At 45.9% G+C, this 57,671-nt stretch carries 48 protein-coding genes (1 of these 48 only partly in view); 14 read left to right on the forward strand and 34 right to left on the reverse strand.

Features of this window, described 5'->3' with window-relative positions; all coding sequences use genetic code 11:
- Positions 1-101 precede the first annotated feature (101 nt).
- Complete coding sequence (locus J2Z66_RS32075) at positions 102-2,027, reverse strand: alpha-amylase family protein (protein ID WP_209976853.1); 1,926 nt, start codon at positions 2,025-2,027, stop codon at positions 102-104.
- 215 nt (positions 2,028-2,242) lie between these two features.
- Complete coding sequence (locus tag J2Z66_RS32080) at positions 2,243-3,169, reverse strand: sensor domain-containing diguanylate cyclase (RefSeq protein ID WP_209976854.1); 927 nt, start codon at positions 3,167-3,169, stop codon at positions 2,243-2,245.
- A 175-nt stretch (positions 3,170-3,344) separates the two neighbouring features.
- On the opposite strand from J2Z66_RS32080, the gene J2Z66_RS32085 reads away from it, so the two are divergent.
- Positions 3,345-4,043, forward strand: a complete 699-nt coding sequence (locus tag J2Z66_RS32085) for a response regulator transcription factor (RefSeq protein WP_209976855.1) — start codon at positions 3,345-3,347, stop codon at positions 4,041-4,043.
- A 132-nt stretch (positions 4,044-4,175) separates the two neighbouring features.
- Here J2Z66_RS32085 and J2Z66_RS32090 read toward each other — a convergent pair whose 3' ends face one another.
- A complete protein-coding gene (locus tag J2Z66_RS32090; RefSeq protein WP_209976856.1) occupies positions 4,176-5,255 on the reverse strand; it encodes an alpha/beta hydrolase family protein in 1,080 nt (359 codons plus the stop codon).
- 161 nt (positions 5,256-5,416) lie between these two features.
- Here J2Z66_RS32090 and J2Z66_RS32095 point away from each other — a divergent pair, with 161 nt between their 5' ends.
- Positions 5,417-6,061 carry a thiamine diphosphokinase gene (locus tag J2Z66_RS32095; RefSeq protein WP_209976857.1) on the forward strand — a complete coding sequence of 215 codons (645 nt, stop codon included), beginning with the start codon at positions 5,417-5,419 and terminating at the stop codon, positions 6,059-6,061.
- Between the two features lie 37 nt (positions 6,062-6,098).
- Here the strand turns inward: J2Z66_RS32095 and J2Z66_RS32100 are convergent, their stop codons facing one another.
- Positions 6,099-6,995, reverse strand: a complete 897-nt coding sequence (locus J2Z66_RS32100; protein WP_312894870.1) for a helix-turn-helix domain-containing protein — start codon at positions 6,993-6,995, stop codon at positions 6,099-6,101.
- Between the two features lie 174 nt (positions 6,996-7,169).
- Here J2Z66_RS32100 and J2Z66_RS32105 point away from each other — a divergent pair, with 174 nt between their 5' ends.
- Complete coding sequence (locus tag J2Z66_RS32105; RefSeq protein ID WP_209976858.1) at positions 7,170-8,033, forward strand: phytanoyl-CoA dioxygenase family protein; 864 nt, start codon at positions 7,170-7,172, stop codon at positions 8,031-8,033.
- Positions 8,034-8,214: 181 nt separating this feature from the next.
- On the opposite strand, the gene J2Z66_RS32110 is transcribed toward J2Z66_RS32105, so the two are convergent.
- The 16 genes from J2Z66_RS32110 to J2Z66_RS32185 form a co-directional block, all read right to left on the reverse strand.
- Positions 8,215-9,204 (reverse strand): alpha/beta hydrolase, encoded by a 990-nt coding sequence (locus J2Z66_RS32110; protein ID WP_245376001.1) that lies wholly within the window; start codon positions 9,202-9,204, stop codon positions 8,215-8,217.
- A 515-nt stretch (positions 9,205-9,719) separates the two neighbouring features.
- Positions 9,720-10,223 carry a DinB family protein gene (locus J2Z66_RS32115; protein WP_036683089.1) on the reverse strand — a complete coding sequence of 168 codons (504 nt, stop codon included), beginning with the start codon at positions 10,221-10,223 and terminating at the stop codon, positions 9,720-9,722.
- Between the two features lie 211 nt (positions 10,224-10,434).
- Positions 10,435-11,628, reverse strand: a complete 1,194-nt coding sequence (locus J2Z66_RS32120) for a winged helix-turn-helix domain-containing protein (RefSeq protein WP_209976859.1) — start codon at positions 11,626-11,628, stop codon at positions 10,435-10,437.
- On the reverse strand, positions 11,625-11,822 hold the full coding sequence (locus tag J2Z66_RS32125; protein WP_171651293.1) for a hypothetical protein: 198 nt from the start codon (positions 11,820-11,822) through the stop codon (positions 11,625-11,627). The genes J2Z66_RS32120 and J2Z66_RS32125 overlap by 4 nt, the downstream gene beginning before the upstream one ends.
- A 220-nt stretch (positions 11,823-12,042) precedes the next feature.
- Complete coding sequence (locus J2Z66_RS32130) at positions 12,043-12,498, reverse strand: cupin domain-containing protein (protein ID WP_245375999.1); 456 nt, start codon at positions 12,496-12,498, stop codon at positions 12,043-12,045.
- Between the two features lie 171 nt (positions 12,499-12,669).
- Positions 12,670-13,086: an SRPBCC family protein gene (locus J2Z66_RS32135; protein ID WP_209976860.1), complete on the reverse strand. Its 417-nt coding sequence runs from the start codon at positions 13,084-13,086 to the stop codon at positions 12,670-12,672.
- Positions 13,079-13,399 carry an ArsR/SmtB family transcription factor gene (locus J2Z66_RS32140; RefSeq protein ID WP_091177034.1) on the reverse strand — a complete coding sequence of 107 codons (321 nt, stop codon included), beginning with the start codon at positions 13,397-13,399 and terminating at the stop codon, positions 13,079-13,081. Before J2Z66_RS32140 ends, J2Z66_RS32135 begins: the two co-directional genes overlap by 8 nt.
- Positions 13,400-14,079: 680 nt before the next feature.
- Entirely contained in the window at positions 14,080-15,957 is a 1,878-nt protein-coding gene (gene htpG, locus J2Z66_RS32145; protein ID WP_209976861.1) for a molecular chaperone HtpG, read from the reverse strand.
- Positions 15,958-16,136: 179 nt separating this feature from the next.
- Complete coding sequence (locus J2Z66_RS32150; RefSeq protein ID WP_209976862.1) at positions 16,137-16,412, reverse strand: hypothetical protein; 276 nt, start codon at positions 16,410-16,412, stop codon at positions 16,137-16,139.
- Positions 16,413-16,560: 148 nt separating this feature from the next.
- Positions 16,561-18,234 (reverse strand): ribulokinase, encoded by a 1,674-nt coding sequence (locus J2Z66_RS32155; RefSeq protein ID WP_209976863.1) that lies wholly within the window; start codon positions 18,232-18,234, stop codon positions 16,561-16,563.
- A 55-nt stretch (positions 18,235-18,289) separates the two neighbouring features.
- Positions 18,290-19,402, reverse strand: coding sequence for a GntR family transcriptional regulator (locus J2Z66_RS32160; RefSeq protein ID WP_209976864.1), 1,113 nt, complete (start codon positions 19,400-19,402; stop codon positions 18,290-18,292).
- Between the two features lie 106 nt (positions 19,403-19,508).
- Entirely contained in the window at positions 19,509-19,718 is a 210-nt protein-coding gene (locus J2Z66_RS32165; RefSeq protein WP_209976865.1) for a hypothetical protein, read from the reverse strand.
- Between the two features lie 435 nt (positions 19,719-20,153).
- Complete coding sequence (locus J2Z66_RS32170; RefSeq protein ID WP_209976866.1) at positions 20,154-23,213, reverse strand: efflux RND transporter permease subunit; 3,060 nt, start codon at positions 23,211-23,213, stop codon at positions 20,154-20,156.
- Positions 23,214-23,503: 290 nt separating this feature from the next.
- Positions 23,504-24,850 (reverse strand): sensor histidine kinase, encoded by a 1,347-nt coding sequence (locus tag J2Z66_RS32175; RefSeq protein WP_209976867.1) that lies wholly within the window; start codon positions 24,848-24,850, stop codon positions 23,504-23,506.
- On the reverse strand, positions 24,847-25,524 hold the full coding sequence (locus J2Z66_RS32180; protein WP_209976868.1) for a response regulator transcription factor: 678 nt from the start codon (positions 25,522-25,524) through the stop codon (positions 24,847-24,849). Before J2Z66_RS32180 ends, J2Z66_RS32175 begins: the two co-directional genes overlap by 4 nt.
- Positions 25,525-26,468: 944 nt before the next feature.
- Positions 26,469-27,257 (reverse strand): hypothetical protein, encoded by a 789-nt coding sequence (locus J2Z66_RS32185; RefSeq protein WP_209976869.1) that lies wholly within the window; start codon positions 27,255-27,257, stop codon positions 26,469-26,471.
- A 203-nt stretch (positions 27,258-27,460) separates the two neighbouring features.
- Between J2Z66_RS32185 and J2Z66_RS32190 the strand changes: the two genes are divergently transcribed.
- On the forward strand, positions 27,461-27,811 hold the full coding sequence (locus J2Z66_RS32190) for a hypothetical protein (protein WP_209976870.1): 351 nt from the start codon (positions 27,461-27,463) through the stop codon (positions 27,809-27,811).
- 96 nt (positions 27,812-27,907) lie between these two features.
- On the opposite strand, the gene J2Z66_RS32195 is transcribed toward J2Z66_RS32190, so the two are convergent.
- Positions 27,908-28,807 carry a LysR family transcriptional regulator gene (locus J2Z66_RS32195; protein WP_209976871.1) on the reverse strand — a complete coding sequence of 300 codons (900 nt, stop codon included), beginning with the start codon at positions 28,805-28,807 and terminating at the stop codon, positions 27,908-27,910.
- Positions 28,808-28,972: 165 nt separating this feature from the next.
- Here J2Z66_RS32195 and tkt point away from each other — a divergent pair, with 165 nt between their 5' ends.
- Both tkt and J2Z66_RS32205 read left to right on the forward strand, forming a co-directional pair.
- Positions 28,973-31,021 carry a transketolase gene (tkt, locus tag J2Z66_RS32200; RefSeq protein WP_209976912.1) on the forward strand — a complete coding sequence of 683 codons (2,049 nt, stop codon included), beginning with the start codon at positions 28,973-28,975 and terminating at the stop codon, positions 31,019-31,021.
- A gap of 226 nt (positions 31,022-31,247) precedes the next feature.
- Positions 31,248-31,739, forward strand: a complete 492-nt coding sequence (locus J2Z66_RS32205) for an NUDIX hydrolase (RefSeq protein WP_209976872.1) — start codon at positions 31,248-31,250, stop codon at positions 31,737-31,739.
- A gap of 23 nt (positions 31,740-31,762) precedes the next feature.
- Here the strand turns inward: J2Z66_RS32205 and J2Z66_RS32210 are convergent, their stop codons facing one another.
- Complete coding sequence (locus J2Z66_RS32210; protein ID WP_209976873.1) at positions 31,763-32,683, reverse strand: AraC family transcriptional regulator; 921 nt, start codon at positions 32,681-32,683, stop codon at positions 31,763-31,765.
- Positions 32,684-32,736: 53 nt separating this feature from the next.
- Positions 32,737-34,155, reverse strand: coding sequence for an extracellular solute-binding protein (locus J2Z66_RS32215; RefSeq protein WP_209976874.1), 1,419 nt, complete (start codon positions 34,153-34,155; stop codon positions 32,737-32,739).
- Positions 34,156-34,584: 429 nt separating this feature from the next.
- Between J2Z66_RS32215 and J2Z66_RS32220 the strand changes: the two genes are divergently transcribed.
- The 4 genes from J2Z66_RS32220 to J2Z66_RS32235 all read left to right on the forward strand — a co-directional run bounded on the left by J2Z66_RS32220 (position 34,585) and on the right by J2Z66_RS32235 (position 37,988).
- Positions 34,585-35,271 carry a response regulator transcription factor gene (locus tag J2Z66_RS32220; protein ID WP_209976875.1) on the forward strand — a complete coding sequence of 229 codons (687 nt, stop codon included), beginning with the start codon at positions 34,585-34,587 and terminating at the stop codon, positions 35,269-35,271.
- Between the two features lie 118 nt (positions 35,272-35,389).
- A complete protein-coding gene (locus tag J2Z66_RS32225) occupies positions 35,390-36,319 on the forward strand; it encodes an ABC transporter ATP-binding protein (protein WP_209976876.1) in 930 nt (309 codons plus the stop codon).
- Positions 36,312-37,055, forward strand: coding sequence for an ABC transporter permease (locus J2Z66_RS32230; protein ID WP_209976877.1), 744 nt, complete (start codon positions 36,312-36,314; stop codon positions 37,053-37,055). Before J2Z66_RS32225 ends, J2Z66_RS32230 begins: the two co-directional genes overlap by 8 nt.
- 12 nt (positions 37,056-37,067) lie before the next feature.
- Positions 37,068-37,988 (forward strand): sensor histidine kinase, encoded by a 921-nt coding sequence (locus tag J2Z66_RS32235; protein WP_209976878.1) that lies wholly within the window; start codon positions 37,068-37,070, stop codon positions 37,986-37,988.
- A 127-nt stretch (positions 37,989-38,115) separates the two neighbouring features.
- Here J2Z66_RS32235 and J2Z66_RS32240 read toward each other — a convergent pair whose 3' ends face one another.
- Positions 38,116-40,167, reverse strand: coding sequence for a putative phage tail protein (locus tag J2Z66_RS32240; RefSeq protein WP_209976879.1), 2,052 nt, complete (start codon positions 40,165-40,167; stop codon positions 38,116-38,118).
- 478 nt (positions 40,168-40,645) lie between these two features.
- Positions 40,646-42,796, reverse strand: coding sequence for a CotH kinase family protein (locus tag J2Z66_RS32245; protein WP_209976880.1), 2,151 nt, complete (start codon positions 42,794-42,796; stop codon positions 40,646-40,648).
- 261 nt (positions 42,797-43,057) lie between these two features.
- Here J2Z66_RS32245 and J2Z66_RS32250 point away from each other — a divergent pair, with 261 nt between their 5' ends.
- Positions 43,058-44,893 (forward strand): glycerophosphodiester phosphodiesterase, encoded by a 1,836-nt coding sequence (locus J2Z66_RS32250; RefSeq protein WP_209976881.1) that lies wholly within the window; start codon positions 43,058-43,060, stop codon positions 44,891-44,893.
- A gap of 112 nt (positions 44,894-45,005) precedes the next feature.
- Here the strand turns inward: J2Z66_RS32250 and J2Z66_RS32255 are convergent, their stop codons facing one another.
- From J2Z66_RS32255 to J2Z66_RS32280, 6 genes are all read right to left on the reverse strand, one after another.
- Positions 45,006-45,407: an NUDIX domain-containing protein gene (locus J2Z66_RS32255; RefSeq protein WP_312894878.1), complete on the reverse strand. Its 402-nt coding sequence runs from the start codon at positions 45,405-45,407 to the stop codon at positions 45,006-45,008.
- On the reverse strand, positions 45,400-45,930 hold the full coding sequence (locus tag J2Z66_RS32260) for a hypothetical protein (RefSeq protein ID WP_209976882.1): 531 nt from the start codon (positions 45,928-45,930) through the stop codon (positions 45,400-45,402). The genes J2Z66_RS32255 and J2Z66_RS32260 overlap by 8 nt, the downstream gene beginning before the upstream one ends.
- 58 nt (positions 45,931-45,988) lie before the next feature.
- On the reverse strand, positions 45,989-46,528 hold the full coding sequence (locus J2Z66_RS32265; protein ID WP_209976883.1) for an MFS transporter: 540 nt from the start codon (positions 46,526-46,528) through the stop codon (positions 45,989-45,991).
- An 8-nt stretch (positions 46,529-46,536) separates the two neighbouring features.
- The gene (locus tag J2Z66_RS32270) at positions 46,537-47,976 is read right to left on the reverse strand and encodes an FAD-binding oxidoreductase (RefSeq protein WP_209976884.1); all 1,440 of its coding nucleotides are present in this window, start codon (positions 47,974-47,976) and stop codon (positions 46,537-46,539) included.
- Between the two features lie 70 nt (positions 47,977-48,046).
- Positions 48,047-48,832 (reverse strand): alpha/beta hydrolase, encoded by a 786-nt coding sequence (locus J2Z66_RS32275; RefSeq protein WP_209976885.1) that lies wholly within the window; start codon positions 48,830-48,832, stop codon positions 48,047-48,049.
- Positions 48,833-48,868: 36 nt separating this feature from the next.
- Positions 48,869-51,085 (reverse strand): ATP-dependent helicase, encoded by a 2,217-nt coding sequence (locus J2Z66_RS32280; RefSeq protein WP_209976886.1) that lies wholly within the window; start codon positions 51,083-51,085, stop codon positions 48,869-48,871.
- A 261-nt stretch (positions 51,086-51,346) separates the two neighbouring features.
- Between J2Z66_RS32280 and J2Z66_RS32285 the strand changes: the two genes are divergently transcribed.
- Positions 51,347-51,727 (forward strand): bacteriocin immunity protein, encoded by a 381-nt coding sequence (locus J2Z66_RS32285; protein WP_245376000.1) that lies wholly within the window; start codon positions 51,347-51,349, stop codon positions 51,725-51,727.
- Between the two features lie 203 nt (positions 51,728-51,930).
- Here J2Z66_RS32285 and J2Z66_RS32290 read toward each other — a convergent pair whose 3' ends face one another.
- Both J2Z66_RS32290 and J2Z66_RS32295 read right to left on the reverse strand, forming a co-directional pair.
- Complete coding sequence (locus J2Z66_RS32290; protein WP_209976887.1) at positions 51,931-52,434, reverse strand: GNAT family N-acetyltransferase; 504 nt, start codon at positions 52,432-52,434, stop codon at positions 51,931-51,933.
- 379 nt (positions 52,435-52,813) lie between these two features.
- On the reverse strand, positions 52,814-54,157 hold the full coding sequence (locus J2Z66_RS32295) for a hypothetical protein (RefSeq protein ID WP_209976888.1): 1,344 nt from the start codon (positions 54,155-54,157) through the stop codon (positions 52,814-52,816).
- A 285-nt stretch (positions 54,158-54,442) separates the two neighbouring features.
- Here J2Z66_RS32295 and J2Z66_RS32300 point away from each other — a divergent pair, with 285 nt between their 5' ends.
- The gene (locus tag J2Z66_RS32300; protein WP_209976889.1) at positions 54,443-55,801 is read left to right on the forward strand and encodes a serine hydrolase; all 1,359 of its coding nucleotides are present in this window, start codon (positions 54,443-54,445) and stop codon (positions 55,799-55,801) included.
- A gap of 20 nt (positions 55,802-55,821) precedes the next feature.
- Here J2Z66_RS32300 and J2Z66_RS32305 read toward each other — a convergent pair whose 3' ends face one another.
- On the reverse strand, positions 55,822-57,354 hold the full coding sequence (locus J2Z66_RS32305) for an MDR family MFS transporter (RefSeq protein ID WP_209976890.1): 1,533 nt from the start codon (positions 57,352-57,354) through the stop codon (positions 55,822-55,824).
- 97 nt (positions 57,355-57,451) lie between these two features.
- Between J2Z66_RS32305 and J2Z66_RS32310 the strand changes: the two genes are divergently transcribed.
- A protein-coding gene (locus J2Z66_RS32310) for a MarR family winged helix-turn-helix transcriptional regulator (RefSeq protein ID WP_209976891.1) crosses the window boundary here: on the forward strand, positions 57,452-57,671 show its 5' portion. Its footprint extends 197 nt past the window's final position; 220 of the gene's 417 nt are visible here — the first part of the coding sequence; it begins with the start codon at positions 57,452-57,454; its stop codon lies off the right edge, out of view.

Consider the following 57,671-nt stretch of genomic DNA (forward strand, 5'->3'; position numbering starts at 1 on the left):
CTGTCTGTCTGTCTGTCTGTCTGTCTGTCTGTCTGTCTGTCTGTTTTCTGTTTTCTGTTTTCTGTCTTCCACTTCAAGTATGCTCTCAGCGCACGCGCCTGCTAAGCTTTATGCTCCACAACCACCATGGCGTAGCCATCCACTTTAGGCAGAGGAATGCGGATATAACCGTCCACTTGCTCATAAGCCAGAGGCTCTTTTCCTGGTGCCATGTAAACCGCTTCAACCTGGTTGCTTCTCAAATACACGACCCCGTCAGACAATGTTTGCCTGTCTTCGATTACGTTGTATTTGCCTCGCGGCTCAGGGTGGGTCAGCTTGATGTGAACCATGCTCATTTGCTCCTTCTCAGTCACAGTAACGCGCGCTGTAGTAGGAATTCCCTCGCATTTGGCTAACGGCTCAGGCAGCAATTGCTCCAGACAGTACTTCACCATGTATTTATGAACATTCACGGCTACATCCATGTAGGAGGTGAACAGATGGAAGCAGAATTGAAAAATATTGCCTGATCTCGCCACTGCAGGTCTACCGGCATAACGATCCGGTGGTGTATAGAAAGAACCGTGGAAGCCATCCCACTCGCGGTTGAAATACGGTTGGTAATAATCAGCGACAGCTTTTGAACCCTCTTTGGTCTGCAGAAGTATCCCTTGGTTATATATGCCGCACAGCATATCCGGTATTTCTCCGCCCGTATCTTCAAGCATCTTGAAATAAGAGCTGTTCCACGTGTCCTCGCCGTCGTATGTCATATTCCATTCAGAAAGCGCAAACTCTGTACCTTCCGGATTCAACCCGGAACGGCCTGAACTGATGATACCGCCTCCGGCAGCTATATAGGCTTCCAGCTTTGGCTTCAAAACCGCCGACACCTTCACATGGTCAGGCAAAATAATAACCTTGTATTTGGACAGGTCATGATTTTCATTAATGATGTCATACGTATAATGGAGCTCTCCCAGCAGGCGTACCGCACCATTGTGGCATACGTCGATCTTGCCACGCTCCAATGTCAGAATGCCAATATCCGCTGCGGCTTTGGCATAATCTGTCCATGGCTCGTATCGTTCGACCTCCTCGTAGATTTCGCCTACGATCTTATAAACGGCCGGATCCAATCCATCGCGGGGATGCATATGGTCACCGATAGAAGTGGGCACTCCGTTGCTCAGTGCATCCCAACAGTCGTTCAATAGGGAGACTTTGCTCTTCAACCCGCCGAAATCACCCCAATTTACATTGAAACGCCCGGTCATATAGAACGTCTGGATCCCCAAATTACGGGCATACGCAACCTGAGCAGGGAAAAAGTCGTAGCTCCATCCACTCGGCAAGCATTCAATTTCAGCGTGTGTGTTCAGGCCTGCAGAATCCGCTGGCTCTATACCATTTAAGTACAGGAACTTGTCAGGACCGACAATTTTCTTAACTTCTTGCGAGAAATCGAGCAGGGCTTCTTTGGCGAACGCCAAAACATCTTCATCATTCAAAGGATCCATGCCACGCTCTTTCACAGCTTCCAAACACTCATTCCCATGACACGGCCTAATAACTATGCAATCAAGAAAAACACCCTCAACCGGATAACGCTCTACCACTTCCTTAATCATTCCCAGCATATATTCGCGATAGCCCGAATTGAAGCACATATTGCGGAAAAAGTTCGCCGTTCTATCATCATAGATGATTTGGCCTTCTTTATTCACCACTGTCCATTCGCGATGTTTTCTTGCCATTTCATGATCCAGACCAACATTGAAGTATGCGGTTACACCAATCCCCAGTTTGTTGCACTCTTCAACGATTTGTCCGAACATATCAAATTCAAGGTGCGGATGCATAACACCAATTTCCGTAGGATAATAGGCAAAACCGATATTGCATTTGGCAAAAGCATTAATGTATTCGACTTTCGCATCTTTCAACGTCCTAGCAAACGTCTTTGCGTCAAAGTTAGCTCCAAAATCCGGAATAGCAGGCATCGTGTGAAAATCGATGTGAACAGCTCTTTTGATCATTCTCATAACCGTGCTCCTCTGCAATTTTTATCATATATGATTATATATAATTAATTTGTATTATATATAATTACTCCGATAATATCAATCCCTAAACTTCTCTTTTTCAACTTTAAATATCCATTCGCAGGAAACAAAAAAAGAGCCCAATGAAAGCAATTGCTTATCATCAGCCCCTTATTATCCACAGCTCCAGCCAGCAGCTATCTTACAGACAGCAACTATCGATCCGAATGAAAAAAGCGAAACGCATTCCTGCCCTTTTCCTTCACCTGATACAGAGCCATATCGACATGCTTAAGCAGCACATTAAAATCGTCGCCATCTCTCGGGTAAAGTGCAATCCCCATACTTACTGTGGCATGGAAGCTATGCTCACCTAATTGATACGGCTTTTCTATACTGCGAAAAATACGCCTGGCTACCGTTTCCACATTTTCTGCGGAGTCCATCATGGGCAGCAAAATCGTAAACTCGTCCCCGCCCATACGTGCGAACATGTCCACCTCCCGCAAGCAATTCCGTATACGAGAGGCAAAATCCTGCAGAAAGGAATCGCCTATATCATGTCCCATCGTATCATTAATCATTTTGAAATCATCTATATCCACATAAAGCAGCGCAAGCTGCTTGCCGGTCCTTCTGGCTTGGAGGAGAGCCTGGTTTAAATGTTCTTTGAACAAACGCCGATTCGGAAGCCCTGTTAGGGGGTCGTGGTAAGCTAATGAGATCAGTCTGCTTTCCTGCTGCTTTCTCAAGGTAATATCATTAGTGACAAGAGCAATCTGCCTGATTTCTCCGCCCACATCGCGAATTGGAATTGCTACCGTTTCCAGCCAAATCCATCCTTCATTCGCATGTTGAAATAAATACTCCACCTTCTCCTTATTTCCACTCTGTATCACTTTAAAAAACAGCTTTCGGACATCCATCCGATATCCGTGATCTATTCGCGATAACAGCTCTTCTAAATTATTGGGTGGCCTAAACCCAATTACACGATCACAGCTGTCCGATGCATACAAGAGCTTACCGTAAATATCGGTTAGTCCCACCATGTCCCATGCTTCCTGTACGATTTGCCGTAAAAAGCTCTCCAGGTCCACACATAAATCCCCCGAAAGCTCATTGTAATCACAAACCGGCAACGCTTTCACCTCCCCCAAATTGGTGTTAATCCTCCAAATCCGATATACATATACTGCCATGTGCAGCTTGTTCATGCAACAAGAAGTTTTCATGCTATAATAAGAGAAGTCTTGGTATTGGGAATTATTTACTCCCGAAATATAATAGCGATGTTGGCTTAGGAGGTACCCGCACATGTCCGGAAACAATATAATGGTCGTCGATGACGATCCGGAAATCATGGAACTGCTCCATTTGCATTTGATTAAGGAAGGCTTTGAGGTTATTAGCGCCAGCGATGGGCCGCAGGTGTTCGATCTTGTTGCGCAGCATAAGCCCGATTTAATCATCTTGAATGTGAACCTTCCAGAGATGGACGGCATTGAAGTTTGCAGGCAGCTTCGCAAAACAGATAACACTCCTGTTATATTCATTTCCAGTAATTCTGAAGATGATAACGTTATTCTTGCCCTTAGCATGGGTGGAGATGATTATGTCACCAAGCCCTTTAGCCCTAGTCAATTAATGGCCCGGGTGAAAGCACATTTGCGCCGGAGCTCTATTGTCGAACATCAGGAAGATACTCATATCCTCAAATTCCCCGGACTCGAAATTGATTTAACCAGTCATATTGTCAAAGCAGGTCAAACCTCTATTGCTCTTTCCTCCAAAGAATTCGAACTGCTGGCACTGCTGGCCAAAACGCCAAACCGTGTTTATAAAATCGAGCATTTATTCGAGCTGATCTGGAGCTTGGACAGCATGGGCGATCCGAGAACCCTTATGGTACATATAAGCAACCTTCGTAAAAAGATTGAACCTAATCCGGCAAAGCCGCGATACATTATTACACTTAGAGGTGTCGGCTACAAATTTAACGGCTCCTTCACCTAGATGAAAGAGACTGGCCTCTTCATGGGCACAACAAGAAAAACTCCTGTTGCATAGACGATGACGCGTTACCCATCATCCCCCTGCAGAGGAGCTGTTTTTGAAATACTTTAACTATCTTCGAGCATCTCTAAGCTATAATTCTTTTACATTACGGCAAAAACGCTCGATTCCTTCAGGATTAGGGTCTAATTCATGCCCTCCCTCAAAAGCACTCTCCGAAAATCGTTCACTCAGGTTCAGCTTGCTATAAAGCTCTGCAACCTGTTCGATTTCTTTCTTGGCATGTTCATAGAGGAAGGTCTCATCCTGCTTGCCTACATCCAGATGAAGAAAGCGCGGAGCAATCAAAGCACAAACTTCTTCATCCAGAAACGTATTGCCAGCATTAAACCAAGTGAAATCCGGCCAATCTATCACAAAACGATTGTTAATGAAGCAAGAGGAATATGCGGCTTTAATTCTGGTTTCTACTGCCGTTGTAAATAAAGTATAGAAGCCGCCGTAGGACAAGCCGATCATCCCGACCCGCGAAGCATCCATATCCGGTCTGGAGAGCAAATAATCAAGCGCCCGCTGAATTTTATAAATTTCCACTGCAGTTATGGAACTTCCCAGCTGCTTCAGCTGTTTATCGTAAAGGTTCCGGTCCACCCCAGGACCATGCGCATCAGTCCACAGCAATAATTGCGGGGCAAACACAGCGACCCCTTGCCGCAAAACTCTTCGCGTCATATCATTATAATTATTGTCCCCATAGAACCCGGAGCAAATCTCAGGTGTCCCCCCGCCTCCATGCTGGGAAATGACCAGAGGATGCGGCCCTTCTGTATCCGGTATAAATAAGACACCATAGGTCGTTAATCCATAACCAGCCTCTATTTCAACTCTATAAATGCTTCCGAGCTCATCCTTGGCAACAAAGCTTACCTCGGCTAGAGGCGGAGATGCCGCGGCTCCCTGCTGTGAACCGACATCATGGTCTGTCGTGAGCGGCCATCCCAGCATCCCCTTCAGCTGTTCACGGTATTGATGGCTATCCTGTTCATACGCAGCAACGCTCGAAGTATCCGGCCGAAAAAAAAGCTTGCGCTTTACTCCCGCCGCCTCGCGCAGATCTTGAATCAAACGATCAAACTCATTTTTTTGCTTCTCACGATATGTATAACCAACTGATATATCTTCACTATAAAGATAATGCTCCTGATTGCCCATAGCTTCTATTTCCCTCCAATGATAAGTTGCCGTATAGTTATAATTTACAAGCCTCCGCCTTAAGTTTACAATAGGACAAACAAGCCGTCTTTACACTAAATCCGTTTATTCCCAGCAACACTTGTACAATATTGACATTTAAACAACAAAGGAGAACTTCTATGAATGGAAAGCGGATCGTCATTGTGACCGGAGGAACATTGGGCCCCTGGGTTATGGATGAGATACGGCAGGGAGATCTGCTCGTTGGCTCTGACCGGGGCGCTTTATTTCTGCTGCAAAATGGCTTTGTGCCGGATATATCGCTTGGGGACTTCGATTCTGTAACAGAAGCGGAGCTTGCCGATATTCGTGCAGGCAGCAAAGCCTTCCTGGAATGTGATCCTATAGATAAGGACCTGACAGACACCGAGATGGCTTTCAACTGGGCCATGGAGCAGCAACCTGCGGAAATCACGCTGCTAGGTGCTCTCGGGACAAGATTCGATCACTCCCTCGCCAATATCCATCTGCTGCGCAAGGGCATGGAGCTCGGAATCCCTTGCAAAATAATAGATGCCAATAACGAAGTGATCCTCATCAATAGCCCCACCACTATTCACAAGGGCCGCTACACCCATGTTTCCCTGCTGCCGCTGAGCATGGAAGTGACCGGTATTACGCTGAACGGGTTTCTATATCCTCTTTTTCAGGCCACTCTGGTTGTTGGCCAGTCACTCGGCATAAGCAATGTGCTCCTTGAGCAGCAAGGACATATTGAGCTCGCCTCTGGATATTTGTTGGTCATTCAAAGCAAGGACACCTAGGTACCTTGACGCTTAGCTGCCTGTATTACCTAGACACCTAGATGCCTGGAAATCTGGAAGTCTGGCGAAAGCTTCCCGGAGACGTGCCGACTTCTTTTCTGAATGCTTTAGAGAAATGATGCACATCGGCAAAGCCGCAGAAGGAGGCAATTTCCTCCTGAGTGAAATCGGAGCTCACTAGCAGCTCCTTAGCATGGCCAATACGCATCAGCAGTAAATAACGGTGCGGCGGAACGCCAAACTGCAGCTTGAATAATGCGCTAAAGCGGGACAGTGAGAGACTGGCCCTTTTTGCCATGTCCTGTACCGACAACGGCGCCATCAGGTGAAAGGATAAATAAGAGGAGATCCACTGCAAGGACGGAGGTACCGAACCATATTGGCCGCCGCCGCTTGGCTGTCCATAGTCTTCAAGAAGGTATAGGACCAATTCAGTCGCCAGACTCTGTGCTCTGAGCTGCAGCAAGGGCTCCCGGTTCTGCCAGCACTCCACCATTTTCAGGAAGGTATCACGGAATTTCAACGGGCTTCGCGGGGTTAGCCTGACTGGAATATGGATTCCATACAGATCATTCAGCCTCGGCTGCATCAAATGCGAATAAGCGGAGAGATCCAACTGCCCCGCCTTGGTCGGGAAGCTGCTTTCACGTTCAGGATGATAAAAAATATCCATATGCACAAAAGGCGTCCTCGTATCCGACAACCCCCTCAAATCATGCACACTGTTTGGTTGAATCAGACAAAACTCCCCACCGCCAAATCGATATTCTTCCCCATCTATATGAAACAGGCACTGGCCTTCCTGAATATAAATCAATAAATAGTCAAGCAAGCGGCGCTCCGGCATATACCAAGGCTTCCGCTGCGCGAAATCGCTTTGGCGAATGAAGGGCACGACGGCTCTTTCCGCCAGTAATTCTGACAGGTGCAGCACAGCTTCAGCTCCTTTGACAGCTTTTCGCTACATTATATCAGAAATAATATCAGAAATACGGCTTAGTCAAAAAGTTATTTTTGACAAAAACACAGGAAGGGATGACAAAGTATTTTCACTCGGCAGCCCTTACAATAAAGGAGAATACAACTCCTGGAAAAGAGGTCCTTAACTATGGAAACTAAACGAAATGACAATCAATCAGCACAAAACATCCATGATCAATTGCCTAATTTTGAAGAAGAATATACCCTAGCCCCTGAACAAATAAAGTCCTATCAAAAAAATGGGCACACCGTGCTTCGCGGCGTGGCTTCCAGCGCTGAAATTAACGTCTACGAGCCAATTTTCAACAGCCTTGTAGAAGAGCTTAACTACCATAACAAACCGGTTAATGAGCGGGATACGTACGGCAAGGCGTTCATTCAGATCGGGAATTTGTGGGAAAAGAGCGAAGCGATCCGGCGCTTTACTTTTGCCAAACGCTTTGCTAAAATCGCTGCTGACCTAATGGGCGTGGAAGGTGTGAGATTGTATCATGATCAGGCGCTCTTCAAAGAACCTGGCGGCGGACATACACCCTGGCATCAGGATCAAATCTACTGGCCGCTCGATACGCATAATACGATCACGATGTGGATGCCCCTTGTGCCTGTTTCCGAAGAAATTGGCTCGATGACATTTGCCTCCGGCTCTCATACCCAGGGCTACATCAGCAAAATGACCATTTCCGACGAATCACACAGGACACTTAAGGAATTTGTTGAGAAAAAAGGCTTCGAAACCCCTTCCTACGGGGCCATGGCTGCTGGTGACGCCACCTTCCACGCAGGCTGGACGCTGCATAACGCACCAGGCAACCCAACAGAAACGATGCGCGAAGTCATGACGATTATCTATTACGCAGATGGCACCCGAATCGCCGAACCGGACAGCAACGCCCGCCTCAGCGATATGAACAGCTGGTTCCCCGGCCTCGCACCAGGTGACCTGGCAGCCAGCCACCTGAACCCTTTGCTTTACCACCGCAATGCTTAACATGGCTTAGCGTGACTGAACATAGCTTCGTTGCATAGCTTATGCATGGCTCAACATGGATTAGCGCCGCGGCGCGCAGAAGTTCGTTTTTCATGGCGCTATGAATGGAGCATGAACAAGCAAAAAAATGCCACGGCATCAAATGCAAGTAACCTTGCACATGATGCCGCAGCAAAATTATCTAATTGTCTGGTTTTACTTGTTCCATAAAAGTCCTAAAGTTTTCAGCGATTTCTTTTGAATGGGTACGGTATATATAATGCCCTGCTTCAAATAGCATCATTTTTCCATTTACAGAATCTTGTATTTGCTTTTCATGCTCTGGTATCCATCTATCCGTTACTGGATGATTCGCTTGTATAAAGAAAATGACGGGAAGATTTTTTGGGAATGTTAAATCTTCAGCTGCTCTGAAATTATCATACATTTTTTCGGCTTCATTTAAATGGTTGGGATTATACATGTTTTTGTGTATAAGAATTCTCAATTGTTCTTTTGTTGTATCATCATAGGGTAGTGCAGCATAGGGATCATCGCCTAGTTTCACTTGCAACCTGGCGAAACCTGATTTTTTGAGTAGATTAAGCACTCGTATTATTGAAGATTCAATCTTCCTCTCGCTGAGCGTTGGAACACTGCTGTCGAGCCCGACAAATGCAATCACTTCGTCTTCATATTTGTTCACATAATCCAGTCCGTAAAGGCCTGAAATGGAGTGGCCCATTAAAATATAACGGTCAATATGAAGGCGCTGCAGCGCTTCATGAATTTCACTTACAATGTTCTCTGTATTTCGTTCCTTTTCAGTTTGATCACTTAATCCATAACCAAAAGGCTCAATCACAACGATTTTGTAAAAGGGTGACAGCTCATCAATTAGCGGTTTAAAATCAAGAGCGGGCGCTGCCGTTCCATAACCTGGCAGGAGCACGATGGTTTCTTCGCCTTGTCCTTGAATCAAAACATTCATGTTTTTCCCATCTACCGTTACAGACTGACCATAGGGTTGTATTTTTCCTTCCTCTGATTTGCTGCTGATCTTATTAACGACAAAAACAATAGCTATAAAAAGGACGATTGCTATAACTAATACTGCTAATACTCTCAGTAAAATGATAAGCAATTTTTTCATCTTACTATCTGGTTTTCCACTTGTCGTGTCTGGCTTCATTTTCAATATGTCTCGAATTTTCACGCTCATCTTCTCCTGTCGTTATCTGTATATCAGGCTGCCTTAACTAAGTGCTAAAGGTACTAAAGAAAGCATAAACGACGAAGATGTACACCACGTGACGTCAATATGAACTGAATATGAACGAGCGACAGGCAGGATATTAGAACCGCATTACTGCCACAGGGCGAGCAGATATGTTCTAACTGAGGCTAAAGAGGATCAGTCCGACCGATAGTTTGAAACATTACATATGTACAAATCTTCCTATTTTGTGCATATGAAAAAGGAGCTACCGTGGCAGCTCCTTCATCGTTTGTAATCCCCTTCATTAAAGTTCAATAAATCTTAATCTCAATCCGCGTGGCTCAACTTATCCCGTAGTTCAATAGAATCAACAGTTTCAGTCCGATGGTATCCTCTTGTCTATGATTCAAGCCACCACTTTCAATCCTATGATAAAATACTTATAAATCCCACTATAGCCAAACGGCCAAAGCGGATATAATCTTACTCTAGATTACTGGAGGTAGCGCTCCGTACTCGGCCCACTGCTCTTTTGTCGGGCCGTAAAGATCCGGCACACGAAGGCCTGCCTGACGCATCAGGACTGTCATCTGACCACGATGATGAATCTCATGCTTTACGAGAATATCCAGCATTAAGCCGTTTGGCCATTGATCACCATACATATCGCTCATGATAAGCAGATTCTCATCTTTCCAACTGGACTGTATAGCATCAAGGAGCGCTTGTGAGGTCCTCTTATAGACTGACGCGATGTCTGCTGCCGAAGCTGGCACCGGCATATCTTCGCCCGGTCCTTCGAAAGACAGTCCCGTCCGAGATGGCATTTCGTGCAACGTCTGTACAAGGTGCCATGCAACACGTCCAAGCGTTCTATGATCGCTTGTTATCTGTTGGCCAAGAGACTCGTCGGTCAGCATCTCCAGTGTCCGCATTGTTGCTTCCGTTTCATTCTGCCAAGTTGCGGCAAAATCTTTAATGTGTTTATACATATCCAACATCTCCTTTTTGTAATGGAATCAAGTTTACTATACCGAACACTAGTTCGTAAGTAAATATTTACATTTACTTAAACTACCCCCGTTAACCAAACGAAGCTGCCGAAAATCATTGCGCTAATGCGCGGGCGCTAAAGGACGCGTCGGCTTACCTGTTTCGTACGCGGAAACTTGTTGGCAAATGTTACCGGGGAAACTGGAAATATCAGTTCATAGACTCTGTCGAAATCGTCTCGCATCCGTTGAATAATGCAAAATTTTGAAAGCAATTGTTCAAGGCTGTTCGCAATTGCTTTGTTGGCTTTATGTCGTTCTCGTACCAGATGTTTTTAACAACGAGCGTCCCGGCTTTTCGCTCCGCGATTACCTCGGCTCGTCCGATGAGGCTTTCTCCGTATAGTAGAGGCAACACATAATAGCCGAATTTCCGTTTGATTGCAGGCGTGTAAATCTCCCAGGTGTAATCGAATCCAAACAATACGTTGATCAGTTTTCTGTCCCATATGAAATTATCTAGTGGGGCAATCAGCTCGCAGCGCCATTTCGGCGCCGGATTTTGCAGAACGGCTTCAATAAGCGGCAAGTCCTCCGCGCGGCAGTACAGTATATCCTTCAATTGTTCCACGGCAACAGCAACAATGCGAGCTTCGTACAACAGTTGGCGGAAAACCTCGTTGCGCTGCTCCGCTTTCAATCCCCATATGTTCAGCCAGGCATCGGATGCGCGATTCCATAAAAGGCCAATAGCGCCGATTCGACGCAGTACCCGCCACTTGTGATGCTCATGCTCGCCCTCCAGCGGCTCCGGTGCATTCAGCAGATTTGGCTGTATGTACTTCCCGGCGATATCGTAATATTTACGCGTTCCTTTTTTGTGATGTATAATCAACTCGCCTGTCGAGTACATCTGCTCCAACACCGACCGGGATGAATTGTTTCCGCTGCTCCAGTGGATGGCCGATTGCCAAGTGAAATTTCCATCCAATTTTAGATCATCCGAACTTAGCGCACCGTGATTTTGGATGTGAGCCCGTACTTGCTCTATCAACGCTTCCATTTCGGGATAGCGCTTGGCATGTTGTCGGGCGGCCTGCCTGTACCGCTCAAAATACGGCCAGTCCTCGACAGGAATAATGGCCAAATTCTTGTCGGGATAATCGACAAGGCTTCTATCTTGATACAGCAACTCGGCGAGCATGTTCTTGGTAAATCCTTTGATTCGCGACTGCAACACCAGTTCGGCGTTTTTTCCGCAAACATCGATGGGATCGTATTGAATACAGCCGACCTGCCGCACAAAATCCAATACTCCCTGCTTTCCGGTAAATTGATATTCGCCCAACAGCCCGTGCTTCAATAGCAGAAATTGCCGTGCCTGGCGGTTCGTCAATTGGATCATGTACACATCGGCTCCTTAACGAAACAAACGGGAGTAGCTTGCACATGATGATGGATGGCGAGGTTGCTTATCTCAATAAAGTTACTATTTGCTTCTTTCCATAATGATGGTATCCATTGGGGAGCTTCATTAGCAAACCCCTTTCCTAATTTTCCAATAACCGAAAATTGCTCTTTTTCAATGATTTCAACCACGCCTATTCCCCCTATCCGTTGGAAAATACAAAAAAAACAAACAAACACATGTTCCCGTTAAATTTTACCATTGTCTCGAGCATAAAAACAAGAGCTATTGAAAAATAACTGCCCGTTAGCTTAACGCCTATCAGTACATCTGTACAAAAACTTTTATTTTGTGAAGAAGTAAAAGGAGCTGCCGCGGCAGCTCCTTCATCGTTTGTATAGAATCCTTTATTCAGCTATCGTATCCGTTGAACTCAACGCTCTTCCCCCATTCGACGGGTTGTTCCAGGATTACCCCGTCTGTCTCCACCCATTGGGTTAGACTGTTCTCTTTGGCTTGAATAACGATAAAATACAGGTCTTCCGAAGCGGACGTATTCCGCAACGCTCTTACTCCGTCAGGAGCGATTCGAACTGAAGTTCCTTCGAACACATCTAAATCATTTCCGTCCACTTGAAATTGACCTTGTCCTTTAAGAAAGATGTAGAGTTCCTCATTTTCTTGGTGTTTGTGATAGAAGGGGATTTCCGCCTTGGGGGGCAGATTATTGAGTGAAACTTCCATGCTCGTAAGTTTCAAGAAATCTTTTAGGAAAATTTTTCCTTCTACCATTCCTTCCGTGACGTTTCCAAAATTCGAAAACGCACCTGCATGGTTAACAGAGTAATTCGCTTGATTCGACTCCAATTTGCTCACCTCACCTTAGATTAATTGTTCCATTAATAGAATGATAACTGCCCTTCGAAGAGCGCCCCCAAAGACGCCCTCGTCATTGCAGACGTTGTCAGCCGTGGTTATTACTACGATTACACTCGTCAAGCCGGGACTTCCAGAGGTTTAGTCTAAACCAATGTTAAACTAAAAGGCTGGCAGGGTTTTGCCTGTTTCGAGCAGGCTCTTTAAATTGCTGAGAATGGAAGGCCAGCCATTATTAAATCCATCCTTCTCTAATATATCATCGTGACTGAGAGTCAATTTTACAGTAGAGTTCATAGGTGTTAATTCGTATGTAACTTTGGAGAATCGCTCCCCTTCAACGTCTCTGACGCTCCAGGTAACTGTGAGTAAACGATAGGGCTCACATACAAGAACTTCACCATGATGATCAACCTTATCTTTATCCATCAATTTAAAGCTGGAGCCAACTTGCCAATCTGAAATGATTTCACGACCGAAAAAATACTGCTTGGTGAATTCACTGTTAGTTAGGGCTTGCCAAAGCTTCTCGGGTGTAGTTGCGATGTAAGTCGTATAAACGAATGACGTTTCATTCATGATTAGAATCCTCCTCTAAGGCTTGCTTTAGTGTGTTTAATGCTTCAATCCGGTGACGCTCAAACTTGCCGATCCAGCGTTGATAAATTTCCCCGATAGGTATCGGATTAAGATAATGCAGCTTCTCACGGCCTTGCCAAACGATAGTTATAAGGTTTGCCTCTTCCAGCAGCTGAAGGTGCTTCGTAACAGCTTGACGAGTCATAGTCATTTGTTTACAAAGTTCTCCTAATGATTGTCCGTTATTTGCGAACAAGAGGTCGAGTAAATCTCTGCGAGTTCCATCGGCAAGTGCTTTAAATACTTTGTCCATACCCCTATTATATGCAACCATTTAATTGCATGTCAAGCTCAACTGAAAAAAACCTGTAGCATATCCATACTGTTCATTACATTATCCTGACCGTCCATAGCGCTGCACCGGCAGTTTCATATGTGTTTCCAATATTTTGTGCAGATGTCTGCCCCCCTTTTGGAGGAACCTGGTCAGATATTTCAAGCAATCCGGCGAAAAACGAAAAACGACTCCTTTGCTTTTGATGCGAACAGAGCCGTTTTTTTGCCATTGTTCCACGGAAGAAGAATCGCCGTAGTTATGGTCTAATATTCCATATAACTTACATTTTTATCCATATATTTGCGAGTGGTGTCAGCTACGCTGGTATTACATCGTATTGGCTGAAGCTCCCGGATCCGGTACCAGAAAGAGTAAACTACAGCTGCCTGCGGATCCGCCGCGATCGTAATTCAGACACTATCTATACTAAGCAGAGTCATGTGGACAAGTCAGGCTAGAAGTAAAAGTTACCCACAATCTTTGAAAAGGAATCTTTGCTACCGCAAAGCACCACCAGTGATCTCAAGAAGATATTGAATCCCGCCCACCGGACCCCAGGAAAAAAAGGCTGCGGCATCACATGCAAGGAAGCTTGCACATGTTGCCGCAGCATAGAGAATACGAGGACCGCTTTTTAGACGATTAATACGTTTGGATTAAACCATGATTTTACATATATCATTTGTAAATTCTACAGGATCTTGAATAGGCAATCCTTCTATTAGAAGAGCTTGATTGTACAATAAGGTTGTATACAGGTTTAATTTTTCCTTATCATTTTCAAATGCGTCCTTTAAGGATTGGAAGACGGCATGATTCACATTAATCTCCAGCACCTTATCAGCCTTTACATCCTGGTTGTTAGGCATGGATTTCAATATTTTTTCCATCTCTATCGTGAGCTCACCATCTGTAGAGAAGCATACGGGATGGGATCTCAGTCTCTTAGATTCTTTTACCTTCTTTACTTTATCTGCTAAAAGATTTTGCATATGCTCAAAGAGTTCCTTGTTATCGTTCTCTTCGTTTTCCGCTTTGTTGTCTTCTTCCGATTCGATACCCAGGTCGCCGCTGGAGACGGATTTGAATTCCTTCTCCTTGTACTGCATAATCATTTTGATCGCGAACTCGTCGATATCGTCGGTGAAGTATAAGATTTCGTAGCCTTTATCGGCTACCATCTCGGTTTGTGGAAGCTTTTCAATTCTTTCATTGGTTTCACCGGAAGCATAGTAAATATATTTTTGGTCTTCTGGCATTCTGGACACATATTCATCTAGAGTAACCAGCTTCTTCTCTTTGGAAGAGTAGAACATCACCAAGTCCTGCAGTACATCTTTGTGGCTTCCATAATCGCTGTAAATACCGAATTTCAATTGTCTGCCAAAGGATTTATAGAATTGATCATACGTCTCTCTTTCATCCTTTAACAAGCTTTGCAGCTGGCTTTTTATTTTATTCTTAATGTTCTTCGCAATTAGCTTTAACTGCCGGTCATGCTGCAGCAGCTCACGCGATATGTTAAGAGATAAATCTTCCGAATCAACCATACCCTTAACAAAGCTAAAATAGTCAGGCAGCAAGTCGGAGCATTTGTCCATGATCAACACACCATTGGAATACAGCTCTAAGCCCTTCTCGAATTCCTTGGTATAGTAGTCAAAAGGGATGCTGCCCGGAATAAACAAGATAGCGTTGTAGACTACCGCACCGTCCGCACTGATATGAATATGTTTAATCGGCTTATCAAAGCCATAACGCTTTTCAGCATAAAATTTCTCGTAATCCTCTGGAGTAAGCTCACTTTTGTTCTTTTTCCAGATCGGAACCATGCTGTTAACAATTTGTTCCTCTTGATAATCCTCAAATTCACTTTCGCTGCCTTCTTGCAGTCTTTTTCCGGTGATATCCATTTTGATCGGGTATTTAATGAAATCGGAATATTTTTTGATAATCGCTTTTAAGCGATACTCCTCCAAATACTCATCAAAGCTCTCGTCTTCGGAATTCTCTTTGATTTTGAGCACAATCTCAGTACCGATTGAGTCTTTCTCGCATGGAACAATCGTATACCCGTCTGCTCCCGTGGATTCCCACTTGTAAGCGCCATCTTCGCCCAAAGCTTTACTGGTCACAGTAACTACATCTGCTACCATGAAGGCTGAATAGAAGCCAACACCAAATTGGCCAATAATATCATGTCCGTCTTTTGCTTCATTTTCCTTCTTGAACGCTAATGAGCCGCTCTTGGCTATGATCCCAAGGTTGTTCTCCAGATCTTCTTTCGTCATTCCGATACCTGTGTCACTGATGGTCAACGTTCTGTTTTCCTTGTCAGCCACTACTTTTACAAAGTAACTGTCTTTGTCGAAAACCAGCTTCTCATCGGTTAAGGCTTTGTAGTATATCTTGTCAATTGCATCACTGGCATTGGAAAGCAGCTCTCTTAAAAAAATCTCTCTTTGCGTATAAATGGAGTTAATCATCATTTCTAGTAATCTTTTGGATTCTGCCTGAAACTGTTTCTTTTCCATGAATAGCTCTCCCTTCAAAATAAAACGATGCACATTTTAAGTATAGGTGGTTGTCTCTAATATTAGCACTCTAATTCGTCGAGTGCCAGCACATCTTGTTTATAACATTACTCACTTTTTATGTCAAGTTGATATTGATGATGATAGGGATGTTGATAGGGATGATGTGGATAAAAGCGCTAATTTTTGAACGCTCTTCCCAAAGCATTTAAATACCAGAGCGCAAGCAGCACAAGAATAGTCAGCACCAGATTGATGCAGCCAAACAGGATCAAAGATTTGCCGGTTCCGGGAGCCTGACGAAAAAGCAGGCCAAACTGTAAGATGGCAGGAATACAAAATACAAGCCAACTGAAATAAATTAATCTTTCCTTCGTAAATACGATTAACCCTAACAGGATAAAAGAGAAGGGGAGTAAAACCCAGGTAGATAATGATAATTTAAGTCCACTCATGTTCCATACCTCCTTTTTCCCAAATGATTCCCAACCAATTATACCATATTTTTCTGGTAGCTGAGCAGGCTATACTCCCCCACGCTTGCCATACAATGAGCAAAAAAAAGAAGATCAAAGCTTGTAGGCTCTGTTCTTCTTATTTGTCTCAGGCTCTAGCGTCTTCTTTGATCGCTTTCAGATGCTTCATCACATCATTCCCGCCGCGGCCAAAGTAATCATGGAGCTTGGAATACTCCTCGTACAACTTCTCATAGACAGCTGTGTGCTCAGGGATTGGCTTGAAGGTTTCCTTGCGCACTCTCGCCATCTTCTTGGCTGCATCAACAATCGAATCGTAACCGCCCTTTTCCGCCCCCGCTGCTACCGCGCCGAACATGGCCGCGCCCAATGCAGGAGTTTGCTTGGAGTCTGCGATTTTGATTTCACGATTGGTTACATCCGCGTAGATTTGCATAAGCAGCCGATTACGCTGGGCAAGCCCGCCACAGGCATACAACTCGTCTACAGCGACTCCGTTCTCCTGAAAAGCATCGATGACTTTGCGGGTTCCGAACGCAGTAGCCTCAAGCAGAGCACGGTATATCTCCTCAGGCTTGGTCAATAAAGTGCAGCCGATCAATAGGCCTGTCAGATCAGCGTCAACGAGCACCGAACGATTGCCATTCCACCAATCCAGCGCAAGCAGTCCGGTTTCCCCCGGCTTATAAGCGGCCGCCCGCTGCTCCAGCCATTCGTAAACACCGCTGCCTTCTTTATCTGCTGCTTCCTTCACATAGGCTGGAACCGCTTCTTCTACATACCACTGAAAAATATCACCTACAGCCGACTGTCCTGCTTCATATCCCATATATCCCGGAATAATACCGTCCTCTACTACTCCGCACATGCCTTCGACCTGCTTCTCTTCATCTGACAGCACCAAATGACAGAGCGAGGTCCCCATAGCCATAACCATCTTGCCCGGCGTCACCACCCCGACACCCAAAACAGCAGCATGTGCATCTATGATACCCACCGCAATCGCTGTACCCGGCTTAAGCCCGATCCATCCGGCCATTTCCTCCGTCAGCTCGCCGGCCTTCGTGCCCAAAGGCACTACGTCACCGCGCAGCTTGGTTGTCGTGATATCCTCCAACCGCGGATCAAGCGCTTTGAAAAAATCACGGCTCGGATAACCGTCCTGCTTATGCCAATTCCCTTTGTAGCCAGCCGTACAGCTATTGCGTGAGATGCTTCCGGTGAGCTTGTAAATAACCCAATCGGCTGCTTCCAAAAACATGTCCGCCCGCTCGTAGATGTCAGGAGCTTCATTCAGAATTTGCCATGCCTTGGCGATCATCCATTCCGAAGATATTTTGCCGCCATATCTGGACAAGAAGGCCTCGCCGCGCTCTTCCGCTATTTGGTTGATCAGATTCGCCTCATCCTGGGCAGCGTGATGCTTCCAGAGCTTCACCCAGCTGTGCGGATTGTCCTTAAGCTCAGGTGAAAAACAAAGCGGTTCCCCCGCTTCATCAATCGGCAGCATCGTACATGCCGTGAAATCAATACCCAGCCCGATCACGTCAGCCGGGTCTACGCCCGATTGCCGGATAACGGCAGGTACCGACCGCTTTAATACTTCTATATAATCCGCAGGATGCTGCAGTGCCCAGTCAAGATCCAGCTTAACTGACGAATCGGGCAGCTGTTCATCCATTACCTGATGAGGGTATTCGGTAACATGATCAGCCACCTCCGTCCCGTCAGCCAGATCGACAAGCACAGCCCGGCCGGATTGTGTGCCATAGTCTACACCTATTGCATATTTTTTGCCCATAATATGACTCCTTCCTCCTGATTATTCTCTTGTATTATACACTTGTACGTACAACTTATCGAGAGTTATTTTCTACTAAACTCCAGGTCGATTCGCGGATAATAAGCTGCGGCTTATGGATAAGGCTGTCCGCCTGACTATCGCTGGATTTCCCCTCAATGCGATCCATTAACAGCTCTGCCGCCTGCCTGCCTAAATCTGTTTTTGGATGAGTCAGTGTCGTCAACTTCACTTCCGCTGCTGTCGCTAATGAAGAATCGTCAAATCCGACTACCGACAGGTCTTCAGGAACATTTTTGCCTGTACGACGGGCGGCCTCTAACAGTTTTACGGCTAACGCGTCATCCTGACAAACAAAACCCGTCGGAGCGCCAAGCTCCCGGCTTAGCATCCATACCGCTTGCTCAAAAGGCTTCGTATCCATCTCCTCCGTCGTATAATGAATAACGGCATCCGGCTCAATCATAACCTGATATTCCCGATGTGCGCGGATAAACCCCTTTAAACGGTTAACACCCTGCAAATCATCCATTTTGAAAAAGCCGGCAATACGCCGATGGCCCATCCGAAGCAGGTGCTCTGCCGCCAAAAAACCGCCAAGCTCATCATCCACTTTCAAACAAGGACAATTCAACTCCATGTAGCATTCATTGATCATCATATAAGGCATATTTTGCTGCTCAAGCGACAAAAAATAGCTAAGATTGGGATTGCCCCAGGCACTCCTGGTAGGCTCAATGATCAAGCCGCTAAGCGGCTCATTCAGCAGCATCTGCAGGATTTCCCGCTCCTTGTCCTTTTCATTATCTGTACTTGAAATGAGCAGCCTATAGCCTCTAGCCCGGGCAGCAGCTTCAGCGCCGCGCAAGATTAAGGGAAATAAGTAATCGGAGATACACGGAGTAATCACTCCAATAGTTGGCACCTTATGAAGGCCGCGGGCAAGCGGGTTGGTTACGAACGTTCCTTTCCCCTGGACTCTGTACAGCCAGCCTTCCCGTTCCAGCTCACTAAAGGTTTGCCTGACCGTCTGGCGGCTCATCTGAAACAGCACAGCAAGTTCATTCTCGGAAAGCATCTGATCCCCAGACTTCAATCGCCCCGCCTGCAGCCACGAAAAAATTTCCTGCTTTAACTGCATATATTTAGGTATTTGCTTTTCTTTCATAGGTCACCTCAAGACCGAGCTTACAGTGAAATTCATTATGAGTTTTATGAGTTTTATGAGTTTCATTGTGAGTTCCTTTGTGAGTTCCTTTGTAATTCATTAGCAGCTAATCTGCAGCAACAGTCTGTGAATTTACCGCTATTATAGCACTCACCCAACTTGTATGTACATATCGGCCGAGCAACCGCACGAACACTTTAATCAAATGGACATCCAGCAAGGGCTTTCTTTCTTGATTGAAGGAGATTTCCTGGTTGGCAATGGCGCTTTGGATGAGAGCCGCAGCCAGCTTGCCTACTTTAACGATGTTTTTCATCGCTAAACGCAGCAGGTCCTCTCCACATCCTTATTTTAACGATGAAAAACATCGTTAAAACCCCTTTTAACCACCCAGAGAGGCCGTCCGTCCTCTTTTAACGATGAAAATCATCATTAAGTGGCTGATTGGCCTGGAAACACTGACTTTAACGATGAAAAACATCGTTAAGTTCAGGACACGTTCCATTCGGGGGAAACGTGCCGCTTACAGGATACTTACTTTCGCTCTTCCTCCCAACCTCCCTTTCCTCTCAGCTTCAAAATACCAAACCTGCCATGCCACGCTCAAACGGACTTATACTTTCCAGTAACTTCACAAAAAATGCCCCAGCAGGAGAATGACAATTCTCTCTGCCCGGGCACACATAGTAAACCTTTAACTGTATCTTCCCATCAAACGCCCGAGTATACCGAATTACTCCTTATTGTCAGTTTAGATGACAGCAGTTGTGTCGTGATCACTAGTTCTACCGCGTTCAGCAGCTGTATCGTGATCTGTATCGTGCCCCCCGGCAGCCCGCTGCCGTCTAGATTTGCGGAAAAAGAGCAGCTCATAGATGCATGGCACAATGACTAGCGTCAGCAGCGTGGCGGCACTTAAGCCTCCGATTACGACAATCGCCAAACTTTGGGAAACAATACTGCCGCTTTCGCTCGTGCCGAAGATTAAAGGCAGCATCGCGCAAATCGTTGCGATCGCCGTCATCAGAATCGGCCGCATTCTCGAACCGGCAGCCTCCAGCAGCGCTTCCCGGATACTCATCCGCTCCTCATTCTGTTTCACCCGATCCAGCAAGACGATTGCATTCGTAACTACAATCCCGATCAGCATAAGCGCACCAAACATCGCTGTGAAGTCAGGGGTGACGCCTGAAATCAGCAGACCCAGTACGGCTCCGATAGCAGCTAGCGGCAGTGAGAACATGATCGCTAATGGAGCGCGTAGCGTTTTGAAGGTGATTACCATGATCAGGTAGATGATTCCGATCGAGATAAGCGCCGTTATGCCAAGATCCATGAAGTCCTCCGCCTGCTGGGCTGAGGCACCTCCCACGCTCAGCGTAACTCCGCCGGGAAGTGTAAGCTCCTTCATCCTCTTGTCGATCTCCGCACCAACCAGTGATAGCTGACTTGGGTCAACAGTCGCCGTGACTCTCAAATAGGTCTTACCGTCTTTATGATAGTAGCTGCTAGCCTCTTCCGTCTTCACCAGCTTTGCAACTGACGAAACCGGTGCAGGCCCATTGGCCGTCATAATTGTAATACCAGACAAATCCTTCTCTGTATTGGGTTGAATTAAAGGATTCAGTACAACCGTTGAAATCTGATTATCCATGTTCAAGGTTCCAATCGGGATCGGATTTAACATCCCCTGCAGCTGCATGGCAATATCCTGAGCCTGGGCCTCTACCGGGTTGACCTCGAAGGTAAATACCGGTTTTTTTTGCTCCTGATTGCTTTTAACCTTGAGCACATGCTCTATAGAACGGATTTGTTCCATGACTTGAACACTTGCAGCAGTAAGCTGCTCTGCATCACTTCCCGTCACATCGACGAAAACATCAGTCGCACTTGCCCCTGATGCGAAGTCAAGCGCACCTGCGTTCAGCTCGGCTCCAGGGTACTGATCACGCTGCTGCTTGATTTTGGCAATCAAGTTCTCGGCGTTTTCACCTTTTTTCATTTCTATCATATAGGATACGAGTGTTGGCGATACTACACTGCCCATTTTGGCTGCATCAGCACTGTTCCCGTAAGACATGGATACCCATTTGGGTTCATTTTGTTCCACCAGAAATTTCTCAAGCTTCTTCCCTTCATCCACCACTTTATCGGTCGGCGTCTCATCAGGGTATTCAAGCGTGACGGTCAAATTCTCAGCATTGGAGGAATCGATCGCACCTTTGGGCATAGACATATAGATCCCGATGGAGCCAAAAAACAACACACCAGCAATAACAAGTGGCAGCCACTTATGATTTAAGTTCCAGCGAAGAAAGTTTGTGAAGCGTGGGGAATACTGGTGCTCTTTCATCCGAGTTTTCTTCAGGAAGGCTGCGCTGAGCAAAGGAACCACTGTAATCGCAACAAGCAAGGAAGCTAATAACGAATAGGTTACTGTCAGGGCAAAAGGCAGCAGGAAAGCTTGCAGCGATCCGCTAAGAAGACCCATTGGCATAAACACAGCCACCGTTGTAAGCGTCGACGAAGTAATGGCCGTAGCTACTTCCCCAGTCGAATCCTTAATAAGCTGGATGGAAAACTTTTCTTTTTGCAGGCGCCTGTAAATGTTCTCGATAACTACGATGCTATCGTCCACCAACCGGCCGACAGCCACGGCTACACCGCCTAGTGTAATGACGTTGAGCGATACCCCTGAGATGCTAAGCAGATATAAAGTTATGGCCAGCGAAAGCGGAATCGATACGATCGTAACGAGCGTCGCTCTAATATTACGAAGAAACAACAGAATAACAATCGTGGCAAATAAGGCTCCGAGCAGGACTTCCCGCATCATACTATTGACCGAATGCACCACAGATTCCGAAGTGCTTGAAATCACTGTTACTTCAGCGCCAGGTATTTCCTTATTCATACGCTCAGCCGTTTCATGCACGCTTTCGCCTACGGCAACGGCATTAGCATTTGCTCCCTTGGACACAGTAATCATCATGACATCTTTGCCGCCAACGCGGCTTATGCTTTCCTGGGAATTGGCTTGCTCCACTTTAGCTACATCACCAAGGGATACTCCAGGTGCTACAGGAAGCTTTTTCAGCATATCCAAATCCTTGATCTTTGCTGTTACCTTCAGATTGCCAGTAGCGCCTTCAATCGTGCTCTCTCCAACCGAGGCGGACAGGTCACGACCTTGGAGAACACCCATTAGTGCCTGAAACGGAACGCCGCGCTGTTTTAGTTGATCCGGATCGGCCGTAATCGTCACACTTGGTGCAGATTTACCGGTAAGCTCTACCTGGCCCGCTCCTTTTATTTTTTGCAGCTCACTGATAATGAGATTCTCGGCCCGATCCACTTCCCCGGCGCTCATCCCTTCCTTGAAGGAAATCGTCAACCACGAAATCGGAATCATCGAGGTATTGAACTGCACAACGAATGGGGGTGAAACCCGCTCTGGCAGCTGCACCTGACTGACGGCCTGCTCAACCTCCTTCTTCGCATCCTTCATATTCGTTTTTGAATCAAACATAAGATCAATTCGGGCATAGCCATTGCCTGAAGTTGAGAACATCTCCCGCTTCCCTTTGGTCAGGGACAAGGCCTTCTCCAGCGGAGCCGTCACTTGACTCTCCATGGAGCCAGCATCATAGCCGGGCCCGATCGCCGTCACCGTAACACTAGGGTTATCCGCCTCAGGCAAAAATTCCATGGGCAGATTCAGATAGCTAAGCACCCCCACAACCAGCGCCATCACTACGATAATTTGTACAGCCGCCTTGTTTTTAAATGACCAGCTTGTTAACCATTTCATTTGTTAATAACCCCTCTCAACCTACTCATAATAAACACTCGGAATACTTACCCTTTTGTTTCGACTGATTTATTTTACCGTGCTGCCACATGCAGATGAAGCGCCTGCGGACTGGTTTTTTTACTGGACTAAAGTAGAGTATAGAAATACTTCCGAGGAACGAGCGATCTCTTTTTAAACTCACTAAATTGCCCAATAAAAAAAGTGATGGCGCAGGAACAACTCCCACTCCACCACTTTTTAATTGCTGCTTTCCAGTCAGGTTTCAGCATCTTACTTATTTATTGAATCTAATTGAAGCGAAAAGTGAAGGCAATGCCTTCTCCCGAAGGTCCATTCTCTACTCCGATCACAACCCGGTGCAAGTCCGCAGTTCTTTTGACAATCATCAAGCCAAGCCCGAATTTGCCATCTTTGCCTTTTTGAAAAGGCTGAAAAAGCTGCGCGCTCATATCCTCGGATATGGACGGTCCATCATTGCTGATGCGGAGCATCGTTCCCTGCTCATCCTCGTGAAGCACAACACGGACTTCAGACTGTGCGTAGCGGATCTGATTATCGATTAAATTTTCCATCGCAATCATCCACTGCTCTTCATACCCCTCTATCACGAAGGATGGCAGCTCTCTATGCCAGGAAAGCTCCGGCCTTTTCCAGCGCAAGCGCTCCACCGTCTCTTCGATGACATCGGCCAGATCAAATGTAACCTGCTCCGGCCCCGCATACGCCCGCAAATAATCCAGCTTCGTTAAATAAAGCAGGTTCTGAACACGATGCTCAAGACGCTCCGCTTCCTGATCAATAACCAGTATGGAGCCATTCACATCCCCTTTCGGGAAAATCCCCTCTTGAATCGCATTAGTATAGCTGCGTATAACCATGATCGGCGTTTTCAACTCATGCGAAATATGCTGCAAAAAGCTCTGCTGCGCCTGATCCTGCAAAACCAGCTTCTGCCGCATAGACTCTATAGAGTCAGCCAGCTGTCCAATCTCATCCCCGCGCGAGGAGGTTGCCACAGGATCATGCCAATCGCGCTCGGCAATGCGCTTCACCTGCCTGGCCATTTGTCCGAGCGGCCTAGACACATAGCGGACCATCCACAGTGAAGGCAGCCAGCTAAACAGCAGCACCACGAGGATCAGATAAAGCAGCTTGCGGTAAAGCTCAGTAACCAGCTCCTGCTGAAACGTTTCCCACACATAAGAAAACAAATAGGACGATTTCGGGCCTGCATCCGCTTTGCTAATCACATACTGGATGCTCGAATCATCGATGCTCATGCCGTAGCGCTCGGTTTCAGATTTTTGCGATAAAGCCTGCTCCTGTACCCTTTCCCAGAATTGCTGCGAAAAGCTGTTTCTAGGCCCCGTAGGTTTCCCCTTATGATCCAGGATAATATGCCGTACCGTGCGGGAATCCTGTTGCTCTTTATCCCTTTCATTCGGCTTCTGGAATGGCCCTTCCAAGCCCCCGTTAAGAATACTGTTCTGCGAATCCTCAATAGTCAGATAAATTTGATTAGCAAAAAAGCTCCTTAACGTCGAGGGTAAAATTAAAACCAGAAAAATAGAAAGAGCCAGCAATAAAGAAGCAAATACGAGCCATATCTTGATGCCAAGCGGGAGCTTCCTCATCCCGTCACCATCCGGTATCCATAACCGTACATTGTTTCAATCCGCAGCTCCGGCAGCTTTTTGCGCAATCTACGAATCAAATCATCAACTACCCTGTCCGTCCCAAAATAATCATCTCCCCACACCTGCCTCAGCACTTGCTCCCTAGAAAAAGCTTGCCCCTGGTGCTGCAGAAAAAGTAGAAGAATATCAAACTCCTTAGAGGTCAAATCCACTACATCTCCAGAATCGTGAACCATCCGTTTCTGCTCATCAATCGCATACGGCCCTATCTCTCTAACCTGGTCGGTCACTCCCGCGCTTCTTACCGTGTATACCCGCTCAAGCAGTTTTTTGACCCGGATTACCAGCTCCCTGGGCAGAAAAGGCTTCGGCAAGTAATCATCACTGCCCATCTCAAGACCAATAACACGATCGAGCTCCGCATCCCTGGCAGAGATAAACACAATTGGCGTAGTAGGATATTTGGACTTAATCTCTCTTAACAGCGCAAATCCGTCAGTATCCGGCAGCATAATGTCCAGAATCCACAAATCTGCAGGTGTATCCATATAGGGACGCATCTCTTCCCCCGATAAAAAAGAGCTAACCTCCCAGCCCGCCTTCTGCAAATAGGAGGTGAGCACTTGATTCAAATTAGCTTCATCTTCCACTAAATAAATACGATAGGCCATATCCGTTCGACTCCCCTTCCAATTCCGATACCTCCTGTCACAGGGGAACGTTACTTGATACATTCTGGAAATTGTTCTTGATTTCCTGCTATATTAGGAAATCGTTTTGCGGCGTCCTTTGAGGTTAGTATACGTGATGTTGGTGCATGGAGGGAGGGAATGGCTGTGGCCTCCAGCCGCTGTTAAAGATTTGTTCCCTGAATGGTATCGATGAGGAGGTAGGAACAAATCTTTAAAGGCGGACGCTACCGCTCTTCCACCCACAGCCATCCCCTCTCTTTAGCTACAATCGCACGAACCACACAAACACCAAGCTCAAACGGACAACCAGCTAGGGGTTTTCTCTTGATTAGAGGAGATTTCCTAGCGGAGGCAGGCGCTGGGAACGAAGCGGCGGGCAGTTGAGAAGGATCTGCTACTTTAACGATGTTTTTCACCGTTAAAAGCACTGGTCCTCTACACATCCTTACTTTAACGATGAAAAATATCGTTAAAATCCCTTTTAACCCCAGTAGTTAGGCCATCCCCCCTCTTTTAGCGATGAAAATCATCATTAACGTGACGGTTTGACCCGGAACACTTACTTTAACGTTGAAAAACATCACTAAGTGAAACACGCGAAGCACGTGAAGCAAACGAAGCAAAAGAAACAAAAGAAACAAACGGGCTGCCAGTAGAGGTTGCTTCCTGAGGGAAGGGGATAGTGGCGATAGGGAAAATCTGCGCTTCAGATTCTCATACGACTCCAATTCCTTACCACATTAAAACTCTGTCGCTTTACCGCTGTAAAGAATTTTATATACCTAGACATTAGAGAAAAAACGCATGAGAGAAACCATGCGTTCTTCATTCATCTCATCTTCAAGCATCCCCATAGATTCTCATACTTCTCATACTATCCACGTACATCTCCATGCATTCCCGGATCATCACCCGAGTTCATTTTACTGCACTGCAACCCCAGCAGAAGCTTCTGCTGCTTTGGTTTGCAGCTTGGTTAATTGCTCGCTTAAACGCTCATTTTGAACTTTCAGATCTTCAAGCAGCTTTGGCAATACTTGTGTGATTTGAGCTGTATCTCCACTGTCTACAAGAGTCTGCACAGCTGTTTCGAACTCATCATGAAGCGCTTTGCTGGCTTCCTTCTTGGCTTGTGCTGCAGCTTGCGCCTCAGCTTTTGCTGCAGTATCGGCTTCCGTATCGGTAGCAGCTGCTTCTGGTTTGACCGGCTTATTGGCTTCTCTCAGCTGTTTGATTTGCTCATCCGCCTGCTCCTGAGTAAGCTCTCCACTTTCCACCTTCGCTTTGATCGCCTCAATTGCAGCTTTATCCGCATCCCTAAGCGTTTTGATTTGTTCTTCTAACAAATTCTGCGCCTCGAACACCGATTTAAAACCGCTCAACTGGTCAGGAGCATATTTTTCAGTAAGTAATAGTAAGTATTCTTCGCCGTGAACGCCTTTTAATCCAGCTTGTCCCGCTCCTTTGCTTCCATCATGCGAGCCCCCTTTTCCTGGACCTTTGCCTTTACCTTGGCCTCTGCCTTGCCCATCTCCTTCTCGCGGTCCGTTGCCGCGCTCACCTTTATCTCCAAAAGCTGTGCCTTTTTCCTTTATCTCGTGAGGTGTAGTCGCTGATGGCATGCTTAAATCCGTTGCCGCAAAAACCGATACTCCCGGGATAGCTACCATCATCGCAATTACCGCTGAAGCCCATACTGTTTTCTTTTTCATCTTCCAACATCTCCTTTGTGATCTGGTCTCTTAACTACTCCCTTACTATAAACATTCATTTTGGTGCAAATATCGTATTATTATGGGAAATTGTGTGAAGCCGGGAGAAACAGTCATTTTTTTGATTCAAATCTGGACAGAGCGTGTATTAAATAACGAGCCCACAATGAACAGGTACCATTAGAGAGGAGAATGAACATCAGATGTCTTTAGCACTCTTGGAAACACCAACTCCAATTTCAGAAGCCTCCAATACATATAAGTTGTTCGCAGAATCGGATGAAAAGTTCGTCCTTGCCCATAGATATTTAGTTTGGATCGGAGATAATGAGGACTTGGATTTTGAAAATGCCGCAGAAGCAGATGCCAGAGTTTACGACTTGGTCCAATCCGGCTTACCCCGGGAATCGCTCGTCATCAAAACCTATTGGTATATATGTGCAGGAAGCGAGGACGATCACCTGATAGCGCAGCGCTACACGCATTATGACGAAGCCTGTGAAGCTATATCCCGCGCCAAAAAAAGATGGTTCAATCATCAAATGAGCATGTAAAGCACCCAACTTCTATATAAGACTAAAAAGATGGCTAAAAAGGGCTCCCCCACTGATTTTTATTGGGACCCTTTTTTTGCGTATTTCCTTAAATAGTCAAGCTTCATCATACTCCACATTCAAATACTGCCCGAAAAAAGATTTGGTTGCAGGGGTAAGCCGCCTGTTTTTCAGAAAGGCTATGGCGATTTTGCGCGGCGGTATCGGTTCGGCCAGTTTGATTTCAAAAAGGGAGCCGTTGTCTAATTCAGACTGTACGAATTGCTTCGTTACAAATGAAATGCCCAGCCCGGCTTTGGCAAATTCGATTAATAAATCGACACTTGCCAGCTCGATCTCCGGCTCGATCATCACGCCATGAGAAAGTGCGAATTCCTGAATAAATTTACGTGAGCTGCTCGTTTTTGAAAATAAGATGAGCGGGTATTTGATTAGCTGCTGCAGCGAGATTTCATTTTGTACCAAGCTCAAATACCTCGGTCCAACCACGAAGCTGTCCTGTACAGTGATCGTCTCTAAAATAACTAGTGCTTCATCCTGCAAGGGCAGGCGGACGATGCCGAAATCTATGCGCCCCTCCTTCACATTTCGAATAATTTCCGGGGTTGTCCCGTGCATTAAGTCGAGGCGGATTTGAGGATGATCGTTACAGAAGCGACCAAGGGACGGTAGCAAATAGTACTTGCACAGCGAGTCGCTGCTGCCTAATCGCAGTTCGCCTCGCATCAGATTTTTGATCTCTGCAATTTGCCTTTCTCCTGATTCAAGAAGATAAAAAGCTTGCTCCACTTGAGCGTAGAGCACCTGCCCTTCCTCAGACAACCGGACACCTTTGGCACCACGGTGAAAAAGTGTAACTGCCAGTTCATTCTCAAGCTGTTTAATAGCATGGCTTACACTAGGCTGTGTGATAAATAAGCGCTCTGCTGCTCTGGATAAGTTCCGCTCCCTGGCAGCCCAATAGAAAGCGCGATACAGCTCCAAATTGGCAATCATGTATTACCTCCATCTATACCAAGTATGTATATTATCGATTTCATAAATATCTATATGTTTATTATAATCAGGTCTACGAGGATTGATAAGTCGGTTGCACAAAATCATGACTTTAGTCACGAGGTAAAAAAAGCTTATTTTTCGAGGAGGGCTTACATTATGATCATGTTAAACTTGAACAGACAGCTTGACTACAAAGCTGTGACTACCATCCGGACACTTGCCATCGACGCCGTCGATAAGGCTAATTCCGGACATCCTGGCATGCCGATGGGGGCAGCGCCGATGGCCTACGAGCTATGGTCCCGCTTTCTGAGCCACAATCCGGACAATCCGCATTGGATCAACCGGGATCGTTTTGTTTTGTCGGCCGGTCACGGCTCCATGCTGCTTTACAGCTTGCTGCATCTGTTTGGGTATGATCTTCCGCTGAAAGAGCTGCAAAACTTCCGCCAATGGGGCAGCCTTACGCCGGGTCATCCCGAACATGGGCATACACCCGGGGTGGATGCAACCACAGGACCTCTCGGCCAAGGAATTGGTATGGCTGTCGGGATGGCGCTCGCAGAAGCCCATTTGGCTGCAACTTATAACCGTGACCAATTCAAGCTGATTGACCACTATACCTATGCTATTTGTGGAGATGGGGACATCATGGAAGGTGTCACTGGAGAAGCCGCCTCACTGGCCGGACATCTCAAGCTTGGCAAACTAATTGTGCTATATGACTCCAATGATATTTCCTTGGACGGCGATCTCAGCCTCTCCTTCTCCGAAAATGTCCAGAAGCGTTTCGAGGGCTATAATTGGCATGTTCAATTAGTGAAGGACGGCAATGATTTGGAGGAAATCAACAAGGCTCTCGCTGCTGCACAGGCAGACCCACGTCCTTCCTTGATTGAGGTCAAGACGACGATTGGCTACGGAAGCCCCAACAAAAGCGGCAAAGCAGGCGAGCACGGTTCGCACGGAGTCCCTCTTGGGAAACAGGAAACCCTGCTGACCAAGGAATTTTACGGATGGCCGAGCGAGCCTCAGTTCTATATCCCTGAAGAAGTGCAAGCGCATCTGGGCGAATTAAAAAAGCAAGGCAAAGCGAAAGAAGCCTCATGGAATGAATTGCTCCAAGCCTACGGTCAGGCCCATCCTGAATTAGCCAAACAGTTTGACACCGCGATACATGGAAACTTGCCGGAAGGATGGGATGCAGAGCTGCCGCTTTACCAACCGGAGGACAAGGCAATAGCTACACGTGCCGCATCCGAGCTGGCACTGAACGCCATCGCTAAAACTGTCCCTTATTTAGTAGGAGGATCTGCGGATCTGGAGTCGTCAACAAAGACCGGGATGAAAGCTTCTGGCCGCTTAACGGGGGATGATTATGGCCAGCGCAACATTTTCTTTGGTGTGCGGGAATTCGCTATGGGCGCGGCGGCTAACGGTATGCTGCTGCATACCGGTGTGCGGGCGTTCGTTGGAACTTTTTTCGTATTCTCCGACTATCTTCGCCCTTCCATCCGTTTGGCCGCAATTATGAATCTGCCGGTCATTTATGTATTCACTCATGATAGCATTGCGGTCGGTGAGGATGGGCCTACGCATGAGCCGATTGAACAGTTAGCCGCGCTTCGCTGCATTCCGGGCATCACGGTGCTTCGTCCTGCTGACGCTAATGAAACCAGCCTAGCTTGGAAGCATGCGGTGCAAAATCAGTCAGGACCATGTGCGCTGGTCTTATCGAGGCAGGCGCTGCCGATCTTGCCAGGTACCCTCGAGCTGGCTCCGCAGGGATTGAGCCGTGGTGCTTATGTTCTATCTGACGCGATGAATTCTGATGGGGCGAGCAGTGAACCAAAAGCACAGATTATCGCTACAGGTTCAGAGGTACAGTTGGCTTTGGAGGCACAGAAGCAGCTAGAAGAACGAGGTATTCCAATTCGTGTAATTAGCATGCCAAGCTGGGAGTTGTTCGACAAACAGCCACAATCCTACCAGGATGCTGTGATCCTTCCTGATTTGGATGCAACTTTAGCCATTGAGATGGGTTCGCCGCAGGGCTGGCACCAGTACGTAGGCCGCAAAGGGGATGTCATGGCGATAAATCGTTTCGGAGCTTCTGCTCCAGCTGCTCTAGTTATTAAAGAGTATGGATTTACAGTTGAGCATGTCGTGTCCCGAGTCGAAGCGTTGCTGCATAGAACAAGCCGAATATAGAGCCGGTCGAGCTGGTCATCAAACCGACCAAAATTTGTAATGAAAATGAAATCTTATTTTCATCTTGTTTTAATGAATCAAGCCTATAATAAGACTCAACCCCCTTTTTAATATATATACACTTTAGACCCGCAGCCCGTTGCTGTGGGTCTCCTTTTTGTCATTTATCATTTGCAATTCATGCATTTGTTTAAGCTTTAATAACGAAAAAAGGAGCACCCATCATATGATGATTTCTTATGAGACAGGACCCAATAAGTTTCACTGCAGAGCGGCCAGCATTATTTTGCATAATAATAAAGTGCTTCTGCAAAGATTGGTCAATGAACACGCATGGTTCATACCTGGAGGCAGGGTGGAATTCAATGAGGCTGCGGAACAAACAATTGAACGGGAAATGCTTGAAGAATTTGATGTATCTATTTTAGATAGGAGAATGGTCTGGATCGTTGAAAATTTCGTTGAATTTGCTGATAGGCGTATACATGAGATTGGCTTATTTTTTCTCGTTACCTTGCCGGAAAACCACCCCATATATAAACATGACAGTGAGTTTGCAGGGGTTGAAGATGGGTTCATTCATAGGTGGGTTTCTATGGATAAGCTGGATGATTACCTTATAGTTCCAGAATTCGTTGTACCGGAATTAAAGCTCTTAAACATACATGAAGGTATACAAGCAGGCGTAAAACACATTGTAAATAGAAGTGTACGATAAAATGTAAAAGGGTGTATGGCGCGCTACGAGTGCATAACGACCCTCTGATCTACAATGTGGTACTTTTCTTCGATCTTCAGCTCGATGATTTCCTTCATCTTTTGCCGGTACTGCAGTGGCGACATTTTCTCCTTGGCAGTAAAACGACGGCTTAAATAGTGCACCGTTTGAAAACCGACTCTAGCGGAAATTTCGGTAATCGAAAGCTCTGTATTGACTAGCAGCTCCTTTGCCTCCTGGATGCGCCAATTGTTCAAATATTGCATCGGTGATACTTTGTAACGCTCGCAAAATACCCGGCATAAATGAGCTCGGCTCACTGCCAATTGCTGGGCAAGCTCTTTAAGAATAATTTTCTGGTCATAGTTCCCGTGAAAATATTGAAGAGCCTTGCTGGCTACGTCATCGCCAAACTCGGTTTTTCCAAGAAGGACATTCGCGGCGGCATCCCTTTCTTCGGAAAAGCTGGATAGGTTCGTTATCGCAGGAATATCCTCCTGGCTTTCTATGCTGCGGGATCGCTGTATATTCATGATGAATTCAATAAAATTAGCCGTAATAATTTCCTTATATTGTGGTCGACAGTGTATCGCTTCCTCCAGCATAGCTTCCAGAATCATTTTTATTTTCACATTCGGAACGACCATTTTCAACGACATTAGCTTCAGATACGCCTCTAATTGAGGATCGTTGACAAGGGCCTTTACTTCGATCGTACATAAAGGCCTTGAAGCATCCGAAAGCAAACTGTGATTCGTGTCTGGAGGAATAATGTACATATCGTTTTTATGCATATTGTATTGGACACCATTCGCTAAGAGCGTTCCGCTTCCGCCTACCACATATAATAGATGATGAAAGTTATGGCAATGATTGATGACGTAGCTCTCGTACTTGTACTTGCATCTTGATATGAAGAGTACTCTCGTCGATTTAAAGCTCATCCGTTCCTCCACCTCTGCTTATATTTTAGGTTGACCTGGCAGGCCTGCACGCCTTATTCATTAATACTCGTTAATTCTCGTTTCTTTTGCTTGCCCGCCCGCTCTGTTTCCCGCGCTGACAATTTATCAACGATCCTGTCGCACATCTCTTCTTCATCCAGCAGATCTGCCCAGTAAGCCTTCATCTGTCCAGCGAGTAGATGATTCAACCGCCATGGAAAATTCAATTCGCTGTGCATGCGGTAAGAAGATATAATTTCGCGGTACAGCCCATACCTGCTAGGCCTAGATGCAGCCGATTGCTCAGTCCTTTCTATTTGCTGCAAGGCAGGCAGGCTTAGCGTAATCTCACCTATCATATTCTGCGTCCGCCTCGATACAAAGTAGTCAATCAGTATTTGGGCCGCTTCCTTATTCCGGGAAAACCGATTCATCCCAAAGCCGATAGCTACCAGCAGCGTTCGCGGTTCGTGGATATAAGGCACTGGCGTTATGTCGTAATCAAGACCTGTGTTTCGGAGCACGTTCATCCCCATATAGCTGATAAGAATCATCGAGACTTTGCCTTCTATAAACAACTCATTAATATCATCATTGTTTTCTGATAAATAAAGCGGGAATATATCGCGGTTCAGAATAATCTGCTTGCCCAGCTTCATCCCTTCCAGCAGCTTCGTACCACGGAAATCGCGGAGTCTGGTCCCCTCCCATTCGAAGCGGTCACCACTCTGCAGCAAAAATAACGGCCAGCGGTTTTCTGAAAGAATATGAAAGCAGAAGCCAAATCTCCCCTCGTTCTCGGACAGCTTTGTCGCGTTTTTGGCCAAGTCCTCCCAGGTCCAACCCCCATGAGGTTCAGGGATATTACGTTCTTTGAAATGGGCCCGGTTGTAGCACAGTACGATCGGAGAGAATATGGCAGGCAGCACGTACTGCTGATCATCTACTATAAAAGCATCGTTCAAAAAAGGATACACGTCCTCCGAGCCAATAAGAGGTTCCAGCATAGTATGCAGGCCATCTTCCTTCAACTGTTGGAACTGCGTAGAATCCACTGTAATCACGTCAGCCTGCTGATAATCCCGATTCTCATTGAACGGCATATCCGAAAATGGGACGGTATCTACACGGATCCACGGATGCAAGCGGTGAAAATCATCCAGCAGCGTACTTAAAGAAAAATCACGCTCGATCGATTCTGAACAAGCCAATGTCAACGTAACGCTCACACGCTGTACGTTGTTCACCCGGTTGCCGACCCGCGGTATTTTCACGATGAGGCCTTCCTCGACGAGCTTCTCCATACCTTTGCGTACCGACTTATTGCTTAATTGGAACCTCTTGGCCAAATCCGATTCAGAAGGCAGGAAGGAATTGGCGGGAAAGATTCCCCCATGAATATCCTGGCGCAATTGTTCAGCCATCTGCTCCAGCTGGAGCTGAAACTCTTTATTCGTCGGTTTTGCTTTCATTTGAGCAACACTCCGTTTTCGTATGGCTAACTTCAGATTATGATCCTTATACTTCCAGGTGTAATTCCCTAACTTGAATTTCCTTCATATTCCATTACTTTTCTAATGTTTATTTCATGTGTTTATGTACACTAGTTATAATTAAACCACTATTTAATCATCATTATAAGGTTGTAATTAAGCGCTGTCAACACTAAAAACGTACACTAGAAGGCGTTTAAACCCTCATTATATACATCAGAGAACAAAGTATTGCCAGCATCACCCGGCGGGAGCTCCGATAGCTCTACTTCCATGCATATCAAGCTCTTGGAATAAAGAATCCTGAGGACTTTTAATATATAATGAAAGGACTACGCTTAAACTAAAAGAAGTTACACGGATTTCAAAAATAAGTGTGTACTTATATTTCTGGAAAGTAGGGAAACTATGCCCCTCAACATATTAGTCGTTGAAGATGATACGGATATTAACCGGCTGCTAGGCACTCTTTTGGGCAAGCAAGGGTACCAGACAGAGTCGGCGTTCTCCGGTAGTGAAGCGAAGCTGCTTTTGTCTATGCGGGAGTATGACCTGGTTTTGCTGGATTTGATGCTGCCCGGAATGCCCGGAGAAGAACTGATGAAGGACATCCGCAGTCACTCCTATGTGCCAGTCATCATTATCTCGGCTAAGGCGGAAACGAAAGACAAAATCGAGTTGCTCAAATATGGTGCCGATGATTATATAACGAAACCTTTTGATAAGGATGAGGTGCTGGCTCGGGTAGAGGCACAACTGCGGCGTTATAAAACATTCAGCCTTACTGAGCAGACAGCCAAGCAGCTGATTTATCAGGACCTTGTCCTGGATATTACTTCACGAACCGTTACATTGGCGGGGAATCCGGTCTCCCTTACTTCCAAAGAATTCGAATTGCTGACGATATTGGTACGGTCTCCTGGCAAATTATTCACGAGGGAAGATTTGTATCAAGCCGTGTGGCATGAAAAGTATGTCATTGAAGATAACACGATTAACGTACATATGAGCAATTTGCGCAGCAAGCTATCCAAAAACACCCCTGATCGAATTTATATCGAAACGGTTTGGGGCATCGGCTTTAAAATGGTCTGACTTTTTGCAGACTCTATTCGGACTCCATGCGAACTTTATGCTTTCTTTACGATTTTTTACGCTTCGTTAAGGACTTGCTGACAACTGATTAGGTAAAGTAAAGGTACGAGGTGATCAAATGATGTCAAACAACATAATATTAGCTGCACAATCATTGAACAAAACGTACGGATCCTTTACTGCTCTCCACCCCACTACCCTATCCATAGCCAAGGGGGAGATTCTTGGACTAGTTGGCAAAAATGGAGCCGGCAAGACAACTTTGTTAAAGCTTATTACGGGTCAGTGTCTCCCTACGGGTGGGGAACTGACGTTATTTTCGGAGACAACCCCCGAAGGGCTGCGGCAGGCGAGGCAAAGGATGGGGGCGATTGTAGAGACACCCTGCTTTTACCGTGATATGACGGCTAGGCAGAATCTGGAGTACTACCGGATTCAGCGCGGAATTCCTGGTAAGGAGAGAGTTGAGGCGGCGTTGCATGAAGTTGGTCTGAGGGATACGGGCAGCAAGAAATTCAGGGATTTTTCCTTAGGAATGAAGCAGCGGCTGGGACTTGCTCTGGCGTTGATGAATCATCCTGATTTTCTTGTATTGGATGAGCCGATAAATGGTCTTGACCCGCTGGGTATTGTGGAAATACGTGAACTACTGCTGACCTTGAACCGTGAAAAACAGATCACGATGCTCATTTCCGGACATGTGCTGGCAGAAATGCAGAGCCTGGCCACCACTTATGCGTTTATCGATGGGGGCAGAATGATCAAAACAATGACCGCACGGCAGCTTGAGGAAAGCTACGGACATTATCTCAGACTGGTGGTCGATCGCGAAACTGGAGCGGCGGCTCTTCTGGAAAGACATTTCCCAGATATTCGGTACAGTATCCAGCCCGACAAGTCTGTTCACATTTATAATTTGCAGGGACAGGCGGATGAAGTGACCCGGGTACTAGTAGGTAATCATATTCGGCTTTACTCACTGGAAAACAGAGGGACGAATCTGGAGGATTATTTTGTGTCCTTAGTGGGAGGGAGCAAAGATGTCTAATTATTTGAAAAGTGAGCTGTATCGGCTTGTTCGTAAAAAGGCATTCTATTTCTTTCTGGCCATTTGCATGCTTGGGCCTCTCATTGTAACATTATTGACAGCAACAACGGGAGGCGAGCTATACGCAAATACGGAGTTTGCCTTCAAATCGGCTATGAATATGTGGAGCTTAGTGTTTATTATAGTTCCAATCATAGTCAGTTTCTTGGTATCAGATGAATTTACCGATGGAGCGTTAAAAAATACAGTTGCGTATGGAATTACTCGTAGTACCGTTTTTTATGGCAAATGGATCATGGAGCTGCTGTTTTTGGGTATCTCCTGGCTGGTGACTTATATTTCATTGACTGCTAGTGTGTTTCTGCTGTTGCAGAACAACGGAACGACCCATTTTATGGATTTCACGGCGTCTATTGCAGGTGTACTACCACTGGTTCTCGCTGCACTTACTGTTTCCCATTGTCTTTGTTTTTTGACAGAGAAGCCGTTGCCCCATCTGGTATCTTATGCGCTCATAATCATTGCCTTGCCCGAGCTGTATTTCATGTTTGCTCATGGTATACCAGCATGGAGAGAGATCGTGGACAGGGTTCCGCTATTTCCTTATGCGGCGGCCAATGACTTCTTCTGGATGAAGTCAAACGGATTGCTTCTCTGCTGGATCATTGGAACAGCGTATGTACTTCTTGCTTTTCTGACTAGCGCCAGATGGGTGAAGACGAAAGAATTCAAGTAAAACCAAGGGAGCGTGACAAAATTGTTAACTGCTGTGTTGGCCGGAGTAGCGATCCTTTTTGCCACGCTTTATTGGTTGTTACGCAAATCTCTACGGCGGGCGACCGATCAAATTAGACAAATTTTGTCCGACCCGCTTACTAACCGGCATATCCACCTTCGTTCGCCTGACAAGGAACTGGAAGCGTTGCTGGTTGAAGTGAATCGGCTGCTCTCTGCCAAGCAGACCGATCGCATCCTTTATGAGCGAAAAGAAGGACAAATTCGCAAGCAGATTGCCAATATTACGCATGATTTGCGTACTCCGCTCACCTCGATGCTCGGCTATATGGAGCTGCTGCAGGAGGAACACCTGTCCACTGAAGAGGCTGAGGAATATCTGGTTGTTGTGGAGAAGCGCGCGAAGGCCTTGCGGTCACTCATTTGCAGTTTCTATGATTTATCAAGGATTGAAGCCAAGGATTATCCCATCGTGCTGCAAAAGGTCGATTTGCAGGTTCTACTAAAGCGGGTATTGGCCGATCATTACTCTGAAATTACCACTGCAGGATTCCAGGTCGTTCTTGATCTTTCGGACACGAATTGTTTTGTAATAGCAGATGAGGAGAGCGTGATACGCATTTATATGAATGTGCTGCAAAATGTTCTGAATCACGGACAGCGTTCCCTGCATGTGTTTCAAGGTGTGATGGATGACAAAATGGTCACGATTCTCTCCAATGAAACGATATCCCTGCAGGAAGAGGATCTCCCCTATTTGTTTGAACGAAGCTTCACTGGGGATCGAGCCCGTACGGAGCACAACAGCGGTTTGGGGCTCGCGGTAGTAAAGGGATTGATAGAGCAAATGGGCGGCTGCGTTCATGTGGAATATCATGCGTCTCTGTTTACGCTTCATTTGGAGTGGAATACACCGACAGCGACAAAAAAATAACGGAGCCCCTAGAGTGGCCCCGCAGTTGATCTTTGAATGGATGTCTCTATTGTCACTAACGTTTTTACTATCTCTATTGTCTCTACTATTTCTACGTATTTCTAATTTCTACTAGCTCTAGCTATATCTATATAACCCACCCATCCGTTTTGCTTATTACCACCCATGTGGAAACGCCAAAAGCCCTGAAACGAATATAGGAACCAGGAGCTTCACTGTACAGGCTGGTGAATGCACTACCTGTTCCAGCAATTATGCTCACACCACTTGGTGTTGTTATTGTTTTTCTTCCTGTGCCGACAACCATTAAACCAATTTCTGTTCCTACTACAGGGACCGGCAATTCAAAGCTCTGGGAACCGTTAACCGAGTATGCGAAATCACGTCCGGTATGCAGTATGGAAATGCTGTAGCTAGCACTGCCTATGGACACCGTATGGCCGCTTGAGCTGGTGATCGTCACCCTGGTACCCTCGTTGATGAATTTATTTACTGATGCGTCCTGCTCAGGTGCATAGATGATTTTGCCGCTTAGATCTACTGCATCGGGTGTAATATAATAAGATACATTCACATCGGCTTTGAACAGATCGGGTCCCAACTGCATAGCTAATGGATACAGAGGACTCACACGATAACCGGCGGATGCTTTGGAGAATTCATTGTTCGATGCCCGAATCGGCCCGCCATTCAAAGTAAAACCGTCAGTACAATATACGATATTCCCCGTTACTTCCAGCATACCGCCCAGTGTACCCGCCTTCGAAAAATCATTAAAAGATGTCGATGCTATTGAGCCCGTAGCGTTGGTTATTTTCACCCATTCGACTTCCGCCTTATGAACCGTAGAGCCGGCTAAAACGCACGTATCCACATGTATGCCATCGATATTATCTACTTTGATAGCCCGCTGGCAGCTGACCTGGATAGGATTGAAGGCAGTGCTTTTGATGCTCAGTGCATTGCGGGTTCTGTTGCCGTCATGACGAATCATACTGCCCGTAACATCGTAGAAAACACAGGTATCGAAGCTCGTTAAAGTACCACCGAAGGGATTGGTATCTCTAAGGTCATCACTCCACCAGCCGTCCTGCAACCCGTCGAAGGTTACATTTTCAAAGTGATTGAACTCATCATAGGTCGCCCGGATGCCACTTCTTGCGCTATGTAGTCTCGTATTAGCCGTTAAGCCAAACGTTCCTATGAAGACACGGCTGAGCTTTAATCCGGGAGAGCTGTAGGAATCAATAAGATCTCCTGTGAAATTCTCACTCGCATAACAAATATCCATATCCTGGATGAGTCCCGAACGGGAGCCTGAACCATAGTAGCGAATACCGAACCCGCTTGATGTCCCTGAAATTAATAAAGTCGTAGTGCCACGAATGGCATTATTAGTACCACGATAACCTTGACCTACAAGCTGCAGCCCCATGTCTTGAGTAATGCTGAGTACATCAGGCGATACAACGTAAACCCCTCTCCCAAACAAAACTCTGCCAGAGGTATACGCAGTTATCGTACTGCCTCCAATTTCCTGCAAGATGGAAACGGGGTTAGCCCTAATGGAAGCTATTGCAGCTAAAATTGCCACTGAATTATTAGTAACACCATCAGGCAGCGCACCAAAGTTTTCAACATGGCACTCACTTGTGTCGCTGCGAATCCAGGCAATATTACTGTCTACAATAATAATTGAACCGTTGTTATCGACAGGACTAACCAGGTCGCTGACAGCTATGCGAGTGAACATTCCTCCGCCTGTTGGACCTCTCCCAAGAATGGGACTGCTAACCCAGTCACTGCTATGTGATGTAACATAAACCTGCTGCCCGTCAAACGACCCCGCAGTTACTCGCAAGGTAGCGATGTCAGGGATTTGTTCTATTTTGGATTCACAGCAATCTTCTTCGTTGTTGGTGTTTTCGCTGTTGGGACTGTTGCTGTTGTGATTGTTCTTCCCTTTCCCTTTATCCTTATCCTTGTCCTTATCATTTTTCTCCTTTTCCTTGAAGCTTTCGGCACCAAATGCCATCCCGCCTGTTGCAAGAACTGCCGCCCCCGCTACCCCCATAGAAAGCAAAAGCTTTCTCCTGCTAATAAAACCCGCTGATCTACCTTCACCTGCTTGTTCCATTTCCAGCTGTTCTTCTTGCTCTTGTTTATTATGTTCTGACATCCCGATTCCTCCTGTTACATCTAGTTTTTTCAATTCTCGAATCCATTCCATTCATGAAAACGCTATCAAAATTGAATTTTGGAGAAAACAAAAACGCCCCCTTCTTGAAGCTATCTTGTGCCTAAACTGTTTACCATTCAATTATATAGGGTCGTTATTTCTTTTTCTTTAGTAAGAAAACGTTGTTTTTTGTACGTTGTTGATCTTTTTCAGTCCAAAAGGGACGAGACCCTCTATATGGAATATAGGTAGCGCCTCTGAGATATGTGTTCTTCACTTGGGTGCGTGGCGGAGGGAAGGGCTATAAATATAAAGTGCAGAACAAATAGAACAAACCATTCTCAAGCGGACAGCCAGCAGGCGTCTGCTCCCTGAGGCAAAGGGATAGTGACCATAATGAAAATTGAGACTTCCTTTAAACACAACCAAATACAGAAGAAAGGCTCTCGCCCATCCCCTGCATTTTGTTACCCATAAATTACTTACTGGAAATTGTCACCGTAGAAGTGGCAGCATTCCATTCAACTTTTTTGCTCAAGGTTTCTGTTATAAATCTTACCGGACCAAGTGTCCGCTCTCCCATTATTTCTGCAGGAGCACTCATCTGGACTGCGTCCCCATTCACATAAGCAGTATGACTTCCAATTGAAAGTACTATAGTCTTATCAGCTATGACAGCCGTAACCGATCTTGCTTTGTCGTTCCATGTGACAACTGCCCCGAGGGCTTCAAACAAAGCTTTCACTGGCACTAGAACACTTCCTGCTTTGTTGACGGGTAGTTGATCTGCAAAATCAACTTTTTTCCCGTCCAAAACAATCGATATCCCCTCTGCCGGAACAGCAGGTTCATTAGGTACAGAAGGTACAACTGTGCTCTCAGGCAATGGAGTAACTTCCCACCCAAGCTGCTGCTGCAGATTGGCAAGTCTGTTTAATGCAAAGGTCTTTATAGAACCCGCTGCCATCATCCCCATACCTTGTCCCATACCTTGTCCTGGTCCTTGACCCTGACCAGGCCATTGGCCGCCTCCATTTGGACCAAAGCCGCCTGCCGGCGGAAACATGCCATCAGTCTCAGTCGATCCTTCAGGACGTGTTGGCACTGTGCCATCCGGTCTGACCAGAGGCGCAGCACCATTACCAGCAGGCATACCCGCTCCTCCAGGTCCTTCTGCCGCTCCTTCTATCCCTTCCATTCCTTCAGGAGGAGCCATACCCGGCATACTGCCTCCTCCTTGCATACCTCCGCCGTTTATGTCTCCTGCAGTTGAATAAGCTATATTGGCTTCAAACTGCTCCATCGTATAAAATTTCGTCGGGTCTGCCTGTACGGAAGGTCTGATGAGATCAGCAAGCTCCGTTATTCTATCATCGATTCCTTTGAGATATACGGTAAGTTCAGATACATATTCAAGATACTTCGCTTTATATTCAGGTACTTTCAAGAGATTATTGATCATCGGAACGCTTTCCATACTTATGCCGAGAACAGGAACATCTATGGAAGCAGTAGTGGCATTCGTATTTGCCGCCGTAGGTGCCGTAGATGCCGTAGTTGATGCACTTGATGCACTTGACGCACTTGACGCACTTGATGCACTTGGTGCACCTGACGCACCTGACGCACCCGTCGCACCCGAATCAGTTGATGCAGGTGTCGTTGTAAAAGCGCCCCGGCCTCCTCCGGAATATCCGTTAAACGACATGTTGAAATCCCAAGGTACAACCGTGAATTTACCAGCGGCATCACCATACAACAGATAATTATGACCCTTGTCCCCGTTGTAGCTATCATAATTGCCCAAAACAGTATTCGCGGCGACGTATTTCAAAGCAGAATCAACGTCCAATACCTTTTCGATGTCGCCTTTTTCACCATCTTTCATTGCATTTAGTACGCTTATAAAATTTTTCAGGGATGCTTTGTTATCCTCTGTGCCCGTCTCATAGGTTAATGTTTCATATTCGCTGCCTTCTTTATATTGAAGATAGCTTTTTTCCTCCGTGTCGTACAGGACACCATCGTCGTAATTTTCGCCAAAGTTTCTTTCTAGGTAACTATCATCAACAGATTCAACGCCAACGTAGAAGCCATACAACTCGCCGTTGATATACAGGTTTGTAAATACGGTTAATGGAGCGTCAAGGCCTAACTCTCTCAATGCCTCATAATGAAGATATTCACGTAAAAAGGACGGGTCCGAATAGCTGTTGTTCAAAACTAGTTTATCCAGCCCAAGCCATGTTTGCGATTTATCGTATTTATCAAATTTAAACCTGAAGCTGTATCTGTCAGAATCACTCATGCTGGCAACAGACTTTAATGTTAAATTGCCTTTTGTTGAGAAGCCTACATTGTCCATCTTTTCTCCATCGACCTCGACCGACACATTTTTGTACTCCTTGTCGAGAGGGCTTGCAAGTATACTTTTCCAATCCTCATCTGCAATGGTAACCTTCACATCTATGATTTTGTCCCCAGCGAACGTGGATTCATAGTCCTGGGTTATTCCCTCCGCAGCCGCAAATGCCGCCGAATAACTTCCCATATTGCCAACAATCGAAACTGCCAACGCAATACTTAATGTCGCCACTGCAAACTTTTTGAACAGATTTTTTAGTTTCATTTTTCAAGTGCCTCCTATAGCTTATATTTGTTAAGATTCGTTTTGTCTTGTCCCTCTGCTACTAAATTAGTGCATGGACCTTAAATGAACCTTAAACAAATCTGCATGGCGGAAATTGAAGACTGTAGATGATTGGAAAGGGGCCGATGCTTCTGCATGGCTTTGTCCATGACCCGTGTGTTAAAATGAAGGATATTTCTTCCTGGCCGCGCCAATCGCTCGGCAGGTTATCAATGATCCTTTTACAAGCAGGTGCACAATATGAGTAAATCTTTGAAAACTCCTATCCATAAGATGATTGCCGATATTTTTAGAACGCTTGCTTTTACTTACCGGCAAGTTTTCATCTTTGAGGTGCTGTACAAGACGCTTACGCTGTTCATATTTATTCCGGCGATCTCTTTCATCTTCCACAGGCTTCTTCGCTTGGGCGGGTTTGCTGGCGCCACGAATTACGAGCTGTTGCATTTCGTTGTCAGCAGATATGGCTTTTTATGCATGCTTATTCTGATCCCGGTCGCCTCGATGCTAATTTTTTTGGAATTTTCGGTTCTTGTTTTCATCGCCTATTACGGGCAAAACAAACAGAGAATCGGGATTATCCCGGCGTTTCTGCAAGCGATCTCCTATCTCCCATCACTTTTCAAATACGGGTTTTTGGGATGGGCGCTCTACTTGCTGCTCTTCCTCCCCCTGCTGGGTTTGGGCCCTGGTTCCTCCCTGCTGCCTTCCTTGCAAATTCCTAATTTTATCTCGGGTGAGCTGTTCAAAACAGGCGGGGGCACGCTGCTCTTTGCTGGCGTGATCGCCATCATGGCCTATTTCAACATTCGGTGGACCTTCCTGCTGCATATGATCCTCATCGAGGGAACGACCAGCTTCCGTAAAGCCGCCAAAAAAAGCGCTGCCCTCCTGAAAAAAAGCTATATCCGAATGTTTGTAGTGATGCTGTGCGTGTTTCTTTTGTTTATGATCGTCGTGGTCTTGATGATGGCCTTGATCTTAGGTGCTGTGGCCCTCGTTTATTTAGCTTTACCTCAACAAACTGGATTTGCCGAAGTTGTACGATCCGTCGTTTCGAAAAGTGCTGTGCTTTCCCTGTACCTTGCTACCTTGTTCGTAACGCCGCTTTATATCACTACCCTCACCAGGATATACGCAGCTAAAGCTGACCCGGGCCATGTTGTGCTGCAAATGCCTGAATGGAGAGCCAGTGAAAACCGCTCCTCTCAGAGCCAGGGATTGCTGCATAAGCATAAAAGAAAGCTGATCGCACTCGGACTAATTACCGTCTTTGCGACAGCACTCGTACTTGTTCCGGCCATCGGCGACGTCAACCTTGGCGATAAGAAAGCGACGATTATTGCCCACCGGGGATACACTTCAAAAGGGCCCGAGAATACGCTCGAAGCGATTCAAGGCGCCATAGAGGCCCATGCGGATTTTGCGGAAATCGACATCTTGGAAACAAAAGACGGAGAGCTCGCCGTCATTCACGACACTAACCTGAAGAGGCTGACTGGCCGCAATGCGGAAGTTTATGATCTGACGATGGATGAGTTAAGGACGCTGGAAGTGAAGCAGGGGAATTTTACAGGCCGAATCAGCAGCCTTGCGGAAGTAATGAACGCGACCAGAGGGAAAATCAAGCTGAATATCGAAGTAAAAACGCATGGAAAAGAACGTGATTTGGTGAATACCTTCATCCGGACCATACGTGAAAATGATTTCCAGACGGATTGCATCGTACAATCTCTGGATTATGAAATCGTGCAAAAGATCAAAGCCGCGGAGCCGGAGCTTCAAATCGGTTATATCATCTTCGCTGGTGTTCCTGATCTACAACGGATCCGCGCCGATTTTGTCGTCATGGAAGAATATATGGTCAATGAATCGGTAGTCGCTTCGGCTAAACAGCAGGACAAACCGCTCTATGTATGGACGGTGAATAGTACGGATAGCATGCAACGATTTTTCAGTATGGACGTCGACGGAATCATTACCGATTATCCCGAAGATGCGATCTCCATTGCGGAAGAACTGCGCAGTGGGTTCTTAGTTTCCTTGATACAGTGGCTCAACAACCTGCGGATTTAAGCGAGGAACGTGATTCAGATTTTCGCGTTCCCCAGCGATCCCGCGGCAAACTGCGTTAGTTCAAGCTCTTGTGTCCGTTAGCGTAATAACTGAACCTAGGTTTTCCGGATTTTTATCTCACCTTCTCGGTTGTTTTCTTCGTCCCATGTGACATGGATTTCAAACGTTCCATCTTCAAAAAAAAAGGAAATCTTCTGCGAATTGATTCTTGCATCGGCAGCTTATATGCATCTTCTATGTTTACCCAAACTGGTCTTCCTTCTGGAGAACTTTCAAGCACATCTCCCTTAAAATCTTGCGTAATGTAATTGAAAATCATATATCTGTCATTTTTAACAGTATTTGCATATTCATATAGTCCCTTGTAAACAAGATTGGTTACTTCAAGTCCTGTTTCTTCTTTCACCTCTCTTATTGTTCCCTCAACAATACTTTCTGGAAAATCAATTTTTCCGCCAGCAGGAATATACCCTTTAAAATTATCATGCTGCCTATCATCTTTTTTATTAAAAATTAATGACTTTTCCTAATCCTTGTAATGCCTCAAATATTTTAGTATCGTCTCTAGGGTCCTTATTTTTTCCATAATGTATTTTGTACGTATCGTTATCACTTTCTTTATGCCACACAGAAGAGATTCTTGGAATATCAAGAGGATTAAATTGAGAAGATAGGTAGGACCAAAAACTCCCTGTATAGATTCTTTCATTACCCGCAACTACAACAAAAGGTTTACCACTTGCTGGTACTTTCCCTTCTAACTTTTCCTCTAAACTGATACCTTCCATCATTGTGAATTCATGTTCTTTCCAATTGTATGTCCTAATTTCCTTGTCGGTAAGTAAAGGTATATCTTCTAACGGAAGATCATCAAGCTTTGTACTCATGGTTTCAGCAACAGATAAGTCCTTAACCAAATAGATTGAGAATTCATTAACTGCGTTCTCCTTATTGCCATTATTACAGCCAACATTCAGGATGATTATGAGTAATATAACATTTATAATTGCAAGTAATTTTATTTTAGATGATATCATAAGAACCCCTCTCTCAAGTCTTTTTGATGATGGCGTCCTAGCTAAAGCCTACAATGTGTCAAAGCCCCCTCTTCCGGATGCGCCAAACTGCCCATGCACTAACCCCATAAAGCAGTGCGCTCGTATAAAACAAAGCATTAATAGTCAGCCAATCAATCAAGTATCCTCCCAAAATAACCGCAAATCCAGAGGCGACAGATAGCCAGAAATGATAAGAGCCCATAACTGCGCCGCGGGCACCGCGCTCTGTGCTGTCAGCAAGCAGCAAGCGTTCGCTCATTTTCTGCATCGCATTACAGGCTCCCATAAGCAGCTGCAGCATAAGCACCCAGGCATAAGAAAGCACCCACGGAAAGGCGAGCATCGCTGCCATCATGCCGAGAGAGCTAATAACGAGGAACTGCAGGGCATGCCGGTCCAGCCGCGGAGCGAGCCACTGGGATACAGCGGCGGAGCTGATCGTAAAAACAGCAAACGCCAATCCGTACTTGGAGTAGCTGTTACCCAGATTTTTCAAAAACAATAAATAATAAGGATAAATCATGCCGGCAGCCAGCGTAAATATGCTCTGGGAGCGAATAAGCCATTTGATATTCATCCGACCGCTCATTCCCCTTTGCCATTGTATTGTTCATAAAAATAGTTCATAAACAGATGTTCTGGATCGTATTGATCCTTCTTGGCGAAAAATTCCGCTGACCGCGGATACACAGTCTGGAACTGCTGCAAGCTTGGATAGGAGGCATAAGGCAAATAATACGTTCCACGATGCCGGATGACCTCATCAATGATCCTCTGAATCGTCGCCTTACTCCCGGCCTGCGCTTGATCGGATAGCGGCATATGAAATAAACAAACGAGGGCAAACATATTTTCTCGCGCATACGACAGCAGTGCTTCTTCATCCTGATTCACATAACGGACCGTGATGTTCAGAAGGTTCAAATCCGCTTCCTGCAGGACGTTTTTCATACTTTGGACAAAACCTGAGAACTCCTCCACGGGAATAAAATATTCCTGCAGCAAATCCCCGCTCCCCGCCGTCCGGTATTCCATAAATTCAGACTCGGAGCGCATCGCATTATTGCGGCTGATGGCTGAGTTTTGCAGCTTGGAAAAATAAAATTTTTGAAGCTTCCAGAAAGCATCTTTTCCCCAATCAAAGGATCGGTTCACATTAAAAAGAAGCTTGCTGGGAATTACCCCGTCCTCACGGACACTGAGCTTATTATGCTTCTCCAGCGCAAGCGACTCATCGTGAATATAATTCATCGCGTACATTTCCGTTAGGAAGCTGCTTGGAGCAACCGAGATGCGGGCAATATGCATGCGAATATTCTGGTTGGGCAGGATTTGATTCCTGAAGTAGTCGCTGTATGCCCCGATAGCCACAGCCTCCGTCACAATCCGGTACATCTCATCTACCGTCAAGGTTAAGGTCACATCCAGAATTATCCCGAACAACCCGTATCCGCCAAGAGCCAGCGGGAATAAGTCCGCATGTTCCGTGCGGCTGACCTCGATAATCTGACCATCTGCAATCAGCAGCCGAAATGATTCCACACTATCGATCAGCGAGCTGCTGCGAATATCCCTGCCGTGTGCATTTATACTGATGGAGCCGCCAACCGTAAACAAATTTTGTGATTGCATCGTCTTCACCGATAATCCGTATGGATTGATTTTGTCCTGGATGTCCTTCCAGGTGGCGCCTGCCTGAACGCGTATTTTTTTCCCTGCTGGATCAAACGCCAGGATTTGATTGTAGCTGGTCATGTCAATGACGATGCCGTCTTTGTAATACGTATGTCCGCCTTGGCTGTGCCGCTGGCCTGCAATCGAGACCGTCCACTTCCTCTGCTTAGCCTCTTTGAGCAAAGCAATAAGCTGCTGTTCTTCCTTGCCCTTCACTACCCGCTCTACTTTGACGGGATGCAGCCGGCTGTAATCGGTGACCAGATAGGGGTCTTGGTCTGAGGTGTTATTTTTTATAAAATTAAATAAACATAAAGCAGCAAGTAAAAGTAATGCAATTCCCTTTTTCATCGGCCCCTCCTTTGCTGTACGCTTCATTAAGAAGGGCTCCGCCGGGATCCTCACTGGATGAATAAGCTTGTTAGCGTATAGGCAGCCATTTCAGAACATCTTGGATTTTGGCATCCCAGTAATCCCATGAGTGGTTGCCTGGCCCCTCGTCATAAAGCAAATCTAGCCCTGTTTGTTTACTAGCATCACGAAAAGACAGATTATCCTGATACAGGAAATCGTCAGTTCCACAGCATTGATAAAATTTAGGTGCAAGCTCCTTCGAATAATCGCCGCGCTTCAGAAGCCACAGCAAATCATCCTCTGTACCTGTAATGTCTGCATCTCCATAAATCAGTTCGAAAACACGTTTAAATGCACCCTCATTTGCTTGCCCCTTAATAAAAGAAACCATATCCAAAGCCCCAGACAAACTGGCAGCCGCAGCAAAGCGCTCTGGATGACGAAGCGCCCACTTAAACGCCCCATATCCCCCCATCGACAAGCCTGCTACGAAGTTATCTTCACGGTCATCCGACAGCGGAAAAAAGGAACGGGCAATTGCCGGAAGCTCCTCACTTAGAAACGTCCAGTATCTATTTCCATAAACCATGTCACTGTAGAAACTATGATGAACGTTGGGCATCACAATCGCAAGGCCAAGATTTGCTGCATAGCGTTCGATCGATGTCCGGCGTACCCAGGTCGTTTCATCATCCGAAAATCCGTGTAGTAAAAACAAGGTTGGATGCAGCTTCTGCTCTTTGCGCTGGCTGCTCATTCCAATCTGGGTAAGTGTTTGCTGCGGTAAAATAACGCTCATAGACGTGCTCATCATCAAAACATCAGAGTAAAAGTTACATTGAATTAAGGCCATAACTAGGGTCATCCCTCCAAAAGTTTATTAGCAAGATTATTCAGCAAGCTCCAGCACACCCAGCTCCATACAAGTATCAAGCAACAGCGTCTTGACTCCAGCCTGAAAACGAATTTGGATGCGCTCCTCTTCGATTTGAACAACCTCACCCTTACCAAAGGCGCGATGCCTCACCATCGCTCCAGATTTTAATTCCGCCTTGTTGCGGATCGCATTGGGGTTATAGGTGATTACAATCTTCATTTTATCAGCTTTGCGATGCTTTGGCCTTTCTTCTTTCGAAGCTTGCTTGGGAGGTGACACAATCCTGCGAACCATAGAGAGAAACCGGGACTCTTTTACCTCTTCGCCATCCCGTTCTATATAAGTCAGCAGCTCCAGCTCTGTTTTGGCCCGTGTCATTCCCACATAAAATAAGCGGACTGCCTCCTCCAAATAGGACCGGTCACCATCAGCACTTTTTTCCAAATCAGTGTTAGCCGGAATAATGCCTTCAATGAGATCAATCATAAAGACTCGCTGAAACTCCAGCCCTTTGGCACTATGAAGCGTTGAAAAGGTTACCGCATTGCCAGTCTTATTCGACTTCGAGCTTTTCATAACGGACTCTAAATACTTTAAGCGCTTCGCAAAAGATTCCATCGTTTCAAGCGTATTCGCGATTTCCTCCAGCGTATTCAGAATGCCTATCAGGTAATCCTTTCTGAATCCAAATCTCTCGCTCATTTTGGCGATTGCTTTCTCATAGCCTAATTTGTGGCGAATCACCCGTATAGCATCGAGCGGCGGAATGTTCTTCATTTTCTGAAAGATCTCTTTGCAAGCCTGCAGCTGCTTAACCTGATAGTCCTGCAGTTCAACGTATTGAAGCAAATTGTCAAACACCGATTCATTATTTTGTATTTCCTTCAAGGCTGCCATCTGTTGTTTCGTAATATATCCGCTCAGCTTGGTATGAATTTGCTCCAGAAGATCCACCCGCTTGTCCGTAAAGGACATCCGCATAAAGTTCAAAATATCAGCAATCACCCAATGAGAGAAAAAACGATTGTCGGAATCCTTCATATAAAAAGGAATACCCGCCCGTTCAAATGCATTCATAATACTTATCGAGGACGAATTATTCCGGTACAGCACCGCTATGTCACTCAGGTTCTCAACCGCCTGGATCTCTTCCACTAAATATGCAGCTTGATTCGGATAGCACACAAGATTCTTGATTTGGATTGGCTTCTGTGGAGGGTTGCTGGTGAACATGTTTTTGTCATAGCGATTTTTGTTCTTTTTGATAAATTGATTGCTCGCATTCACTATGTCCTGGGAGGACCGGTAGTTCTGCTCCATAAAAAGCGTGACTGCATCCGGATACACTTTCCTGAAGTCCAGCAAATAGGCCGGTTCTGCGCCGCGCCAGCTGTAAATCGATTGGTCATCATCTGCGACGACGCATAAATTCCCATGCTCACTTACCAGCTTCTCGACAATGGCATGCTGGACCATCGAGGTGTCCTGGCTCTCATCCGTTAACACATAATCATACCGCTGCTGATACTTGCGCAGAAGCTCCCGATCCTCACCCAAAACCTCATTGCCTATGGTCAGCATATCATCGTAATCTATCAACAGCTTATTCGAGCCCGACCGTTTAAAAGCCTCATACGCCCGCAAAACCTGCTCAGCCTCCGGCACATCACAATCAACAAGTGACCATTGGTTTGGAGGCAGCATTTTGTTTTTGATGTAGCTGATATAGGTGGTAAGCTCCTCCATTTGATCATCCGTGATAGATTCGCCAACGATCGTCTGAAACAATCTTCGCAAAATAAACTTCTTATGTAAAGGAGGATGCTCAGCATTAAAATCACCTTCCGCTCCCAAATCGACAGACCCTTCAATCAGTTGGAAGGCAGTACCCGTCTTGCGGAAATGCTCCCTCACAATCTCGAAAGAGAGGCTGTGAATGGTAGAAAAATCAACCGGCGGAAGCTCAGGAAAAAAGCGTTTGAAACGCTCACGCATATCCGCCGCTGAGGCCCGGCTGAAAGTCACGGCCTTGATGCGCTGCGGCGATGCTCCTTTTTCTTCGATCAAATAGCCTATTCGCATAATAAGCGTCGTCGTCTTGCCAGAGCCAGGAGATGCCAATAGAAGCAGTGCGCCCTCGGTTTGAAGAACAGCTTGCTTCTGAACTTGATTTAAGCTAACACCTAAAGCTGCTTCCTTCCTGCTAAAAAAATCTTCACTTGCTTTCATCTCCGACATTCCCTTTCGAATGGTTTCCAATCGCCAAACACGGAATGAATCATAGAGCCCATCCCTCCATCTGAAGTCATGTCTATGGTCACTGCATGCAGACCTTCCCCTCTTCCAGGGTCTATTACACTATTATGACTATCATAATCTATTTTAATACTTTCTGGTATTGTTCAAAAATAATGCATCTTTAAGCATAGAAAAAGATAAAGAAATTATTCGGTAAAAGAGTATGCGTATATTAGGCATGGGACATAAGCGTTGATTGCAGGATTCTCCATTACTGACGGCGAAGTAACAGCCGAATGCGGAGATACGCGAACAGCCAATTATTTGCTAGCCTTTATGGAAACGTTAGTGGTCAAGTACAAGGCTTGCAGAAAGGAGCTTGACATGGAGCGTTTAACAAGAACACAAATTCTCGATTTGGTGACAAGGCTTTGCAATGGGGAGGGGAGCGAAGAGGAGGCGGATGAATGGATTGAAATGCTTCAGCGGAACGTCCCTCATCCAGAAGTAAGCAGCCTTATCTTTTGGCCGGAGGAGGAACTGACACCGGAAGAAATTGTTGAGCAAGCGTTCAATTATAAACCGATAGCTCTTAAGCCTCCTTATCCAAGTGGAGAGGATCCGAGGGAATAAATTGCAGGGAGTTATTGCCTCTACAGGCGGCGGGATGAATCGTTGCCTTCTTCGTGAAACTCCAGCCCACTTTGCGTGCAATCATATCTCGGCTCAAGTGTGGAACGGCTGTCTGGGCATCGCCCGAGCCTACGGGATAGTGCACAGATAGAAAATGAGAGCTTCACATAAGAAGCTCTCACCACAAACGCTTTGCATCCCCTTTAAACCTTCAGAATTTTCCGCAGAAAAACATTTCCTTCCAGCCTTGGACCATATACATCCGGAAGTGTTGCTACGGGTATGAATCCATTTTTTCCGTAAAACGCGATAACATCATAATCCTCTGCATAAGTCATCATAAACAAGCAGTATACACCTCGATTTCTGGCATAATCCTCTGCGTGCTTGAGCAAGATGGAACCAATCCCTTGTCTCCTGTGGTTTTTATTCACGCCAATTTGAAGCACTTCGGCTCGAGCTCCTAACGCTTCAATTCCTTCCGGGGCTTCTTCATGTAAAATCGTAACAATCCCAAGTATATGCCCATGAATTGGATCATGACAGGCAAAGAACTTCGCCCCTCTGGCATAAAAAGAGCTTATTCGTCTCCGAAGCCATTGCTCGTGATTAGGATTTCCCCTATTTAAATGAACATGCTCAATCTCAGCGATAATGTCCAAGTAAGGCTCGATGTCTGCCTCGCTAATGATCCTTATACTATTCAATATTAAAGCATCCTTTTCAAAATCAATATTATCCTGCATTAGCTGTAAACACTCCGTCTCATTTTAAAATATAAATGTATAAAAAATTAAAATATTAAAATATTAAAAGGACAACAAAGCACAAAAAAAAGCGGACTGCCCCAAATAGGCACTCCGCAGGTATCTGAACCGCCAAGTACTTGTAATGGGTCGAAAAGACACACTTATCCCGTTATACAAAAACAGAAATTTTGTGCGGCTTCAGATCTACATTACAAGGACGTTGGCATAAAGTATAAATTCCCCTTCCGATATAACTCCCCTTACTGTATCATCGTTTGGACTCAGATGTAAACTTTTTCCTTATCACTTGGTTAGACTTTTTGGATTTCTTAGGCTCTTAGATTTTTTTCCACGGCTCTGTAGATAAACGCTTCGCATAAATACTCAGCTTGATATACTTCTCAAGTTCCTTCAGCTCCGATACCTGCATGATGCAGTTCGTGAAGCTGGTTTTATAAGTGCTTAAGGCGACTGAGATTGCAGCAGGTATCGCTGCTCCCAATGACGCACTGCTTGCTGCCAAGGACTGAGCGAAAGCAATTCCGGCTGCTTGACTGGCTTTATTCTGACAATTTTCCAGCTGCCGTTTGGCATAATCCTCAATGCTTCGGGGATGGCACAAACGTGCTATTACACTAAATTTAGACTTCTTCATAAAGATGCATACACCTGTGGAACATAGCTCTGCCTTGAATTCAGGAACACCTCCTACTGTAGTCATAGGGTATTCGGAAGCTATCGAATCGGCTGTCTCCGGGCATGGAGAACCGATCTGCAGAGGCAGCGAATAATCACCAACATCCAGCTTGGTCGGCAAACTAAATTTAGGAAAGTCGATTTCGTCTGCCACTTTTTTCTGCCAAACCTTGATCTGCTTCTGCGCCTCCTGCTTCGCCTTCTCTGCTAGCTTCGCCGCTTCCAGCGCTGCCTGCTGCTTCGCCTTCTCCGCTAGCTTCGCCGCTTCCAGCGCTGCCTGCTGCTTCGCCTTCTCCGCAAGCTTCGCTGCTGCCTGCGCTGCCTCCTGCTTCGCCTTCTCCGCAAGCTTCGCCGCTTCCAGCGCTGCCTGCTGCTTCGCCTTCTCCGCTAGCTTCGCCGCTGCCTGCGCTGCCTCCTGCTTCGCCTTCTCCGCTAGCTTCGCTGCTGCCTGCGCTGCCTCCTGCTTCGCTTTCTCGGCTGCTTTCGCGGCCGCCTTTGCCGCTTCTTGCTTCGCCTTCTCTGCGGCCTTCGCTGCTGCCTTAGCCGCTTCTTGCTTCGCTTTCTCCGCTGCTTTCGCGGCTTCCTTCTTCGCCTTTTCGGCCAGCTTCTTCGCCTCATCCTCTGCCTTTTTCTTCAAATCCGGCAGCGGGTTCTTGACCTTGAAATTCGGCCAAAATCGCGTATCCTCCATGTATCCCTGCTGCGTGCTATGCTGTGCCCCATATAGCGTGCCATATTGCCCCGGCGGCTGTTCGCCTCCCTCGGTTATTGTTCCAACCGGCTGATGCACATAGGACTGGTACCCGAAGTAGGGAGACCATGGAGCCGGATACACTCGAGGAGGCTGTGGTGAATAAACCGGATAGGCTAAATAGGAATAAGGTACAGGCATGGATAGCGGCACTGGGTAATAAGCGCGGTAAGCGAAATAAGGATATTGGTAACCATTTAAACCTTGAAAATGCGAATGATACACAGAGTTCATGCAAGGAAACCTCCCGAATTTACAGACCTTTTTCTTATCCTACAGGATATGTGCCTATATGAATTTGGTGATTTATCACCTTCCCCCTTTTGCTTGCTTATGTTATATAACTTATGATATATTTTAGTTAAGTAAACTTAACTTTATAATAAATTAATATGTTAATGCGATTGAATCATTTTATTTTGAACATTAACGATCACCACTGCACTTTTTCACTATCAAAACTAGCACTTGAATATGCAAACTGTTCGCAACACAAAAAATGCTTAGGAGTGGGTTCTAATGACAACAAAGCAGCAGCAATTCCAACAATTCTTCCATACTTTAGCTGAAAAAGAACACATCTACGGTGCCGTATTAGTGGCAGACAAGGGAGAAGTGATTTATAAAGCAGCGTTCGGCTGTGCTGACCTGTCATCTGGGCGAAAATTAACGACTAACTCCGTATTCGAGCTCGCTTCTTTATCCAAACCGTTTACCGCTATAGGGGTTATTCTTCTAGAGGAGCAAGGCAAGCTGCAATACGATGATCTTATTGAGCGTTGGCTGCCCGAGCTGCCTTATCCTGGCATAACCGTCCGTCATTTGCTCTGCCATACCTCCGGCCTGCCCGACTATATGGCACTCTTCTTCGAGCACTGGGATCGGTCGCAGATTGCAACGAATCAGGATGTATTGCAGATGCTCATCAAGTATCATCCACCTGTTCACTTCCAGCCCAATGATAGCTGGCTTTACAGCAATACTGGCTATGTGCTGCTAGCTCTACTTATAGAGCGAATCACAGGACAAACCTTTCCCCAATATATGCAAGAAAACATCTTCCAACCGCTCGGCATGAAAGACACCAGAGTATATAACAGAAGGTACCGCAGCGAGCAGATTCCGGACTATGCTTATGGATACGTCTATGATGTGCATGCTGGAAAGCTCGAGCTCCCCGACCTGGTGGAGGAGACAAAATATGTTACATTTCTCGACGGCATTCAGGGAGATGGCACCGTAAACTCCACCTTGGACGATTTATTCAAATTTGACAGGGCTTTGTATACACATGAATTTCTTAGCAAGGCTTCACTGGAGCAAGCATTTACACCTGCAAGAATGAACAACGATGAAACCTTTGATTACGGCTTTGGCTGGATACTGTACAACACAGAAGAAGCTGGCAGGGAAGTGAGTCATAGCGGGGGATGGCCAGGGTATGCGAGTACGCTGTTTCGTTATATTGATCATGATCAAACGATCATATTTCTGAGGAACAAGGAACAGGAGGTCGAGTTCGAGCAAGCGACTATTGAGGCCATAAAGCATATTTTGTTCGAACAGCCCTATGTTGTCCCGGAGCGGCCGCCGCTGAAGGAAGCCTTGGCTTTAGATCCTGTTATTTATGAGAGGTATGTGGGCACTTACCGTTTTGAAAGCAATTCTGATATCTTCGCCAATATAACTATAGAGGAAGAGCGGCTTTTTATGCAGTTGACAGGTCAGGTTAGACTGGAGCTTCATCCTTCGGCTGAAACCATATTTTTTCTGCGTTCCCTTCCTGTAGAGGTCGTGTTTACTATGGAGCATCCAGATAAAGCAAACATGCTGACCATCATTCAGGAAGGATCGCAGGAGCAGGCACAGCGGATTTGACGAAACTGACGGGAATTCAGCTAGGAAATGACCTCTTTGCGTACTTCTTTACGGGATTCTCTCAATAAAAAGGTCAAAGGCACAGCAAGCACACATATGATCGTTGCAATCATAAAAACATCCTGAACCCCCAATATCATGCCTTGTGATTTCACCAGCTGAGTCACCGCCGCGCTACCTTCACTAAGCTCTTTCTGATGGGTCAAAGATCTTGCCGCCAGCACAGAGCTGAAAATACCGATAGATAACGCTCCTGTTGCTTGACGCACCCAGTTCATCACTGAGGACGCATGGCCTGAATTTTCTTTTGGAATAGCAGACATTCCCGCATTTGTAACCGGCATAAAAGCTAGGGCAATCCCCACGTAACGGAACGTCATCCAGGCAGCAACATAAAGATGAGTAGCAACCAAGGTGATATGACTCAGCTCCCAAGTCGAGATGACTAACAGCATTATACCGCTTAAAATCAACCAAAAAGGTCCCACTCTCGTATACAATTTGCCGACAACTGGAGATAATAAGGCCATCACCAAAGAGCCCGGCAGTAAAACCAACGCTGTATCTAAAGCTGTGGAGTGCTGAATATCCTGCAAATAAATTGGAATTAAAAAAGTACCCGAATACAAAGAAGCCGTAATGATACAGTTGACAATCAGGCTGTACGTATATCGTTTTTTCTGAAACACTCTCAAATTAAGCAGCGGCTCCTTGACCGAAAGCTCTCTCCGGATAAAATATACCAAGGCCAGCATACCGGCAGCCAGAAACATGAGAGTTTTCCCAGAGGTCCACCCCCAGCTATTACCTTGACTAAAAGCGAGTATCAATGAAGAGCTGCTTACAAGCACCGTTATAAAACCTCGTAAATCAAATATTTTCGACTGGCTTATCCTTTGAAAAGGAATGCATTTAAGCGCAACCGCGATAGCAATGAGACCGATAGGCAGATTAAGAATAAACAACGATCTCCAGCCGAAGTATTCAGTGAGCCAGCCCCCCAGGGTTGGCCCAAAGGCTGGGGCTAGCATCGAAGAAAGACTCCATAAGCTTAGGGCGAAAGCCTGTTTATCTTTTTCAATAAATTGATAGATCATCGTCATCGTAGTCGGAATAATTAAACCGCTGAAGACTCCCTGCAGGATCCGAAAAACAATCAAGGATTCAATATTCCAGGCAATAACACATAAGCCAGAAAACAGAGTAAAGCCAGATAAAGCAAATACATATAACCGTTTATAGCTCCACTTGTCACCAAAATAGCCAACGGTCGGAGCCACCACACCTGTAGCCAGCAAAAAGCCCGTTATCAGCCACTGCACAGTGCTTATCTCCGCATGAAAGTCTGTCATAAATATCGGAAAAGCCACATTAATCGTTGTGGAACTCAAAATAGACATAAAATTCCCAAAAAAAATAGCCATAATAATGAGCCAAAAGGATGAATTGGATGAACTTCGTGCTGCACGGATATTCACTTTTTCCTCCACCTTTATAAATGGGTTTATTTGTTTATAGTTGTATGATACAATCAACTTGTTTAATTGTATCATACAACTATCTCCCCAAAAGTCAATACGGGAAAAGGTCCACTCATTTCCTATGTTCATTTTTATGTGCAGAAAATAAGCAAAAGGGGCCATTAAAACCATGGAAGAAAACAATTTGGAAGTCATCGATTATGAATTAGTGCTTCTTATTCGCCGCGCCTCTTTGGACAAAAAACTTGGAGGCCTTGACCGGTCAACCTATACCCTCCTACACCAGCTTTCCAACAATGGGCCTGTAGGTGTGAAGTCATTAGCGGAAGAATTCCGGCTAGACATTTCCACAGTAAGCCGGCAAACAACCGACTTGGAGTTAAAGGGAT

Source organism: Paenibacillus eucommiae, from assembly GCF_017874215.1.
In the GTDB taxonomy this organism is placed as follows: domain Bacteria; phylum Bacillota; class Bacilli; order Paenibacillales; family NBRC-103111; genus Paenibacillus_AI; species Paenibacillus_AI eucommiae.

What these genes read in the sequence shown, in the direction of transcription:
- J2Z66_RS32085 (WP_209976855.1), top strand. Translation starts at nt 3,345, where the DNA reads ATGTCCGGAAACAATATAATGGTCGTCGATGACGATCCGGAAATCATG.
- J2Z66_RS32090 (WP_209976856.1), bottom strand. Translation starts at nt 5,255, where the DNA reads ATGGGCAATCAGGAGCATTATCTTTATAGTGAAGATATATCAGTTGGT.
- J2Z66_RS32220 (WP_209976875.1), top strand. Translation starts at nt 34,585, where the DNA reads ATGCCCCTCAACATATTAGTCGTTGAAGATGATACGGATATTAACCGG.
- J2Z66_RS32295 (WP_209976888.1), bottom strand. Translation starts at nt 54,157, where the DNA reads ATGAACTCTGTGTATCATTCGCATTTTCAAGGTTTAAATGGTTACCAA.
- htpG (WP_209976861.1), bottom strand. Translation starts at nt 15,957, where the DNA reads ATGGAAAAGAAACAGTTTCAGGCAGAATCCAAAAGATTACTAGAAATG.
- tkt (WP_209976912.1), top strand. Translation starts at nt 28,973, where the DNA reads ATGTTAAACTTGAACAGACAGCTTGACTACAAAGCTGTGACTACCATC.
- J2Z66_RS32210 (WP_209976873.1), bottom strand. Translation starts at nt 32,683, where the DNA reads ATGAGCTTTAAATCGACGAGAGTACTCTTCATATCAAGATGCAAGTAC.
- J2Z66_RS32110 (WP_245376001.1), bottom strand. Translation starts at nt 9,204, where the DNA reads ATGAAGCCAGACACGACAAGTGGAAAACCAGATAGTAAGATGAAAAAA.
- J2Z66_RS32260 (WP_209976882.1), bottom strand. Translation starts at nt 45,930, where the DNA reads ATGATATCATCTAAAATAAAATTACTTGCAATTATAAATGTTATATTA.
- J2Z66_RS32245 (WP_209976880.1), bottom strand. Translation starts at nt 42,796, where the DNA reads ATGAAACTAAAAAATCTGTTCAAAAAGTTTGCAGTGGCGACATTAAGT.
- J2Z66_RS32215 (WP_209976874.1), bottom strand. Translation starts at nt 34,155, where the DNA reads ATGAAAGCAAAACCGACGAATAAAGAGTTTCAGCTCCAGCTGGAGCAG.
- J2Z66_RS32205 (WP_209976872.1), top strand. Translation starts at nt 31,248, where the DNA reads ATGATGATTTCTTATGAGACAGGACCCAATAAGTTTCACTGCAGAGCG.
- J2Z66_RS32140 (WP_091177034.1), bottom strand. Translation starts at nt 13,399, where the DNA reads ATGGACAAAGTATTTAAAGCACTTGCCGATGGAACTCGCAGAGATTTA.
- J2Z66_RS32170 (WP_209976866.1), bottom strand. Translation starts at nt 23,213, where the DNA reads ATGAAATGGTTAACAAGCTGGTCATTTAAAAACAAGGCGGCTGTACAA.
- J2Z66_RS32305 (WP_209976890.1), bottom strand. Translation starts at nt 57,354, where the DNA reads ATGATACAATTAAACAAGTTGATTGTATCATACAACTATAAACAAATA.
- J2Z66_RS32155 (WP_209976863.1), bottom strand. Translation starts at nt 18,234, where the DNA reads ATGGGCAAAAAATATGCAATAGGTGTAGACTATGGCACACAATCCGGC.
- J2Z66_RS32275 (WP_209976885.1), bottom strand. Translation starts at nt 48,832, where the DNA reads ATGGCCTTAATTCAATGTAACTTTTACTCTGATGTTTTGATGATGAGC.
- J2Z66_RS32105 (WP_209976858.1), top strand. Translation starts at nt 7,170, where the DNA reads ATGGAAACTAAACGAAATGACAATCAATCAGCACAAAACATCCATGAT.
- J2Z66_RS32115 (WP_036683089.1), bottom strand. Translation starts at nt 10,223, where the DNA reads ATGTATAAACACATTAAAGATTTTGCCGCAACTTGGCAGAATGAAACG.
- J2Z66_RS32300 (WP_209976889.1), top strand. Translation starts at nt 54,443, where the DNA reads ATGACAACAAAGCAGCAGCAATTCCAACAATTCTTCCATACTTTAGCT.
- J2Z66_RS32095 (WP_209976857.1), top strand. Translation starts at nt 5,417, where the DNA reads ATGAATGGAAAGCGGATCGTCATTGTGACCGGAGGAACATTGGGCCCC.
- J2Z66_RS32270 (WP_209976884.1), bottom strand. Translation starts at nt 47,976, where the DNA reads ATGAAAAAGGGAATTGCATTACTTTTACTTGCTGCTTTATGTTTATTT.
- J2Z66_RS32180 (WP_209976868.1), bottom strand. Translation starts at nt 25,524, where the DNA reads ATGGCCTATCGTATTTATTTAGTGGAAGATGAAGCTAATTTGAATCAA.
- J2Z66_RS32265 (WP_209976883.1), bottom strand. Translation starts at nt 46,528, where the DNA reads ATGAATATCAAATGGCTTATTCGCTCCCAGAGCATATTTACGCTGGCT.
- J2Z66_RS32190 (WP_209976870.1), top strand. Translation starts at nt 27,461, where the DNA reads ATGTCTTTAGCACTCTTGGAAACACCAACTCCAATTTCAGAAGCCTCC.
- J2Z66_RS32230 (WP_209976877.1), top strand. Translation starts at nt 36,312, where the DNA reads ATGTCTAATTATTTGAAAAGTGAGCTGTATCGGCTTGTTCGTAAAAAG.
- J2Z66_RS32240 (WP_209976879.1), bottom strand. Translation starts at nt 40,167, where the DNA reads ATGTCAGAACATAATAAACAAGAGCAAGAAGAACAGCTGGAAATGGAA.
- J2Z66_RS32280 (WP_209976886.1), bottom strand. Translation starts at nt 51,085, where the DNA reads ATGAAAGCAAGTGAAGATTTTTTTAGCAGGAAGGAAGCAGCTTTAGGT.
- J2Z66_RS32075 (WP_209976853.1), bottom strand. Translation starts at nt 2,027, where the DNA reads ATGAGAATGATCAAAAGAGCTGTTCACATCGATTTTCACACGATGCCT.
- J2Z66_RS32195 (WP_209976871.1), bottom strand. Translation starts at nt 28,807, where the DNA reads ATGATTGCCAATTTGGAGCTGTATCGCGCTTTCTATTGGGCTGCCAGG.
- J2Z66_RS32160 (WP_209976864.1), bottom strand. Translation starts at nt 19,402, where the DNA reads ATGAAAGAAAAGCAAATACCTAAATATATGCAGTTAAAGCAGGAAATT.
- J2Z66_RS32250 (WP_209976881.1), top strand. Translation starts at nt 43,058, where the DNA reads ATGAGTAAATCTTTGAAAACTCCTATCCATAAGATGATTGCCGATATT.
- J2Z66_RS32135 (WP_209976860.1), bottom strand. Translation starts at nt 13,086, where the DNA reads ATGAATGAAACGTCATTCGTTTATACGACTTACATCGCAACTACACCC.
- J2Z66_RS32150 (WP_209976862.1), bottom strand. Translation starts at nt 16,412, where the DNA reads ATGAGTGGACTTAAATTATCATTATCTACCTGGGTTTTACTCCCCTTC.
- J2Z66_RS32120 (WP_209976859.1), bottom strand. Translation starts at nt 11,628, where the DNA reads ATGATCCAATTGACGAACCGCCAGGCACGGCAATTTCTGCTATTGAAG.
- J2Z66_RS32185 (WP_209976869.1), bottom strand. Translation starts at nt 27,257, where the DNA reads ATGAAAAAGAAAACAGTATGGGCTTCAGCGGTAATTGCGATGATGGTA.
- J2Z66_RS32175 (WP_209976867.1), bottom strand. Translation starts at nt 24,850, where the DNA reads ATGAGGAAGCTCCCGCTTGGCATCAAGATATGGCTCGTATTTGCTTCT.
- J2Z66_RS32165 (WP_209976865.1), bottom strand. Translation starts at nt 19,718, where the DNA reads ATGAAAAACATCGTTAAAGTAGGCAAGCTGGCTGCGGCTCTCATCCAA.
- J2Z66_RS32225 (WP_209976876.1), top strand. Translation starts at nt 35,390, where the DNA reads ATGATGTCAAACAACATAATATTAGCTGCACAATCATTGAACAAAACG.